Origin of the sequence: Sulfuricaulis sp., assembly GCF_024653915.1 — a bacterium.
Classification (GTDB): Bacteria; Pseudomonadota; Gammaproteobacteria; order Acidiferrobacterales; family Sulfurifustaceae; genus Sulfuricaulis.
In genome coordinates, this window is the sequence record NZ_JANLGY010000013.1 from 1 (window position 1) to 57,671 (window position 57,671).

Sequence of the window (57,671 nt, forward strand, 5' to 3'; positions counted from 1 at the left end):
GGTACCGGCAACAGCGCTACCGGCATTTCAGCCGCGATGCAGGGAACGGACGGCTACAGCGTAGTCGAGACCGGGGCCAGCACGACTGCTTATCGCCCGGCTAATGGCGGCAGCGTCGATTGCCAGGCGGAATATAATTCAAGCACTGCCCAAGTGGCGGTAACGATATCGGATTGTGGGTAATCTGTAGACGAACTCTTCATTTCTTGAGATGAGGCGATTGTTTAGGGACTAAGCAACGCCAGTTAAAAACCGGCGCAACCTTTCGAGAGGGGTTGCCATTTCAAGGCCGGTGAAACCGCAAACTTGGGGCGCTGGCAGGAGTCAGCGCCCCATTTTTTTGGTGTGACCGATGACAAGAATTTCTGGCATCACGTCTGCCGGCGAGGCAGGCTTCACCCTGGTGGAGCTGGTGGTCATTATGGTGCTCGTTTCCATCCTGGCGTTCTCCGCTTCAGCACAACGAAATCTGAGACCTAAGGCAAATACTCGCTGCAACCGGCCAAAAACCCTTTCGAAAGCCATTGACCCGCGTGTTATTCAGAGTCCGTGGCCATGTAATCGGCGCAAGTTTTGCTAGTCTTGTCTGAAAGTCCAATAGTTCATCTGGTTATTAATCGATTCATGCAAATGCGTTTCGGCTGCCCCAAAGGATTCACCCTCGTCGAGATGATCGTGACGCTGATCATCGTCGCGCTGATCGCGGCGGTGAGTGGTCCACGGTTTTTCAATCTCAGCGCCTTCCAGGAAAGCGGGTTTTTTGACGAGACGGTCTCCGCGGTGCGCTACGCGCAGAAATATGCGGTGGCGACGGGTTGCCCCGTGCGTGTGCAAATAACTGCAACCGGATTTACCCTGTATCGCCCCGGTAATGTCGGGGCATGTCAAACCGGACCTTATAACATTCCGATCGCTGATCCGTCCGGTAACGCGACGACCTTCATACGTACGGCACCGAGCGGCGTGACATTCAATCCGACAGCTGACTTCATTTTCACCGCTAGCGGTACCGCAATTCTCTTGACGGATCCACTCACGATAAATATCGTCGGCAGTAGTCATTTGTTCCGAGTTTTCGGCGAGACCGGATTCGTGCAGCGACAATGAAACTTATGCAACCCCGTTTTTACACACTTGGTGTGACGCTGGTGGAGCTGATTGTCTCCATCGTGGTAATCGGAGTCGCGCTGGCCGGCATCATGGTTGTCATCGTACGCAACACCAGCGCCAGCGCCGACCCGCTGATCTGGCATCAGGCCGTGATCGTCGGCGAGGCTTACCTGGAGGAAATCCTCACCAAAAATTTCACCGCCGACGGGGTCGAGGCGTCTCGCGATCTCTACGATGACGTGATGGACTACAATGGTCTCACGGACAGTCCTCCTCGCGACCAGAACGGCACTGCCATCGCGGCGCTGGCGGGTTACTCGGTGAATGTCCAGGTGACCACCGAGGCGCTGAATGACATCACCCTCGCCAGCGGCAATGCCGTGCGCGCGCAGGTGACGGTCACGATGCCGACCGGCAGCAGCGTCGTCGTCAGCGGTTACCGGACGAACTACTGATATGCGCCCGTTTCTGTCCGCTTCCCGGTTAAATGCTTTTGGTGTGTGTCGCAGCCGGGGCGTGAGCCTCATCGAGCTTGTCGTCGTGATCACCATCAGCGGGATCATCGCCACGGTACTGGGCGCGATCATCGTGCGTCCGATCCAGGGCTACGAGGCGCAGGTGCGCCGCGCGCAACTGGTGGACGCGGCGGAGATGGCGGTGCGGCGTCTGGGGCGCGACATCCGCCAGGCGCTGCCGAACAGCGTGCGCATCGTCGATTCGCTTGGTAACACCGACAACGTGAGCTGCACGACGGCGGGTACAACATGTACTATCGAAATGCTCAATACGCTTGACGGCGCGCGTTACCGCTTCGATCCGGGTACGGTTCCCGGCGGCCATCCGCATCCTGCCGGCGTCCCATGGACCATCTACAGATTGCAAGTTCCCGGTTTGGACAGTAACGGATTCAATATCGTCGGGCAGTTTGAAAATTTCCAGCCCACGTTGCCGTTCACCTCGACCACGGAACGGCTCGCGATTTATAACCAGTCGGCCAACGGCGCCAATAGCGCTTATGCCGATGCCGTGCTCGCCGCAGGCCCGTACGTGATAACCAATCCTGATGCTCCACAGAACACAAGATTTACTTTGCAAGACGATGGTGGTGGCGACGAATGGCGGATCACGCCGTCCGGCAATCCCAATTTTAATTTCCGCTGGGCATCGCCCTATCAGCGAATCTATGTCGTCGACACACCGGTGAGCTATGTTTGCAGCGCCGGGCCGAACGGAAATATCACGCGCTACTCGAGTTATCCGATTACCGCTGCGCAGGCCGCGACACCGGTTGGCGCGACCAACACAGCCTTGCTCTCGACCCCGGTCTCAGCCTGTTCCTTCTCCTACTCGCCGGGCACGAACCAGCGAGCTGGTCTCGTGACACTCGATATCACCGTGCGGGACAACGCCAGCGGCGAACAGGTCCGCTTGCTGTACCAAGCGCACGTGGATAACTCCCCATGATGTGTCTCGTGTCAGTTCCTCGGCGGCACGAACGCGGCTTCGCGCTGGTCGCGGCCATCTTTATCGTCGTGGTGCTGGCCATGCTCGGGATCATGATGGTGACCATCGGTGGCATGGAACGGGCCACTGCGAGCGCGGCGGTGCAGGGCACACGCGCTTTCTATGCCGCGCGCTCGGGAATTGAGTGGGGCATATTCCAGGCGATGCCACCAACGAGTAGCTGTGCAGCATCCTCAAGCTTCACGCTGACGGTGCCTGGCCTCGACAGTTTCAACGTGACTGTTCAATGCGCACTCACGCCTCCGGGAATACAGCACCGCGAACGCGGCGACACGTATAATGTCTACGTCGTCACCTCCACAGCCACCTCAGGGAATTTCGGCGACGCCGACTATGTCTCGCGCACCCTGCAGGTGACGGTGACCGACGCGCCGGCGCCATAAGCTTAATCCATACAATGCGGGATCCGGTCGATCTCATCCGCCTGTATTGTTACGACGGCGATGCCGCCGCGTTTCGCGAGTTCTATCGTTCCCAGTCGCCGCGGTTGTGGAAGTTCCTGGTCGCCCGCGGCTGCCTCCCGGAGGACGCCTACGACCTGGTCTCCGAAGCCTTCATCCGTTTCGTCCAGACCGTCTGCCGCGACCCGCGGGCGCCGCGCGCGTTTCTCTACCGTATTGCCATCAACCTGCGGATAGACAGTTTGCGCCGGGCCCGTGCCCGGCCGACCGAGCCGCTGCCGGAGGAAATCGCCGATGTCACGGATGGGCTAGCGCGGGAGGAGGCCGCCTATCTGCGCGAACTGGTGGGCCGCCTGCCCGAGCGTGAACAAAACCTGCTCCTGCTGCGTTATTGGATAGGACTGAATCATCGCGAGGTGGCGCAGGCACTGGACCTGCCGGAAGGCACGGTGCGGCGCCAGTGCGCCGAGGCCATCGCCAAGTTGCGGCAACATTGGAGTAAGGATGAAACGCGAAGTACCGGCTGAGCGCGAAATCGCGGACTTGATAGCGTCGGCCTTCGACCGATTGCCGGCGCCCGATGCGCGGCGTTTGGCGGCGATCGAGCAGCGATTGTTGGAGCAGCCGCGCCTGCGCGGGCGCACGAAGTTCGCCTGGTGGTGGCTCGCAGCCGCGCTGGTGGCAGGCGCGGCCAGCGCGCTGTGGTGGGCCGTGGACTACGATTCAGGCAAGGGTCGGGAAGCGCCGGTACCGGCGGTCACGTCGCCGTCGGTGGCGCCATCAACGGCGGACCAGCCCACACGTCCAAACCGGTCCGAAGGCGCGGAATCGAAACTCGAAGGTGAGTTGGCGCAGAAAAAAGGGCCAGTGATTTACCGGAAGGAGCAATAGTTTTTGAGTTTGCCGCCGCGAGGCAAACAAACGATCCAACGGTTACAGCGCTGTCTGGGATGCAGAAAGGAAAACAGCATGAGTGCGACGAAATCAGTTTTGAAAAAACGTGGTTTGTTCCAGATTGGTAGCAAGCTACTGGCGCTGTGCATCGCGCTGGTGTGGAGCCATGCCGTCAGTGCTTTAACGCAAACCGCGAGCCCCAGCACTTGCGTAACGGTTGCGGGCACCAACAATGATTGGAGTAATGCTGGCTTGGCCGTTTCCAGTGATGGCAATGACGCCACGGCATCGGTAAACGATGGCCAGAGAACCGATTACCTGCAGTGCACGGGTTATGGATTTACTATCCCCGCCGGCGCAACGATCAACGGCATTACGGTTAACGTTGAACGCGCATCAAGTAACACGGGCACCCAGGATTTTGCTATGCGGGTCGTCAAAGCCGGAGTTATCGGGACAACCGACCGATCGACAGCGACTGCCTATCCCACTACTGACGCTTATGAGGCCCATGGAGGCGCTGCCGATCTGTGGGGGACGACTTGGACAGTGACGGACATCAACGCCGCGAATTTCGGCGCCGCCTTCGCCTCGCAGAAACCAGGTAGCGCCGGTGGAGCGCGCACGATCAGCGTGGATCATGTCGAGATCACGGTTGATTACACGCCCGTGATCTCTGTTTCATCTATCAACCGTGCCAGTACCAACCCGACGGAACCGGCAACGGCAGTTTCCTGGACGGTGGTTTTCACTGCCAGTGTGTCCGGCGTGGATGCGTCAGATTTCGCACTGGTTCAAGGTGGCGGGGTGACTGGAGCCACCATTACCTCTGTGACCGGCAGCGGCACCACGTGGACAGTGACGGCGAACACCGGCACGGGAACCGGCACCTTGGGGCTCAATCTGGTGGATACCGATTCGATATACGATTCGGGCAGCATCCCGCTCGGTGGTGCGGGCGCCGGCAATGGTAATTTCACCGGGCAGGTCTATACCGTCTCGCCGCCTTTCTGCACACCGCCGTCCAATATTCCCGCGGGCGTCACGGTGAGCTGCGTATGCGACACTTTCGGCCGTGCCAGCCTCAATCCTTCCACCATTTTTGGCGCCAACTGGTCGGTCTCAAACAGTGATGGATTGGGAAATCCAGGTATCAGCCCTATCACCGGCCTGCTGCGGTTGACCGAGAAGACCAACAACAATGCCAAGGCCGCCACGGTGCCTGGCATCTTCCCTGCCGCCGGTAACTATATCTCGGTGGAATTCAATCATTACGCCTACGACGGTTCGGCCACAGGGGCTGACGGCATCGTGGTAACGCTCTCCGATTATTCCGTCCCCGCCGTGCCCGGTGCCTTCGGCGGTTCATTAGGTTACGCGCAGCGGACAGGCGTTGTTGGTTTCGCCGGCGGTTGGGTTGGCGTGGCGCTTGATGAATATGGCAATTACCAGAGCTCAACCGAGGGTCGGGTCCTGGGAGCGTGCGGCACAGCTGCATGCCGACCACAATCTGTAGGAGTGCGCGGCCCGGGGAGCGGCGCGAACGGTTATCGCTGGATGGGAGGCACAGCCAGCAATCCGGGCGGCCTGCGTATCGATGCCGCCAATCGCACGTCCACCACGCCGGGACCCGGCTACATGTTCCAGGTGATAGTCGACGCCCGGAACTTTGGTTCCGGCGCAGTCGACGTCAGCGTCAACCGCGATGCCACAACCATGAATGGTGCCAACTATGTGTCCCTGTTCGGTCCGTTCAATGCTTACGCGGAAGCCAATAACGCCTTGACCCAGGGCTGGATTACCCAACTGGTGCCGGACTATTGGAAAATTTCTTTTACCGGTGCCACCGGCGGTTCCACCAACGTTCACGAAATCGGCGGCCTGCGCATCTGCGCCCAGACGGTCTACCCGCCCACCGGCGGGACGGCGAGCGGATTTTCCGCCATCGACGAGGCGTACCCGGGAGCGCCCACCGTTCCCGCTTACCCGAATTTCCAGACCGGCAACATCTACATGAAGTTGGCCGGGACGCCGTTCAACCTCTGGGTGGCGGCCCTGACCAGCACCGGGATTTCGACTGGCTATTCCTCCGTCAGCAACAAGTATGTGTCCGTGAAGCTTGTCGATAACAGCGACAACGCCTGCGGCCCCGATTCCGCCCGCACTTGTAATAGCACTTGCACGAACAAGACGGCGGTGGAGGCCGGCGCTACCCAGATTGCTACCTTCCCCTCGGGCGGTACTACGGGAGTTGCCACGCCGTCTCCGACGTTTACCCTCAACTCAGCATGGAAGAACCTGATTGCCGTCATGAAGGAGTGCACGACTTCCGCTTGCAGCGCCTTTACCGCCACCGCGCCGGCGTGCGCGGCGGATTCGTTCTCGGTGCGGCCGGCGAGCATTGCCTCGGTGACCTCCTCCAACGCCACCAATACCGGCGCGACCGGCACGCCTATCTTCAAGGCCGGCGCCGACACCTTTTCCCTGACGGCGACGACTACCGGCATCGTCGGCAGTCCGAGCGGCTATACCGGAATCCTCAAGATCAACGGCAACACGAGCGGCGCGGTGCTGGCGCTGAGCCCGGCCACGAACATCGGCACGATCGCGCCAACCACTTTCCCCGCCGCTACTTCAGGGACACCCTCGTCCACCGCGACGGGCAACAACTTTACCTACAGCGAGGTCGGGGGGTTCTATTTCCGGGGTTACAACCCAGCCACCAACGCTACGGCGTCGCGGGGTATTTACGATGGAGTGGACACGGTGACTGAGTGTGCGGCGCCGGTGACGCTGGCCCAGTGCGATACCCTGAGAGCCGCCACCTGGACGGGTATCGATAGCATCAGCACCGAGGCGGATTGCGTCTCCAACAATTATTCGAACACCAAGGTCGGCGGCAAGTATGGATGCAGCTTTGGCATCGTCGCCGACACCGGGGGCTTCGGCCGCTTCACCCCGGCTTACTTCGACGTTGCCTACATCGATGGCTGCTCCGGGAGCGCCACCTTCACTTACTCGGGTCAGCCTTTCACCGTGATCGCGACCGCGCGCAACCTTGCCGGCGCGCCGACGCTCAACTATCACGGGGCCTTTGGCTACTCCAAGGACACGATCATCTCCGACGCTGGCAATGCCGCTAACTTCACCAACAATGTTCTGGCGGCGGGCAATTTCGTGAATGGCGCGAGGACCCAGAGTACCGTGACCTACACCTTCCCCGTCAAGGAGACCGCGCCGGCGACGCTCACCTTGCGCGCGACCGATGCCGACGGCGTGAGCTCCGTTGGTTACGAAGGCGTGGCCAACGCAGCCGAAATCCGCAGCGGCCGCATCCACCTTTTTAACGCCTACGGATCGGAATTGGTGGACCTGCCCATGCCCCTGCGGGTCGAGTATTACTCAGCAGCCGATGGATGGATAACGAATACCACTGATACCTGCAGCGCGGTCAGTCTGAGTGTGCTTTCCAACTATCAAGGCAACCTGAATCCTCCACCACCGCCACCCCCGAATGAAGAAACCTGTGTTCAGGATACAGGTAACCCAGGGGTCAGCGGTCAGGGATGTGTCACGCCGGGACCGCTTGTACCGGTAAACAAACGTTATCTCGCGCTACCTTCAGCCGGCAGCTATAACCTCTACCTGCGGGCACCGGGCTCGGGTAACGAGGGCAGCGTGGACGTCACGGCCAATCTTGCCTCGAAAACCTGGCTGCGCTTTGACTGGAATGGAACGGGGGACGTTGACCCCACGGGCAAAGCCACTTTCGGCCTGTATCGCGGCAGTCCTAAGCACATCTACCTGCGGGAGCGATACTAATCCGGATGTTATCGCTAATTGAAAGGTGCGCATGATTTCACGAAAGCGTAAAGCCGTTCTGCAAGTTGGCTTGCTGGGGTTGCTATTTCTGTGTGCCAACGCCGCCAACGCCGTCACCTACTCGAATGCGCCGACCACGTTCAGCTGGGTCGATCCCGCTGCGCATACCGCCGTGGTTTGGTCGAATCCAACGCAAGGCACCGGCGGATGCGACACGGGCGGCGACGACAGCGTTACGGCGCTGATCAATATCGGCTTCACCTTCAATTTCGGCGGGGTTAATTACACGCAACTGCGCATCATGTCGAACGGACGTGTGCAGTTCAATAATACCTACTGTTACGCGGGATCGGCGAACAGTAGTGCCACGGCGCGGACCTACACGCTTCCTTATCCCAACGCCAATATAGTTCGCACGATGAAGGTCTATGGGGCGGATATCGATACCACCGTGAATGGCTCCGGCGGCGGACCGGGTCCCACGGCCTGTCCGCCCGCCACCTGTTCCGTGCGCTATACGGTCACGCCTTTGGGTACAGCTCCCAATCGGCAGTTTGTCGTGACGTGGGTCAACACGCCGGACTGGGGTTCCACCAGCAGCTTTTATAATTTTCAGGTTATCCTGAATGAAGACGGCAGCTTCATATACCAGTATGGCGCAAGCAACAATCCGGATAACGGCAAGCCGGACATCGGCTGGGAAGTGACTACCACGGATTACGGCCTTTACACTTATGCCAACATCGGCGCGCTGGCGAACACCGCCGTGCGCTTTTTCATTCCCAACGCCGTGGCCGAGTACCGCATGGAAGAAGCCATCTGGAGCGGCGCTAACTCGGTGGTGGATAGTTCCGGCAACAACAATAACGGCAGTCCCGTGGGCGGCGCGCAGACCGTGGCGGGAGGTTATATCTGCCGGGGGGCGAGCATTCCCAACAATACGTCAACCGTCACGATCGACGCCATCAATGCCGGTCTCGACGTGGACACCGCGATCGGCAGCCGGGGCACGATAACATTCTGGTACCAGCTGGCCGAGGCCTGGGGCGCGAACGATCGCCAGCTCTTCGACGCGACCACCGTCAACAACCGCTGGTTTTTCCTGACGAAGCGCAGCAACCGCCAGCTTCGCTTCGTGCTGACCGATAGCGCGAACGCCAACATCGTGCTCACGTATAACGCAACGAACTACGCAGCCAACACTTGGGTGCACATTGCCGTCACCTGGAATCTGACGACCAACCGGTATTACCTATACGTCAACGGCGCGCAGGTGGCGAACTCGACGACCGCCAGCAGTGGATCGCTCAATAGCAGCATTAACACGCTTTACCTGGGAGATAACCGTAGCTTGGTGACCGGGCAGAGCGGCACGGGCAACTCCGCCAACGGGGTGCTCGATGAGGTGCGAATCTACAATTACGACGGCGGCATCGGATTGATCCAGCGCGACTACAACAACACCCGCTCGTGCGTGCCGCCGATCGACAATTTTCTGATCGACGTCGGCGCGGCCGCCGCCAGCACTTGCTCCCCCAAGAACATCACGATCACCGCGCGCGACGCCAGCAACCTCACCCTGACGACCTATACCGGCACGGTAAACCTGGCTACGTCGGCGGCGCATGGAGACTGGGCGGTCGTGACGGCGAACGGGACGCTGACCAACGGCGTGGCGGATGACGGCGCGTCGACTTACACGTTTGCGGCTGCCGACAACGGGGTCATTACGTTAAGCCTGTCCGATACTCACGCCGACGACACCACGGTCAGTGTGGTCGACAACGCTGTCCCAGCCACGCTATCGACGTCCGCAACCATCAATTTCCGCGATAACACGTTTGTGATCACGAACGATCCCATCCAAGTGGCGGGGCGCGACCAGGCGATGACGGCGGCGCTGTGGCAACGCGATTTGACCACGGGCAATTGCTCGATCGCGACTGGCTACACCGGCGCCAAAAACCTCGACGCCTGGCTGACGCGCGACGTCTCCGATCCCGGCGGCGCGGCGCCCACGATCGGGGCCGTAAGCCTGCCGAGCGCCGCGCCGCCGATAAATCCGGCGTCGAACAACCTGGCGCTCACCTTCACGGCCGGATCGGCGGGATTCAACCTGTCCACGACCGATGTCGGTAAATATGTTCTGAACCTGCGCGACGACACACGGCTGTACGCGACGGGCGTGGACATCGTCGGGGCGTCGAATGCGATGACCACCCGCCCGTGGCTGCACGTCGCGGTGAGCGGCAATCCCGGCGCCAGTGCCGCTACAGGTATGGTCTTCACCTCGGCCGGCACTGACTTCACCGCCACCGTGCGAGGCGTCTTATGGCAGGCGGGAGACGATGGCAATAACGATGGCGCCCCGGACATCGGAGCGAACTTGGCGGATAACGGCGTCACACCGGGTTACGCGTGGGATACCGTATTGTCGCCGACGACGCCTTTTACGCCGGCGACTCCTTCGGACGCTCCTCCCGGCACCGGCACGGCCGGTGTGCTGAACAACGGCACCATTGCCCAAGCCGCTTTCAGCGGTGGCGCCGCGACGGTGGCGAGCCTGCAATATACCGAGGTGGGCAGTTTCACGATGTTGGCAACGGCAAACAATTATCTGAACAGCGCCGGTGTGGACTTATCGGCGGCAAACGGGGTGGTCGGCCGTTTCACGCCGGCCTATTTCAACGTAACCAAGATAGACGGCTGCTCCGGCGGAGCCACCTTCACCTACTCCGGTCAGCCGTTCACCGTAATCGTTATCGCCAAGAACGCCCTCGATGCCACGACGACCAATTATGCCGGTGTACTCGGCTTTGCCAAGGACGCCACCGTGTCCAATGCCGGCGATGCCAGCAACTTTACGAACAATGCGCTCGCCGCGGCCAATTTCGTGAGCGGGGTGAGAAATCAGATCAACGTGACTTACACTTTCCCGACCCCTCCGGGGAAGGACGTGGTACCGCTGACGCTCACGCTGCGCGCCGTCGAAGATGCGCCCGCCGGCGACGGTGTCACCTCCGCCACCGGCGGCACCGAAGAAACCGCCGAGATCCGCAGCGGCCGGGTCCGGATCGTCAATGCCTACGGTTCGGAGCTGGTGTCCATGGCGGTTCCGATGCGGGTGGAGTACTACTCGTCAGACGGATGGGTGACGAATACCGTAGATACTTGCACGTCTGTGATTGATACGAGCCTCAGTCTTTCCAACGCTACTGCGCCAACGCCGGTGTCGCCGCCGATTTTGAAAAAGTTGAATGCAACCGTCGCCACCACAGGAGCCAGTATTGCCAACTCGCCCTTCCTGCTAGGTGACGCCGGACTGTCGTTCAGCGCTCCGGGTGCGGGCGGAGATGGTTATGTGGATGTAACCTCGGACCTGAGCGCCAAAACCTGGTTGCGCTATGACTGGGACAACGACTTGACGGAAGACGATCCCACCGGACGTGCCACTTTTGGGCTGTTCCGCGGCAGTCCGAAGCATATCTACCAGCGCGAACGATATTGACCCCTCGAAGTAGTTCTACTGTATCGGCGGTAAGTCCCGTAAGCGGCGTGTCCGAAAAAGCGAGTGTTTGTCAGGCATTTCGCCATTTTCCGTCCCGGAAACTGCATTGACAACAGGGGGTTATTGGACGATTCTTAACTGAAACCTCAGAAAATCAGGCAATACTGCTGATGTCTGGGAGTTTGGCTACTTTTTTGCATAGTAAAGGGACTCATTCGGGAAAAGGAGATATCCCCTGTTACCGTTTCTGAAAAAGAAAATGCTGCCCGGGCTGACCGGTGTCGGACTGCTGTCCGACGGTGTGTGCGTGGTGCGCGTCGAGCGCACGATCGGGCGCATGCCGGCGTTGACGCTGGTGGATTTTCGTCCGTGGGGCGATCAGGGCCAGGACAAGGTGCTGGCGCGCGCGGCCGCCGATTACGATCTGGCGCATTCACGCTGTACCACCGTTCTCGACTCAAACGAATACTCGCTGCTGCTCACCGAGGCGCCGGACGTGCCGCCGGATGAACTGCGCGCCGCCATCCGCTGGCGCATCAAGGACCTGATCGATTTTCATATCAACGATGCCACGCTCGACGTCTTCGACCTGCCGGGCGATAAGGCCACCGGCCGGGCGCGCTCAATGTACGCCGTGGCGGCGCGCAGCACCGCGATCCAGAAACGCGCGGACATGATGAGCGCGGCCGGCATTAATCTCGATGTCATCGACATTCCCGAGATGTCGCAGCGCAATCTGGCCTCACTGCTGCCGGAAGATGCGAAGGGCGTCGTGCTGTTGTCATTCACGCCCGGTGGCGGTTTGATCACCATCAGCAAGCAATCGGATATTTATCTCAGCCGCAATATCGACATCGGTTTGGATTTGCTCTCCTCGTTCCAGGATTCCAACGAATTATTTGACCGCATTGCGCTGGAGATCCAGCGCTCGCTCGATTACTACGACAGTCACTTCCGTCAGGCGCCCATCAATACGATCGCGCTGGCACCCATGCCCCGGGAAGTGCCAGGACTGGTGGACTACCTCAAAGCCAATCTCAGCGCCAACGTGATTACGATGGACCTGACGAAACTCATGGAATGCGAAGTGGATCTCAAGCCCGAGCTTCAGTCGGTTTGCCTCACGGTGCTGGGTGCGGCGCTGCGGCAAGAGGAGAAGGCGCTGTGAGCCAGCAGATTAACCTTTATCAGCCGATATTCCGCAAGGAAGAGAAGAAATTTTCGACGGTGGCCATGCTCCAGTCTGTCGGGCTGGTGGCAATCGGCGTGGTGGCGCTGTATGCCTTCACCTGGTGGCAGACGGGAGCGCTGCGAGACGAACTGAAGCGCGTGGAGCAAAATCACGCCGCGGCCAGCAAGCGGCTCGCGGATGCCTCGGATAAATTCGGCCAACATGAAGGCCCCAGCGCGCTCGACAGCGAAATCGCGCGCCTGGAAGGCGAGATCGTCGCCAAGCAGCAGATTCAGGAAATTCTCAAGCGCGGCGTTTTCAGCAACACCGGCGGGTTCTCGGATTACCTCGTTTCCTTTGCGCGTCAGCGCATTTCGGGAGTTTGGCTGACGGGATTCGACATCACCGGCGCGGCCGAGCAGATGTCGCTGTCCGGACGCACCACCAATCCGGAACTGGTGCCGCGCTACATGCAAAAGCTTTCATCGGAAAAAAGACTTTCCGGAATCGAGTTCAGGACGTTCCAGATGAGTCGGCCGGATCCGGATGCCAAGAACCCGGAATCCATGTTTGTCGAGTTCCAGGCGAAAACCGCCAATCCGGGATAGCCATGATATCTGACGATCTGAAAAAACAGTTTCAGGGGCTGACCAACCGGATCGATGCCATGTCGATCCGCGAACGCGGGATGATTTTTATTACGATCCTGGTGGCGGTGTATTTTCTGGCGGTGAATATCCTGTTTGGCCCCCTGAATACACAAAAGGATCGCCTTCAGCAACAGGTCGACCTGAAGCGCCAGGAGACCCAGGCGCTGGAAGCGCAGGTACAGGCCATGGCGCTGACGGGGGGAGAAGGCCCCGAGACTGCCAAGCGTAAAAAACTTGAATCACTGCGGGAAAACCTGAAAACCATGGACACAGAGCTGGTCCGCGTCACGGCCGGGCTGGTGCCGCCCAAGGAGATGACGCGGCTCATCGAGCAGATGCTGCTCAAGAATCGTGGCCTGCAGGTGATGAGAGTCGAAAGCATACCTGCTACCTCATTGCTGGAAGAAGGCGCGAGTGGCACGGCTTCCGGCGTCATGGTCTACAAACACGGCATGCATATCGAGATTAAGGGCGGTTATCTGGACATTCTGCGCTATTTGAAGTCTCTGGAAGCGCTGCCTTGGAAGGTTTTCTGGGGCAAGGTGACATTGAAAACGGAGAAATATCCGGATTCGCGAGTCAGTCTGCTGATTTATACCCTCAGCACACATGAAGCCTGGATTGGACTGTAATGGCTGTCTCTGGCATGAAACTTGATATAAAAAACAGTAAGAAGACCGGCATAGGCGCTAGTCTGTTGCGGACGGTTTTCGTGGTGGCCGGTTTGGCGGGAATGATGACGGACAGTCAGGCGGATGATTTCGCCGGTCTCGTGGACCCGACGCAGCCGGCGAATATCATGGCGATGGCTTCGGGTGCGGCTAATGCCAGACCGATGGGTCCGGTATTGCAGTCAACCTTTATTTCGGCGAGCCAGCGGCGCGCCGTGATCAGTGGGCGGACTTATGCGGTGGGTGAAAAATTTGGCGGCGGGATGATCACGGACATACAGCCGTACGAAGTGGTGTTGAAGAAAGCGGACCGTGAAACACGATTACGTTTGTTGCCAAAGCTGGCGAAAGAAACGTCCGTGGTGAAGGTACCGGCGAACAGCCAAGAAGGCAGGTAAAAATGAGAAGCACAGATAATATCGGGATGAGTATCCGGCGCACGCTGGTCGTGTTGCTGGGTATGTTGTTGGTGGGATGTCAGAGTGTTTCGCCCGGTTGGCGGGACTCTGTCAGCGCCAGCGTGGACGAAAGTCTTACACAGGCGCGTGCCGGTAAAGACGGCAAGGCGATCCCCCCGGATGTAAGCAGCGCCTTGCTGCCCCCGATGGAAATTACGCTGCCCCAGGGTGGTACGGCACCGCTCGAAGCGCGCTTCGATCTCACCGTGAACAATGCGCCCGCGCGCCAGGTGTTCATGGGCCTGGTCGAAGGCACGCCGTACAGCATGATTCTGCATCCGGAAGTGAGCGGCACGATTTCGCTCAATATCAAGGAAGCCACCGTGCCGGAAGCGCTGAATGTTATCCGCCAGGTTTATGGCTATGAGTACCGGCGCGAGAACAACCGTTTCTTTATTCTCGGGAGCGACATGCAGACGCGCATGTTCCCGGTGAACTATCTCAATCTCTCTCGCAAGGGTATGTCGGATACGCGTGTGTCGGCGAGTGGTCTGAATGCCACCGGAGGTACGACAGGCTCCTCTGGCGCGACAACTACAGGAACATCGAGCAGTGGTGTGCAGATTCAAACGCAGACGCTGTCAGATTTTTGGAAGGACCTGACCACCTCTCTGTTGGCCATTGTGGGTGGGGAGGGTGGAAGAAAGGTAGTCGTCAATCCACAGGCCGGTGTGGTGCTGGTGCGCGCCATGCCGGATGAGCTGCGTCTCGTGGAAGAATATCTGGGCATGACCCAGACGAGCATGAATCGTCAAGTTATCCTCGAAGCTAAAATTGTCGAGGTCCAGCTCAAGGATGGTTTCCAGAGTGGCATCAACTGGGCTGGTATTGCCAGCAAGAATGGCAAGAGTGTCACCGTCGGTCAGGTGGGGGGTGGGTCATCCGTAAGCTCCTCCACGGGACTCAGCTCGATTGCCGGCAATACCGGTAACCTGAACCCTACGACCGGCATCTTCAGTGCGATTTCCGGAACCAATAGCTCCGCCTTTGGTGGCGTGTTCACGCTGGCAGTACAGGCCAACAACTTTGCGGCGTTTTTTGAATTGCTGAAGACTCAGGGCGACCTGAACGTGCTCTCCAGCCCGCGCGTCTCCACCATGAACAACCAGAAGGCGGTGATCAAGGTGGGCACGGATTCGTATTTCGTGACCAAACAGGACAGCACGGCCAGCACCGTATCGGGCGGTTCGCCGACGATATCCACCGAGCTGTCGCCGTTCTTCTCCGGTATTGCCCTGGACGTGACACCGCAAATCGACGAGGCCGGCAACATCAATTTGCATATCCATCCTTCCGTGAGCGAAGTCTCGGAGAAACAGATTACCGTCGCTTCGAGCCAGACGGTCTCCACGGCGCTGAGTTCGGTGCAGGAGTCGGATAACATCGTGCGCGCCACCAGTGGCCAGATCATCGTGATAGGCGGTCTGATGAAAGAGGCCAGCACGGAGGACAACATCTCCGTGCCCCTGCTCGGGGATATCCCGCTGATCGGCAATCTGTTCAAACACAAGAAGGTGACGCGCATCAAGCGCGAACTGGTCATATTGCTCAAACCAACGATTATCAATGATGGTCAGGATTGGAACGACGCGACCGGCGAGTCGCAGGAACGCATTCGGAAAATCCGCATCGGATCCTGATCGAAACAACCAGGGAACGGGTAACGGAAAATGTACGGAACACATTTCGGGCTGCAAGAGCTGCCATTCACCATCACGCCGGACACGAGCTTCTTTTTTGCCCATTCGTCGCATCAGGAAGCGCTGAACACGTTGTTGGTGGCGGTGCGCAGCGGCGAAGGTTTCATGAAGGTAATCGGCGAGGTTGGTACGGGTAAAACTCTGCTGTGCCGTAAATTCCTCAGCGCGCTCGATCACCGCGAGTTTGTCACGGCGTATATTCCGAATCCCTATTTGCAACCCATGACCCTGTTGCTCGCGGTCGCCGATGAGCTGGATATCAAGTATCCGCAGCACATCAACCAGCACCAATTACTCAAGTTACTCAATCGTTATCTTATCGACAGCTATGCCGAGGGCAAGCGTGTATTACTGTGCCTGGATGAGTCGCAAGCCATCCCGATCGAAACCCTGGAGAGCCTGCGACTGCTCTCGAACCTCGAGACGGAGCGGCGCAAATTGGTGCAGGTGGTGCTGTTCGGCCAGCCGGAACTGAATGCGCGGCTCGACAACCCCTCGATCCGCCAGCTCAAGCAGCGCATCAGTTTTGCCTGCCAGCTCTCACCGCTCAATCTGAGCGAAGTGGAATTTTACCTATCACACCGTCTGGCCGTGGCCGGATATCGTGGCCCGCGCCTGTTTCCGCACAAGGTAGTGAAGCGGATTTATCGCATCAGCAACGGCATCCCGCGGTTGGTGAATATCATCTCGCACAAGTCCCTCATGGCGGCGTTTGGCGAAGGTGCGCGCGTGGTGGCCGACAGGCATGTGCGCATGGCAGTGGAGGATACTGAATCCACGCAGGGGGCGCTGACAGTGAAGGCGCGGATCAAAAGGTATCTGACCGCGTTGGTGTCGATTGTGGCGACCGTCAGTTTGCTGCCGCTAACAACCATGGTGCTTACCGGCACGACGTTGGTGACAGGTGGTCCGGTGTGAGCCTGATCAACAAGATGCTCCAGGACCTGGAGTCGCGCAAGAATCCCCAGGCCGAAGCAGCCCAGAAGAAATCCGTTTACGAAGACCTCAAGCCCCTGAGCCGGGTTCCGTCGTCGCGCGCCTCTCCACGCCGATTGGTAATGTTGTTGGCAGCGATTGCGGTCGTCGGCGTCGGCGCTTATGGTTGGACGCAGTGGGGCGACAGTCTCGTTACAAGGCTGTTTCCTGACCAGATGGCAACCAAGTCACCATCGGTGGTGGCGCGCAAAGCACCGCCGCCCATGCCAGTGTCCGTGCCCGCTCCTGCTCCGGCACCAGTCGCCACCGTTACTCAGGTGACCGAAGTAAAAACCGCGCCAGCAGCGCCGGTAGTGGCAACAACCAAAGCGGCTGAAACCACTGTGAAAGTGGCGCAGGCTCAAGTGGCGCCACCCGCCGCTGTGGAGCAGAAAAAACCTGAAGCAGCACCTGCCGCGGCGGCGCCCAAGAAAGTGGCGATGGCAAAAACCAAAGTCGCTGCCGTGGAATCCGGTTTCTGGACTGTGTCTCGCGGCGAGACGCTCTATGGCATTTCTGTCAAAACGGGTGTTGATCTATGGAATCTGTCCAACTGGAACAAGCTGGGCCGCGAGCATGTGATACGTCGCGGTCAGCGCTTGCGTCTGACGCCGCCGGCAACGGCCTCGACAAAAGCTGAGAAGGCCAGTCCGGCTGACAAGCAAAAAACAGCAGTCGCCTCCATGGGGACGGCCGACGCGCAGAAATCTGAACCGGAGAAGAGGCCGACCGTGGTGCCCGCCGTCAGGGAGATTCATGCCGGTGATGCGGTCATGGACAAGAAAGTCAAACCGTTCAGTTCGGATGAAAAAGCAGAAAGTGAATATCGCCGGGCGGTTGATTTGTTGCAGAAAGGGCGCATGGCCGATGCCGAGAAACAACTGAAGTCAACATTAAGTGCCAATGGAGCACACACACCGGCGCGTGAATTGCTTGCCGGTGTGATGTTGCAACAAGGGCACTGGCGCGAGGCGCAGCAGATTCTGGAAGAGGGCGTCGACAAGGTACCGGCCTATTATCCGTTCGCACAATTGCTTGCGCGGGTTTATGTCGAGCACGGCGCGGATCAGAAAGCCTTGACCGTCATGGAAGCCAGCCGACGGGCCGCTGCCGACAATCCCGATTACATAGCGTTTCAGGCTACCTTGTATCAGCGCGTCGGGAAGCATGCCGAAGCAGTTAAAGCCTATACAGAAGCTGTTACGCTTAATCCTCAGGAAGGACGCTGGTGGCTGGGCATGGGTATCTCGCTTGAAGCAGCTCAGGACTGGGATAGCGCCGAGAAGGCATATCAGCGTGCCATCGATAGCGGCGTGTTGGACAACAACCTGCTCAAGTATGCGCGCCAGCGCCTGACAATTGTTAAAAATAAGTAGCACGTATCAAGTGGCAAGTAGCAAGTAAAACAAATTCAAAAGTCATCTTGCTACTTGTAACTTGCCACTTGCTACTGCTTTTCAAGCCCGCGCCACGACCCACACCCGCACATCCCGGGCCCCACTCTGGAGAAGGCTCTCCGCGAGGGCGTTCACAGTGTGTCCGCTGGTCATCACATCATCAACGATGGCAACACGCTGGCCGGCGAAAGCCTTGCTGGCGGTGAATGCGCCGTGCACGTTGTTGCGTCGCTGATCGCGCGGCAGTTCCGTTTGTGGCGCCGTCGGGCGGATGCGTTGCGTACCCCGCCAGTCGAGCGGGATTTGCAGTCGCTTGGCGACGAACCGGGCGATCTCGAGCGACTGGTTGTAACCTCGCTCGCGCAAGCGCGACACGTGCAGTGGGACCGGTAAAATTATGTCAGGGAGGGGATCATTGAGTGTTAGCAGATGTTCAGCGAGATACCCGCCCAATACGCGCGAGAGTTCGAGACGGTCGTGGTATTTCAGGTGTTGAATCAGTCTGTCCACCGGTGAGGTATAGCGGAAAACCGCGCGCGTGTCGTCGAAGGCGGGCGGGTGTTTCTGGCACTCGCCGCAATTTGCCGCCTGTGTTCCCATCACCGCGCCCGCCGCACCACAGCACGGACAGGCCGCGTGCGTTCGCGGTAAAGATCGATCGCACGCCGTACAAAAATCCTTTTCCGCTGATGTCCGCGCATGGCACAGCAGGCAGATTTTCGGCCACCAAGCGCGGCGCGACTCTTTTAGGCTGATGTCAACTTCTTCTATCATGTTCTGTTGACTGATATCGGGGAAGCACTACACTGCCGTTATTTAGAACCTATCACAAAACGAATTTAAACCACGGGGGGACACGGGGAAAGACGGGTAAAAAGGGGCACGAACGACCTCCATGTCTTTCTGGTAATTTTCACCCCCCTTGTTTTGCGACATTTTTATGAAACCACTGGAAGACGATCTCTCCCGGCGTCATGAGCAGAAGCTGTATCGCGAACGCCTGGTGCTTGAATCGCCTCAGGGCGCGGAGGTCCGCGTCGGCGAGAATTTACTGCTGTCCTTCTGCAGTAACGATTACCTGGGGCTGGCCAATGACCCGCGAGTAATCAGGGCCTTCCAGCAAGGTGCAGAGCGCTATGGTGTGGGCGCCGGCGCTTCGCATCTCGTCAGCGGTCATAGTCGCGCGCATCACGCACTTGAAGAAGAGCTTGCGGATTTCGTCGGCGCCGAGCGTGCATTATTGTTTTCCACCGGTTACATGGCGAATCTGGGCGTGATGAGTGCGCTCACGGACCGCAACGACGCGATTTTCGAGGACCGTTTGAATCACGCCTCGCTGATCGATGCCGCGCGCCTGGCCCGTGCCAAGGTGACACGCTTCCCGCATGCCGATGTGCACCGGCTGGCCGACATGCTGGCCCATGCGCCCCGGCCCCAACTCATTACGACGGACGCGGTTTTCAGCATGGACGGCGATATCGCGCCACTGGCCGAACTTTCAGATCTGGCAGTCAAACATGACACGCGGTTACTGGTGGATGATGCCCACGGGCTCGGCGTCCTGGGACAAAATGGTCGCGGAACACTTGAACACCTGGACCTACCGCTTGTATCACCGGTGATCCTGATGGGCACGCTGGGCAAGGCCCTCGGGGTTTTCGGAGCCTTTGTGGCTGGCGAGGAAGTCTTGATTGAAACACTGATCCAGCGGGCGCGTACCTATATATATACCACCGCGCTGCCGCCGGCCGTGGCCGAGGCGGTGCGCGCGAGTCTGCGCATCGTGCAGGAGGAAGGCTGGCGGCGTGAACGCTTGCGGACGCTGGTGGCGCAATTCCGCTCCGGCGCCGAACGGTTGGGCCTGGTTCTGTTGCCATCGCCGACGCCGATCCAGCCGGTTGTGCTCGGCACGGTCGAGGCGGCGCTAAGAGCGAGCCAACACTTGCGCGAGCAGGGTATTCTCGTGCCGGCGATCCGTCCACCCACGGTGCTGGAAGGTTCGTCACGTTTGCGTATCACCTTTTCCGCCGCGCATGAAGAAGCACATGTCGATCGGTTACTGGAAGCACTTTCAGCAGTACGGATTTAAATAATTTTCTTGAAACCGCTGATGAACGCAGATAAACGCGGATAAAAGGCAAGAAACAGGTTTTAATCGGCGTTCATCTGCGTTTATCTGCGGTTCCACAAATCTTATGAAAATATATTACGAACAGAGCGGTCACGGCCCGGACGTGGTGCTGGTGCACGGCTGGGGATCGCACGGCGGGGTCTGGACGGATATCGCGCGCGCCTTGTCGGCGGATTACCACGTCACCGTACCCGATCTTCCCGGCCACGGACGCTCGCGCGATTTTATGCCCACGGCCTACACGCCGGAAGTGCTTGCTGAAGGCGTGCAGCTTGGATTTTCCGGACCGGCCGTATGGGTCGGCTGGTCCATGGGCGGTCTGGTGGCGCTGGCCGCGGCACAAAAATATCCAAGCGAGGTGACCCGGATGGTGCTGGTCGGCGCCACGCCGAAATACGTGCAGTCGGCAGACTGGCCGCACGCCATGTCGCCCACGGTGCTGGAGCAGTTCGCACGCAGTCTCAATCAGGATTATGCCGGTACACTCGATCGCTTTCTGAGCCTGCAAATGGCCGCCGGTGAAAATCGCGATGTGCTGCGCCGCCTGCGCGATGAAATGTTCCGTTACGGTGAGCCGCCAACGAAAGCACTACAAGCGGGCCTGCACCTATTAATGGAGGAGGATCGGCGCGAAACACTTTCCGGGGTGGCCATACCGGTGTTGGTCATTCATGGTGGCCGCGACCGCCTCGCGCCAGTAGGAGCGGCGCGCTACCTGGCGCAGCAGCTGCCGCAGGCGCGTCTGGAAATCATTCCCGAGGCCGGGCATGCACCGTTTCTGTCGCACCCGGAGGTTTTCCTGGAAAAGTTGAAGGATTTTATTCGTGACTGAATTGATGGTGCTCGACAAACGCCGCCTGCGCCAATCCTTTGCGCATGCCGCGGATACCTACGACGCGGCCGCCGTGTTGCAGCGCGAAATTGCCGATCGCCTGCTGACGCGTCTGGAGGTGGTTCGGCTCCAGCCGCAAGTAATACTCGATATAGGTTGTGGCACCGGTTACGACTTGCATCAGCTGTCGAAGCGCTATCGACGCGCGCAGGTACTGGGTCTGGACATCGCCGAGACCATGGCACGGCGTGCGCGCAGCCGTGCCGGTCTTTGGCGCAGATTGACGGGACGCAGCGTCTTTGTTTGCGGCGATGCTGAACGCCTACCCGTTGCGACGGCCTCCGTGGATATGGTGGTCTCCAATCTCGCGCTGCAATGGTGCGATCCACGTATCGTGTTCACCGAGGTGCGGCGCGTATTGCGTCCCGGCGGCCTGATCATGCTCACTACTTTTGGGCCGGATACCTTACGTGAGTTGCGCGAGGCTTGGCGCGCGGCGGACAACGCGGCACATGTACACACCTTCATCGATATGCACGACTTGGGCGATATGCTGATAAATGCCGGTTTTGCCGATCCGGTCATGGACATGGAAGCGTTCACGCTGACGTATGCTGACGTGCGCGGCGTGATGCGCGACATCAAACAGCTCGGCGCGCATAACGTAGCGACATCCCGCGCGCGCGGGCTGACCGGCAAGGCGCGCTTTGCCCGGTTTCGCGCGGCCTACGAAGCGCTGGCGCAAGATGGAAAAATTCCGGCGACATTTGAGGCGGTCTACGGGCATGCCTGGGTGCCCGAAACCGAGCCTGCGCATAACGGTGTTGTCGGCATTCCTGTGGGTCGCATCGGACGCCGCAGGCCATGAGCGGCGGCTGGTTTGTTACCGGTACCGATACCGGTGTGGGCAAAACGCTGGTTTCGCGTCTTTTGCTGGAAGCGCTGGGGCAAGCCGGGCATTCGGCCGTGGGCATGAAACCGGTGGCGAGCGGATGCCACGCCACGGATGAGGGTTGGCGCAGCGACGATGCGCGGGAACTGATAGCGGCGAGCGGCGTATCGGCCGATTACGACGATGTGAATCCTTATGCCCTGGGTACCGCGTGCGCGCCGCATATCGCTGCGCGCGAGATGGGCATTGAAATACAGCAGGAGCACATTCTCCAGAGCTTCCGGCGCTTGCAGCAAAAATCCCCGTGGGTGGTGGTGGAAGGCGTGGGCGGCTGGAGGGCGCCGCTCGGCGAGCGCCTGACCATGGCGGATGTCGCTTGTGCCATGCGCCTTCCCGTGATTCTCGTGGTGGGTCTGCGACTGGGTTGTCTCAACCATGCGCTGCTGACGGTGGAAGCGATAAGGCTGGCGAATGTGCCGCTCGCCGGCTGGGTCGCCAATCAGATCGATCCTGCCATGACGCATGTGCCGGAGAATATTGCTGCGCTGGAACAGAGAATCGGCGCGCCCTTGCTGGCGCAATTTCCATTTCAAGCCGCTGCAAAACCTGATGCCACAGTGTCCGCGAGAACAATCCAGATGTTAATGCGTTTCACTTCCATGGCTGACTGAATCACTCGGTTGTTGCCGTTTTTTATCCGGTTTTATTCCCTGAAAAACAAGTGTTTTTGCCTTAAAACGTGTATTGCGGCAGTTTGACGCATGTGATAATTTGCGCGCGCCAAAATGGCTTGATCTAGATCAATTATTTCCTGATTCAGCGGGAGAAAGACGGATTTCCATGGTGGCGTGGGTGAGGATGGACGCACACACGCTATACGCACGAGAGCGACCCTGAGCGAGATCTTGCGACGGATTGACCCCGGAAAAACCGGAATCAACCCGAAGATCAGTCAGTAAAGATTCGATATATACATCATTACGGGAGATAGGCATGTCGATGATTTTTGTTAAACGGCTCCCAGGCGTTGTTTCCCGCCTGATCTTGGGTTTGAGCCTGTGGTTTACGGTACCTACCGCATTTGCCGAATACGGTCTGAACTTTCAAAGACCAGTTAGCGCGATTGCGCACAAGCTGCTGGATTTGCACAATTTGATCCTGATTATATGCGTGGTCATTTTCGTGATCGTGTTCGGTTTTATGTTTTATTCCATTTTCGCGCACCGCAAGAGCCGTGGGCACAAGGCCGCCCAATTCCACGAGAACGCCAAGCTGGAAGTTGTCTGGACGGTTATCCCCTTCGTGATCCTGGTAAGCATGGCGCTGCCGTCCACCGCCACACTGTTGGAAATGAGCGACACCAGCAAATCCGACCTGACGGTCAAGATCACCGGTTATCAGTGGAAGTGGAAATACGATTATCTTGATCAGGATATTTCCTACTTCAGTTCGATGACTACACCGCCTGACCAGGTTGGTTCCCCGCGTTTTTCCAAAGAAGGTTTCAAGCCCGGTGCTGATAAGAACAAGGAATACCTGCTGGAAGTGGATAACCCGATTGTGCTGCCGGTGGGCAAAAAAGTCCGGCTCTTGGTGACCGCCAACGACGTGATTCATGCCTGGTGGGTGCCGCAATTGGGCGTGAAGAAGGACGCCATCCCCGGCTTCATCAATGACATGTGGACCCGCATCGATGAGCCCGGTATCTACCGTGGCCAATGCGCCGAGCTGTGTGGCAAGGATCATGGTTACATGCCGATTGTGGTCAATGCCGTGACTACCGAGGATTTCACCAAGTGGGTCGCCATGCAGAAGAACAAGGCCGCGGCCGAATCCGCCGGCGGAGCCAAGACCTGGGGTAAAGACGAACTGATGGAGAAGGGCAAGAAGGTCTATGCCACCACCTGCGCTGCCTGTCATGGCGCCAATGGCGAAGGCATGGGTCCGTTCCCGAAAATGACGGGTAGCCCGGTCTCCAACGGCCCGCTCGACGCGCACCTGAATATCGTTATGAACGGCAAGGCCGGCACCGCGATGCAGGCGTTCGCCGCCCAATTGAACGACACCGATATCGCCGCCGTGGTGACCTTTGAACGCAACGGGTTCGGTAACAAGACCGGTGACGTGGTGCAACCGTCCCAGGTCAAGACCCTGCGCAAGTAACACATCGAATTCCGAGAGGAGATAGCTAAACATGGCAACCGCACATCACGCAGATCATCCCACCGGCATTTCCCGCTGGTTGTTCACCACTAACCACAAGGACATCGGCACGCTGTACCTGGTGTTCGCCTTCGTCATGGCCATCATCGGCGGCCTCATGTCGCTGGTGATCCGCGCCGAACTCTGGCAGCCCGGCTTGCAGATGGTGGATCCGCATTTCTTCAACCAGATGACCACCGTGCACGCGCTCGTCATGATTTTCGGTTTCGCTATGCCCGGGTTCGTGGGCCTGGCCAACTGGCAGATCCCGATGATGATCGGCGCGCCGGATATGGCGCTGCCACGCCTGAACAATTGGTCATTTTGGCTGCTCCCGTTTGCCGCCACCCTCCTGATCCTGGGCCTGTTCATGCCCGGCGGCGGTCCGGCCGCGGGCTGGACGCTGTATCCGCCGCTGTCGGTCCAGGGTGGTATCGGTACGGACTTCACCCTGCTGTCCATTCATATGCTCGGCATGTCGTCGATCCTGGGCTCGATCAACATCATTGCCACGATCCTTAATATGCGCGCCCCCGGCATGACCCTGATGAAAATGCCGCTGTTTGTGTGGACCTGGCTTATCACCGCGTTCCTGCTGATCGCCGCCATGCCGGTGCTGGCCGGCGCGGTCACCATGCTGATTACTGACCGCCATTTTGGCACGTCGTTCTTCGATGCGGCGGGCGGCGGTGACCCGGTTCTGTGGCAGCACGTGTTCTGGTTCTTCGGCCACCCGGAGGTGTACATCCTGGTGCTGCCGGCGTTCGGCGTGTTTTCGCAGGTCATCCCGACCTTCGCGCGCAAGCCGCTGTTTGGTTACGACTCGATGGTCTATGCCACGGCCTCGATCGCGTTTCTGTCGTTCATCGTGTGGGCGCACCACATGTACACCGTCGGCATGCCGATGGCGGGCGAACTGTTCTTCATGTACGCCACCATGCTGATCGCGGTGCCGACCGGCGTGAAGGTATTCAACTGGGTTTCGACCATGTGGCGCGGCTCGATGACTTTCGAGACCCCGATGCTGTGGGCCATCGGCGGCGTGTTCACGTTCACCATCGGCGGCTTGTCGGGGCTCATGCTCGCGATCACGCCGGTGGACTTCCAGTATCACGATACCTATTTCGTCGTGGCGCATTTCCACTATGTCATCTTTGGCGCCTCCGTCTTTGGGCTGTTCGCGGCGGTTTATTACTGGCTTCCGAAGTGGACTGGCCACATGTACAACGAGACGCTCGGCAAATGGCATTTCTGGTTGACCATGATTGGTTTCACGCTCACGTTCTTCCCGCAGCATTTTCTCGGGCTGGCCGGCATGCCGCGGCGCATTCCCGATTACGCGCTGCAGTTCACCGAGTTCAACCAGTGGTCGACGGTGGGCGCGTTCATGACCATTGCCGCCCAGTTCCTCTTCTTCTATCTGGCGATCCGCTGCATGAAGGGCGGATCCAAGGCGACCGACAAGGTCTGGGAAGGCGCCGACGGCCTGGAATGGACCCTGTCCTCACCACCGCCGTATCACAGCTTCACGGTGGCGCCGAAGGTAAAATAGGCGACACCTGAATCACCATGTCTGATGTTCAGATTCAAAAACAGCGGCAACGCATCCATCTCACGGTGGCAGCGCTGGTGACGCTGGTGGCGGTGATGTTCATATCTGCGGCATTCCTGAGGCTTGGCGCATGACGGTAAACCAGGGCAGGAAGCAGGCCAATCGCCGGATGGCAATGAAGCTGGCTGTGGTGACCGTGGCCATGTTCGGTTTCGGTTACGCGCTGTCGCCGATGTATGACCTGATGTGCAAGGCCTTCGGACTCAACGGTAAAACCGGGCGCATCGAAGAGCAGGCCGTTGCGCAAAATGTGGATTTGAACCGTACCGTGACCGTGGAATTCACCGGAATGGCCACCAGTGGCCTGCCTTGGGAATTCAAGCCGCTCGTGAAAAAGCTCGAGGTGCATCCGGGCGAAACCATGGAGGTGAAGTATCTTGCCCGTAATCTGGCGCAAGAGGAAATCACCGGCCAGGCTATCCCGAGCGTGGCGCCCGGCATTTCCGCGATGCATTTCAAGAAGATCGAGTGTTTTTGCTTCACCCAGCAGACCCTGAAGCCGGGAGAGACGCGCGAGATGCCGGTACGGTTTGTGGTCGATGCCGGGTTGGACAAGGACGTGCAGACGATTACGTTGTCGTATTCGTTCTTCAATACCAACAAGCTGTCAGCGAAGAAATACGGTGGTGAAGCGCTCGGGCAAGGTGAAGAACATGCCCAACACGTGCATCCGGTCACGGCGTCCGGTAGTTAAACACTTAAGTTATGATTATCTACCGCAGAGGGCGCAGAGAAAAAATCATGAAAATTAACTGGAAAATCTCTGCGATCTCTGCGGTGAAAATTCATATTTCAAAGATTCCTAAGCAATTCTAATTAGAGGATATAAGCATGTCCGCTGCCCACTCTGGTAACAATTATTATCTGCCCAATCCGAGCGCCTGGCCGGTTATCACTTCGGCCGGACTGTTTTCGCTGGCGCTGGGCTTTGTTCTGTTCATGAACGACATCAAGGCTGGATCCTGGGCCATGCTGCTCGGGGCGGCGATTATCATCTTCATGATGATCCGCTGGTTCGGTCAGGTGATCGGCGAGTCCGAAAGCGGCATCTATAACGCCCAGGTGGACCGTTCCTTCCGTTGGGGCATGGCGTGGTTCATCTTCTCCGAGGTCATGTTCTTCGCCGCCTTCTTCGGCGCGCTGTTCTACGTTCGCCAGTTTTCCACTGTCTGGCTGGGCGATACCGAATTATTGTGGCCCGGTTTTGATGCCGCCTGGCCGACCGCTGGACCGAAGGGGCCGACAGCGATCGTCGCGGACACGGTTCCCGGCATGAACCAGTTTTCACCGATGGGTGCCTGGGGTATTCCCGCGATCAATACCCTGATCCTGCTGAGCTCGGGCGCCACCGTAACTTGGGCGCACTGGGGCCTGCTGAAGGACAACCGCGCGCAGCTCATTACCGGCCTGTTCCTTACCGTCACGCTGGGCATCACGTTCCTGTCGTTACAAGCCTACGAATACATCCATGCCTACACGGAACTGGGGCTCACGCTCAAGACCGGCGTTTACGGTGCCACCTTCTTCATGCTTACCGGTTTCCACGGAATGCACGTGACCTTGGGCACGATCATGCTGATCGTCATTCTGGGCCGCTCAATCGTGGGACATTTTCGTCCGGACCATCACTTTGGTTTCGAGGCCGTGGCCTGGTACTGGCATTTTGTGGACGTGGTCTGGCTCGGCCTGTTCATCTTCGTGTACTGGTTCTGACCGGGAACAGGTTTTAAAATAAAAAAGGCGCTGCCAAAGTGGCAGCGCCTTTTTTATTTAAGGGCAGCATTTATTCTGATTTTTTCAGCGCAAAACGTTCAGTCCCTGGGGCGGGATAATGCCGAAGTGATAGCCAGCCATCAGCAGCAAGAACAGTGTGATGGAAAGTCCAATGCGCCAGGTGAGTGCCTTGGCCGTGCGCGTGCCGCGCCCCTTGTCCCGGTAGAGGAAAACCAGAGCCGAGAACAGGCTGGCAAGGATCAGCACCAGCATGAGAATGACGGCAATCTTGATCAGCATCAAACAGAATGTCCGGTAACGGGAGGAAACTGCATTATACTGAAGATCCCGATGAATTACTGCGCCGCTTTCACCTGAATGTTTTTCCCCCGACACTTCCGGCTGAGACTGATCCCGAGCCTGATGGTGGCGGTACTGTTGCCGCTGTTTCTGTATCTGGGCTATTGGCAGCTGCAACGAGCGGAGGAAAAGCGCCTGATGCAGTCGGAGTATGATACGCGTGCGAACGGCCCGGCTGTGCAAGTCGAAGGGCGCGTGCAGCGTCCGGATGAACTTCAGTTCTACCGTGTGGTTGCCAAGGGACATTACGAAACCGGTTACCAGGTCCTGATAGACAACCGCGTGCAGCAGGGGCGTGTTGGCTATCATGTCATCACGCCGCTCAAGCTCCAGGACAGCGAGGTGCGGCTGCTCGTCAATCGCGGCTGGATCGCGATCGGTGCCGATCGCCGTCAGCTGCCGGCATTCGAAACGCCCACGGGCTTGCAGCAGATCACCGGCGTGGCTACCGTGCCGGCGGAAAAATATTTCACGCTGGCCCAGCCGGAACCAGGCTGGCAGCGCGTGTGGCAGAACATGGACATGGCGCGTTATAGCGCGTCCGTGCCGTTTCCGGTGCAGCCGGTGGTGGTGTTGCTCGATCCCGCGGATGCCGCTGGTGGATTTATCCGCGACTGGAGCCGGCTTGATGCCGGAATCTCCGTGCATCAGGGGTATGCCTTTCAGTGGTTCATGCTGGCCGCGGCGCTGTCCAGCATCTATATTTTCTTAAGCCTGCGCCGCCGTGACGCGGGCCTGCAGGAGGAAAAAGAATCATGACCGCATCCGTCAAACGCGCTGCCGCGCGCCGGAAAATTCTTATGCTGGCGGCCTTGTTCGCCTTGCCCGTCATCGTCGCCTATGGGTTGTATTTCAGCGGCTGGCGTCCCGCCGCGTTCGGCAATCATGGCGAGCTGGTGCAGCCGGCGCGCCCGATCGTGGATGCCGCGCTAACGCTGCTCGACGGCAAGACCCTGCACTTCCGCGAGCTGCGCGGCAAATGGACGCTGATCGTGTTCAGCCCGGCCGAATGCCTCAGCCCCTGCGAGCGCAATCTGGTGAAAATGCGCCAGGTCATGGCCGCGCAGGGCCAGAATGCCGAGCGTGTCCAGAGTCTTATTGTAGTGACGGATGCTAAAGCGCGTGACTGGCTGAAGTATGCCATCAAGGATTATCCTGGCCTGCGCGCGGTCGTTGGCTCGTCGGAGGCGATGGAAGCGCTGGCGCGCCAGTTCGCACTGTCTGTCGGCAGCCCGCTCGACAACCTGAATCGCATTTATTTAGTCGACCCGCTGGGCAACTTCATGATGAGCTATCCTGCCGATGCCGATGGGAACGGCATTCGCAAGGACCTGGCGCGCCTGCTGCGCGTCTCGCGCATCGGTTGAGATGGCGGAAATACCGGAAATTTCAGGGTTTTTTCGGTGCGACCGGCTTGATCTGGGGCATACCATGTTTTTCCATACCCACGTAAAATAACCCGCCCAATGGAACCCGCGAGCAAAATCGAATCCGTCAACACCGCCGCGAACCCGCGCCGGCTGCGTAGCCGCGCCGGCGAATATTATGAACTGACCAAGCCGCGCGTGGTCTCGTTGATTGTCTTCACCGCCGTGGTGGGCATGTTTCTGTCGGTGCCGTCCGGTCTACCAGCGCTGCCCTTGCTGCTCGGGACGCTCGGTATCGCGCTCGCCGCCGGGTCCGCCGCCGCCATTAACCAGATTCTCGATCTGCGTTTCGATTCCGGCATGACGCGCACCAGCTTCCGTCCGTTGCCGACCGGCACGCTGACCACGCGCGAGGCGCTGATCTTCGCGTTGATCCTGGGTGTGGCCTCGATGGCTATTCTGGTGCTGTGGGTCAACATGCTCACTGCCGTGCTGACGTTCATTTCGCTCATCGGTTACTCGATCGTCTACACCGTGTATCTCAAGCACGCCACGCCGCAGAATATCGTCATTGGTGGGGCCGCTGGCGCCGCGCCGCCGGTCCTCGGTTGGGCCGCCATTACCGGCGAAGTTACCTCCGATGCGCTGCTGCTGTTCCTGATCATCTTCCTGTGGACCCCGCCGCATTTTTGGGCGCTGGCGCTGTACCGCGAGAAGGAATACGCCAAGGTCGGTATCCCCATGCTGCCGGTCACCCATGGGCGCAAATTCACCCAGCTCCAGATTTTGCTCTATACCGTGCTGCTGGTAGCGGTGACGATCATGCCGTTTGCCACGCACATGAGCGGCTGGCTGTATCTCGTCGGCGCGGTGGTGCTGAACGCGGGCTTCCTGTATTACGCCGTGCGGCTGTATCGGAATTACAGCGATGAGCTTTCACGCAAGACTTTCCGCTACTCGATCAACTACCTCGCCCTGTTGTTCGCGCTGCTGCTGGTCGACCATTACCGCGTCTATATCCACGAGGCGCTGCAATCCGCGCTGTATTAAGAAAGATTGAATAGACAGGATTTACAGGATTAAAACCAAGGCACGTTAATCTCTAATCTTGTTAATCTTGTTAATCTTGTTAATCTTGTTAATCCTGTAAGTCCTGTCCATTAATTGGTTTTTGTTTCTTTTTCCATGAATAAACCCTGTTATTTACGATCTCTGGTCTTTTTCCTGGTGGCATTGTTTATTGCCGCCTGCACGCCGGCGCCGACGTTCAAATCCATGGACATCAGCGGCGTGGAATGGGGCAGCGATTTCACGCTCACCGCGCACACCGGCAAGCCGGTCAGGGCCTCCGAATTCAGCGGAAAAGTCGTGATCATGTTCTTCGGCTACACCCACTGCCCGGATATCTGCGCGCCGACCCTGGTGAGGCTCGATCAGGTAATGAAGCGCCTTGGCGATGAAGCCAAGGATGTTCAAGTGCTGTTCGTCACGGTGGATCCCGAGCACGACACCGTGAAACAACTGGCGGGCTTTATTCCTCCGTTTAATCCTTCCTTTATCGGCCTCACCGGCAGCGACAAGGAAATCGCCGCCGTTGCAAGCGAATACAAGGTGGCTTACGGCAAGAATCCCCAAAGCATGACCGGGAAGATTCTGGTGGACCATTCCACGGGGATTCTGGTCAAAGACAAAAAGGGGAAGCTACGGTTGCTGGTGAAAAATGATGTCGCGGTCGATGATCTTGAACATGATGTCAGGGTTTTGTTGAGAGAGAAGAATTAAATTCCGTTGCCCTCATTATCTTACATGTAGGGTGGGTTAGGCGCTTTTTGCCGTAACCCACCGAACAATCTGTTGTGTCGGCTTCGCCAATGATGAAAAGCTAATTGCGGGTTGCTCCGCCATGCACTCTGGGTGACTTTTGACCGAAGCCATCCCTGGCTTCGGCCCTGCGGACGCGCTGAAGCGCACCCAATTTTGTTCCCGACAAAATTGTGTTTCGGCAAAAGTCACCAAAACCACTCCCCCCGGAGCCGCCGACCTTTCCCGCTATGTATCCCGCTCCGCGGGAAAGTCCAGGGCGCACATCCCTGTGCGCCCGTTCGCGCTGCCACTGGCAGCGCTCACCCTTGCGCTTCTCGCCCGCCTCGGCGCTCGCCTAACTCGCCGGGCGCTAGACAACGCGCCTCGGGCTCGATCAAAAGTCTCGCGACACCCCCGAGGCGGACTGCGATGCTCGGCGGCGGCTACGGGGTATGGAGCAACATCTTGCCCTGCCAAATTTGCACTTTGGTGGCCTTGCAGGGTTTGTCGAATCGGTTAATACTGCATCGCCATACCGACTTATGACCTAAGTTCATGTTGGCAAACAACTTATGGTCTTCTGGCCCCGCTAGGTTATACGCCACGGGTCCAAGTTACGTTGTGCGCCGGCCCTCGCTATAACGCGACAGGACTTCCCAGTCCCTCTCGCGTACTCGGGCACGGCGCGTTTGTTCTGCTGCGCAGGCCCCGGCCGTCCTGCGGCTGAGAAACGCCACAGTGACTCTACGCCTCGCGAAGCTCGGCTGCCGGGGACTACGCGCCATCGCTTCGCTCTCCCTGGCGCGCAGCGTACGTCAAAAAGTGACATCTAAATTACGTTAGAGATCAAAATATGGCCGAGCCTTCTGATAGAGCATTCCAAGATAAAGTCGAATCAATATCTTTATCCATAATCGGGTGTAGTTTTTTGGCAGGGGCTTTCATCGTTGGGTATCAATGTTTCCAGTGGCTAAAAACCGGTGTCTGGCCCGAATTGCCTCTCGTATATCTCTTCATCTGGTCACAAATAGACATATCTTCTATCTCTTATATGCAGTGGGAAGGAATAAAGAAAATACTCACATGGCTGTTAATAGAAACACCGCTTTCACTTTTTACTGTTGGGGTAGGTGCGGTAATTGGTGTTCTATTCAAAGAAGCATGTTTGACTTGGCAAGTACCCAACAAACCGACATCAAATGATCTCTAACTTCGTGTTCGAGGCCGACGCGGTAAGCTGCCGCACCGTTTCTTGTTGGCGCCGTGGCCCGCGCGGCTCAACGCGGCGTTATGTGTAAAAAAGGAATTTAGATATGAGCTATATCAAACATACACTAATGATAATCCTGCTAATCTCATCAACGACAAATGCGGGCTGGGTTGATAAACAAGGCAATAAAATACCTGATTCTGACAATATGAAATCAGCTGGTGATTTGATTGCACAGTTAGTTATTACAGACAACGAAGCACAGGTACTCAAAAACTGGAGCACACCATCGCAAAGCGTTTATTTTCCAACTGCTGACAAAATCGAAAGAAATAAAATAATTACAGCTTTTATTGTTTTCGGCGGCTGTGCTGTCGATGCTAATGGAAATTGTGATCTAAGAATGCAAATCACAGTGTATCAACCGGACGGTAAAATATACTCAAAATTGCCAGTTATGGAGGTCTGGTCAGGTAAACCAGTGCCGCCAAATAGAAGTCTTGGCCTAAGTGTTGAGTATATGCGGATCATAATTGAGCCTGGCGAACAACTAGGGAAGTATAAAATCGACACTAAGGTTGTTGATAAAATAAGCAGTAATAGCATGATTCTTACATCACACTTTACGGCAGTAGAAGCAAATGAGTAAAACACATAACAGGGCGCTCGTTCGGATGCAAACTACGCTGCGCTTCGTTTGCACCGCACAGCTTGGCCGTTAGGTTGCCAAAAAATAGTGGCCACAATGAGCACAACGAATATCCAAATAGAAGGATGAATATCCTTGGTTTCAACCTCAGCAATAGTGATCTTTGGCTCCTGGGAGCCGCTGGAGTTTGTCTTGCTTGGCTGGTTCAACATAGGCTTTCGTTCTGGCGAGAGCGCGAAGCTCGCCGGGCTGCCGCCTGCGTGAAATTTCAGAATTCCGTTATTACTATTCTTTCCGGTCTCTATCCAGTCCCTAGCGATTGGCCAGATGAGAAAATTACAATAATCAAAATTCTTGAAGGTCGGTTCCAAACCCTCCAAGCCGCAGTCGCCGAGTTCCGTACAAGTCTGCCTTGGTATAAAAAGTTCTTTTTCGACCGCGCTTGGCGCATATATCGTCTTGGCAAAGACGGGCGAGAAATTGACGGCCAGTACTACTGGCAGTATGTGCCGCACAAAGGAGACGGTATTGAACATGGAAGCTATTACAAACATGACAATACGAATACATACAAAGATGACTTCAAGAAAAACGTTGGCCGTCTTCTCAACTATGCAAAGGCAACCTAACCACCGCTTCCACGGGACGTCTGCGCTAACGCGCCGTCGCCCGTGAAGCTGGGCGTTAGACGCTATCTACATACTTAGCTTTTTCACTTTCCCCGTGCTCCCCGTGGTTCCAGTCAATTTTTAATGGGACCGGTGGAGGTCAACCGGCCCACGATCAATCCGTGGAAATAATCGGCTTCTGACTGGAAGCGCCAGCCAAGGTGTGTGCGGCAGTTCGCGCACAAGACGATGCGCCAGGCGTATCCCGCAAACCAGGTGAATTCCGCCGTTGATTCACCGACAACGGCGCAGCCGGTGGCCTCGCGATAACAGCCGATGTGATAGGTGATGCCGTGGGGATTGGCGAAGCGGTGTTCGTGCCCGCCCTGTACAGGGACGCGTTCGTCCTGATGCGTGATGAAGTGACGGCAGGCGGCGCAGAACAGGCGCTTTTCTTTTTCTGGTTCTATGTTCTCTTGTTGTTTAACCGTATGTTTATTGTCTTCCTCCGTCTGGGGATCGAAAAAAAGCAGGGTGGGGGCAAGCGCCATCGCCATGGCCGTTCCGCTCAGGAGAACAGGGTCAATACTCCGGTGAAGCCGTACAACCGGTTATGTGAGATTTCACCGTTGGCGAAAAAGCCCACCAGCGGGATGTCGCCCAGTTCCTGGCGGATGGCGCGCAATTCCGCCGAGTCTTCCCCAAACATGTGCACGCCGCGGCCAAGGCAGGAATAGTAAACGCCGCCCTTGGGGCGGCCGACCAGGCGTGACTTTATGTCACGCAGCATGCGCAGCAGGTCTTCGTAGGCCGTGTTGATGTCGCGCCGGCAGAACATGATAGTGTCCCCGGGATTCAGGTAGCCACCCACGGCCAGCAGCTTGTTCTCCGTGTCCACGCCCATCAGGTTGCGCACCACATAATCCCCGGTGTCCGATCCCTTGATGGGGAAACCCGCGAAGATGTATCCCGCGGCGCGCGACAGGTCACGCGCCAGGACCTCGCCCACTTCCTCGTTGAACACATCGAGCGCCGGCCGGTCGTCGATGCGGATGGCGATGTTGTTCTGGCATTCGGTGACCTGGTGTTTCTGACCCAGCGGCGAGCAGCCTTGCGTGTGCGCGGTGGCGACCGGCACTTTCGAGGAAAATACCACGCCCGACAGGCCGCCCTCGGTCAGGCCACCGGCGATCTGGAAATTCGGCCCGCGCGAAGAGCTCAGTCCGCCGACCAGGTAGCCGTCGTTGATGGCCTCGGCCAGCTCGGCGATGAAGGTTGGCGTTTTCGGATTGCGCGGATCGCCGTGTACCACGCCAAAGTGCGCATCAAATTTTTCGCACCAGACACGGTGTTCGGCGAATTCATCGATATCGGCTTTGATTGCCGGGAATACGCGGAAACTGTCCGGCGGGAAGTCGGCGATCATCACACTGAGCGCGGGCTCGTCGTTGTATTCCTGCGAGGTGGCGCAGACCCCGACGCCGACGCTGCCGACCCAGTGAATAATGTCGGTCTGTTCTTTGAAAAATGTGAGGATGTTGGGCAGATCGGTGGCCAGAAGGTCGGTGACATAGAGAAAGCCGAGATTAGCCTCCGGAGGGACATTGCCGATCTGGGCCAGGCAGGCATTGGCGGCTAGCCGCCAGTCCGTGGCCGTGGCATGTGCCACGCGGAACATGTCCATATCAAATCCCTTGAACGAGGATGGGCTTAAGCCCGATGGGAGAGATAATATAGACAATTGGATTGGGTTAGAACCCGCTCCCTCAAACCCCGAAATAAAAAGGAATTTTTATGACCCGGCTGGTGCAAAAACGCTCACGCAAGACCGGTTTGCCGCCCGGCACCGCCGTGCACATCGGCGAGAAGAAAAGCGAACAGACGCGCATCCAGCTGTTGCATTACGACGCCGTGCAGGTGACGGAGAGGGAGCTTGAGGACATCGAGGATGGCGAGAGTTTGCGCCCGGGAACGGGTGTGACCTGGGTGCATGTCACGGGTGTGCACGACGTGGCGTTGCTGGACAAGATCGGCCGCGGCTTCGGGCTTCACCCGCTGGTGCTGGAGGACATCTCGAACACCGACCAGCGTCCGAAGTTCGAGGATTACGGCGACTATATCTATGTCGTGCTCAAGATGCTGCACGACGGTCCATCCAGCCGCGACATCGAGGCGGAACAGGTGAGCGTCATTTTCGGCAAGGATTTCGTGTTGTCTTTCGAAGAGGCCGAGCCGACGGTTTTCGATCCGGTGCGTGAGCGTATCCGCGCCGGGCGTGCCCGGGTGCGCGAACGTGGCGCGGACTATCTTGCGTACAGCTTGCTGGATGCGGTGGTGGACAATTATTTTTCACTGCTGGAACAGGTCGGTGAGCGCATGGAGCTACTCCAGGATGAACTGCTGACGTTGCCGACGCCCCGGATGCAGCAGAGCCTGCATCGGCTCCGGCGCGAGATGGTGCTGCTGCGCAAATCGGTATGGCCCCTGCGCGAGGTGCTGAGCGGGTTGGAGCGTGGCCGATCCGGCCTTATCAGGGAAGATACGTATATATATCTGCGGGACGTGTACGACCACACGGTGCACGTGATCGATACCATTGAAACCTTTCGTGACATGATTGGCGGTCTGATGGACATCTATTTGATGAGCCTGAGCAATCGCATGAACGAGATCATGAAGGTGCTAACGATCATTGCCACTATCTTCATGCCGCTGTCTTTTATCGCCAGCCTTTATGGCATGAATTTCCGTCACATGCCCGAGCTGGACTGGCCCTGGGGCTATCCGCTGGTGTTGCTGCTGATGGTGGCGGTGACCGGAGGCTTGCTGCTGTTCTTCCGGCGGAAGAAATGGATCTAAAGTGGCGCGCGATCAGCTAACGCAGGCTATGAATGTCGAGGGCGCAGGTAAATGATGGGGATTTGTTGAGCGTCAGCGACAGCGCGTAGGCGGCTGCCGGTTGCATGTTTACCGTGACCATTTCGACGTTAGCGATGCGGCAGGTGGCGCTGAGCTTGGTGAGCCAGTCGTAGTACACCTCGTCGATCAGGCGCACGCTCTTGAGGTCGTACACCAGGCGGCGTGCCTCGTTATGCTGGAGAAAATCGAGCACTGGGGCGACCATGGACTCCGGGTTGCTGGGGTCCAATCCTTCGCCGGGTTCCAGCAGCACATTGCCGTCCCCGATGGGTGTCAGATGAATGCCTTCAATCATGACGTCCGGTTCCTTTTCATTTGTTGCATTACAATCCTTTAGTGGTTGGCAGTGAAGCTTACTTGCCGGGGCGACTGACCTCAATGTTCAGCTGACGGAACGCCTCTTTCAGGCCCTCGGACAACTTGGAGCGCGTGGTCACGCTGGTCAGGTCGATATTCAAGCTGGTCAGCGCGCGCGCGATCTCCGGCCGGATGCCGGTCAGGATGGCGGTGGCGCCCATGAGGCCGGTGGCGCGGATCATCTGTATCAGGTGATGTGACACCTGCGAGTCGATCGCCATCACGCCGGTAACGTCGATGACCACCACGCGCGCACGGTCCGATTCGATGCGCGACAGCAGCTTTTCCATGACAATCATGGTGCGCGAGGAATCGAGCGAGCCGATGATGGGCAACGTCAGTACGCCATCCCAGATTTCGGTGATGGGCGTGGAGGTCTGTTTCAGCTCCTCCTGTTGTGCCTGAATGGTCTTTTCCTTGGTTTCCAGGTAGATGTGAAATACTTCCAGGATGATGTCGTTGAAGATACTTCCGAGCAGCATCAGGATCTCACGCGATTTCTCAAAGTCGACCGACTTGTCGGCCTCGAGATTTTCCAAAAAGGTGCTCTGAAGGAAGTGGACATAGCGTACGAATTCGTCCATGTCGCCGCCGCGCACCTGGATTTGCTGCGAGAAATTGGCAAAGAATTGCCGCAGTGCCTTGTATTCTGCGCCACGCCGGTCCACTTTATCGCCGGCTTGTAGCAACATGGTCAGCAGCTCGAGAAATTCAAGACTGTAATCGTTGATCTCGTTGTTCGAGAGCAGGTTCTTGTGTCCGAAGATGCTCTGCCCCTGTTTCTCGATGATGGCCGAGATCTTCCCCACGTTAAGCATGAGCTGTTCAATCAATATCTGATTGGTCGTTTTTTGCTGCGGTGTTTCCTTGGCCATGACTATTTCCTCGTATTTTGGTTTACGCGAATGGTTAATGCGGACCGGTCGTCGTTGTGCCGGCCCACGACTTGCCCCAGTACCAGCGCGATCACCTGCGGATGGAGCCGCCAAAGATCGGGAAAGGTACGCAGGGTCATGCTTCGCCGCAGGCCGTCGGAAGCGGTAATGAGCAGGGCCTGGTCGGGAAAGTCATAATTGAAGGTTTCCAGCGAGCGGTGGGCATGACCCAGCACACCGGGAGAAAACGAGATGGCTTTTTTATCGCCCTTGGAGATCAGGTGAGCGACCATGTCGCCGACGCCGCAAATCGTCATGTTGTGGGAGATATTATCGACCTCGCAGATCATGGCGACGGCGCCGCGTGTCCCCTGAAGTTTTGTGCTCAGGCGCTGCATCAACCCGTCCACCGGCGTTTCGTCGTCGAGGAAATAACCGACGCCCTCCACAACCTCTGCCGCCTCGCGACCGTGACCGAGCCCGTCCATGTGCAGCCAACGGGTTCTGGTTGCCCCGGTGCGGACCTGGATCAGGTCACCGTTGAATGTGCTGTCCTGGTAGGCTCGTGAGTAGACGCCGAGGTCGTGAAAATACTCCGGATCCGGATTATGTTGATAAAAACGTGACCACACGGCCGTGCCGTGCCAATCCGAATCCTTGGCGTGTTCGACCGGCAGGCTGTAAATCTCGCATAGATCGGACAAGCGCTTGATGGCACCCAATCCCTTGCCCATGGTACCGGCGGTGGTGAAGCCGTCCTGGATAGCATTCTGCACATTCAGAATGCCCTTTCCGTAATCGAAAGCGAACAGATCCAGGGCCGGCGCGGGATCGCTGGCCTCCCATATCTGCACCAGACCGTTGCCTTCGGCGTATTTGTTCTGATTCGTCACCATCTCATTGCATACCAGTTCCATATGTTCCCGTTTCAGATCGCTGAAACCCATGCGGCGCGACACGGCCCGCAGTTTCGAACGCAACAACACGAGCCCACTGTCACCCTTCGCCCCCTGCTCGATGAGCAATTTCATTTCGTCCCTGTAAAGCTATCTGCTACTTAAACGACCTTGACTCGAGACTCCTTGAGCTCATCGGATACAAAGCGGCCGCGGCCGAGATGCTTGGCCTCGTACAGGACCGTATCGGCGCGCCCGACCAGGCTTTCGATGCTTTCGTTTTCCTGTAACTGGGCGATACCGATACTGACCTTGCATTCCATCAAGTTGAGTATTTTGCTGGCGGCGCGCTGGGCAACCACTAAATCTGAATACAGAATAATGGCGAATTCATCACCCCCCATGCGGCAGGGGTGGTCCACGTGTTCGCGCACGCTGGCGCGCAGGGCCTTGGCCATTTTCTTCAGGTATTCGTCACCGTACTGATGCCCGTGGGTGTCGTTGACCTGCTTGAAAAAATCGAGGTCGAGCAGCATCAGGCTGAGCGGCTCGCCCTGGTGTTTGCAGCGCAGGAAGGCCTCGCGCAGGCGCGTGTCATAACCGCTGCGGTTGTACAGTCCCGTGAGGGCGTCGGTCTGGGCAGCCAGAATGGATTTGTTGAGTTCGTTCTTTTTCATCTCCAGCAGCGTTTCAAGTTCTTCCATCTCGATGCGCGCGCGTTGTTTGGCGCTTTCAAGGTCGGCGATGATTTGTTCATTGCGCCGCTTGAGCAGCGTTGAATCGGCGGACTCGCTGGCATTCTTGAGTCGCATGGTGAGGGCCTTGATGGTGTCGGCGGAGGGCGGCTTGGTCAGTGTGGCCAGGACTTCGTGCCGTTCTCCCCAAGCGAGACACAGGGACAGTTCTTCTATTATGTGAAGATTGACTTCCACGGGAGTCTTGGCCTTGGCGCAATCGTCGCGCAGGAGACGCAGCATACTTTCGAGCATGTTGGCCGAGGCAAAAACATTCCCGCCAAGCGCCTCGACGGCGTCCATCGCAAAGCGCGCGAGACGTTGCCGGTCGGGCTCGACAATAATGGTCAATGTCAGCATATTCTGCATTTATCGAGATCAGTGGTTTTGCCGCTGTAGTCCCGGAATTACACCTAATGCGTTGATTTATAGTGAGTGTAGTGCATAGGTCATGCCAGTCTGACCGTACCGTTCCGGCAGGAAATTAGCCTGATTTCAGGCCGGATTCGGCCTGTTTACCAAGGACTTAGTGGGGGTAACTGGCAAGGGGGGAGGGGTGCGGCCGGGATAGTTACTTCTTGCCCCCCCCATAACGATCCGAGCACGCCGCGGATGATACTGCGGCCGACCTGGCTGCCGATGGAGCGGGCCGCACTTTTGGCCATGGCCTCGCTTATGGATTGGCGTGGTCGGCCGCCCTTGCCGCTGGAGCTGCCGCCAAGCAGCCCGCCCAGGAAACCACCGCCGGATTGGGGTTCCTGGGGATTGGCGACGGGAGGCGGGGCAGTTTTATCGGCACGGGCCTTGAGCATTTCATAGGCGGATTCGCGGTCGACGGTTTTTTCGTATTGCCCGCGGACTGGCGAAACGGAAAGGATGGATTTGCGTTCGGTCGCGTCAATCGGGCCAATCCGGCTCTGCGGCGGGCAGATCAGGGCGCGCTCCACCACCGTCGGGCTACCTTTCTCGTCCAGCATGGAAACCAGCGCCTCGCCCACGCCGAGCTCGGTGATGACCGTCTCGATTTTCAATTTGGGGTTGGCGCGAAAGGTTTCCGCGGCGGCCCGCACTGCTTTCTGGTCGCGCGGGGTGAAGGCGCGCAGCGCATGCTGCACGCGGTTACCAAGCTGTCCCAGCACGTCATCCGGAATGTCGAGTGGATTCTGAGAAACGAAATAAACGCCCACGCCCTTGGAGCGTATCAGGCGCACGACCTGCTCGATCTTTTCCATCAGCGCCCGGGGTGTGTCGTCGAACAGCAGGTGAGCCTCGTCGAAGAAAAATACCAGTCTCGGCTTGTCACGGTCGCCAACCTCGGGTAGACGCTCGAAAAGTTCGGCCAGCAGCCACAGCAGAAACGTGGCGTAGACCTTGGGCGATTGCATGAGCTTGTCAGCGGCGAGCATGTTGATCATGCCGCGACCGTTGTCCGTTTGCATCAGGTCGTCGAGATTCAGTGCCGGTTCGCCGAAGAATTTTTCCGCGCCTTGATTCTCCAGAGTAAGCAGGGCGCGCTGGATGGCACCGACGGAGGCACCGGAGATATTGCCGTATTCGGTCGTGAAATCCTTGGCGTTGTCGCCGACATGCTGGGCCATGGCGCGCAGATCTTTCAGGTCCAGCAGCACCATGCCGCCGTCATCGGCGATCTTGAATATCAGATTGAGCACGCCTTCCTGCGTATCGTTGAGATTGAGCAGGCGCGCGAGCAGCAGCGGACCCATTTCGGAAACCGTGGCGCGCACCGGGTGACCTTGTTCGCCGAATACATCCCAGAAGGTCACGGGAAAACCCTGGTAGTCGAAACCCCCGGGCTTCATCTGTTTAATGCGTTCTTCCACCTTGGCATTGCCGCCACCTTTCTAGCTGATGCCGGCGAGGTCGCCCTTTACATCGGCCATGAATACCGGCACGCCGATGGCGCTGAAGCGTTCGGCCATCACTTGCAGCGTGATGGTTTTACCGGTGCCGGTGGCGCCCGCGATCAGCCCGTGGCGATTGGCCATTTTGGGCAGGAGGTAAATCGGCTCCTTGGCTTTAGCGATAAGCAGCGGTTCAGTCATGAGGTTAGATTCTTAAACCACGGGGAGCACGGGGAATAAAAATTGTCAGAGAAATGGGATACCATTTTTGACTTGCCTTTCCCCGTGTCCCCGTGGTTCAAATTGGTTTTTTAATTCAAAATAGCCACGCTCTGCGCGGCATTCATGGCCACGCCAGTGCGGATCGGGGCGCGCATATCGGCCAGCACGGCTTCGAGCGCTTCCAGGCAGTACATGACGTTTTTCATGTTGGCGCCGTAACCCATGAGGCCGATGCGTACAATCTTGCCGGCCAGTGTCCCGAGCCCAGCGCCGATTTCGAGATTGTAATCGTTGAGCAGACGGCTGCGCAGCACGGCATCGTCCACGCCTTCCGGTACCATGATCGCGTTCAGTTGCGGCAGGCGCACGGGCTCCTTGACGAGGAAGGAAAGCCCCATGGCCTCGATGCCCGAGCGCAGCGCCAGATGATGGTGCTGATGGCGGGCCCAGGAATGCTCCAACCCCTCTTCCTGCAGCATGGCCAGCGCCTCGTGCAGACCATATAAGGTGTTGACCGGGGCCGTGTGGTGGTAGGCGCGCTTGCCCGAGCCCCAGTAGCCCATCAACAGGTTGAGGTCGAGGAACCAGCTCTGGATTCTGGTTTTGCGTTTCTTGATCTTGTCCACCGCGCGGTCGTTCAGCGTGAGGGGGGCCAACCCCGGGGAACAGGACAGGCATTTCTGTGAGCCGGAGAAGACGGCATCGAGGCCCCATTCATCCACCTTCAGAGGCGAGCCACCGAGCGAAGTCACGGTGTCCACGATGGTCAGGCAGCTGTGACGGCGTGCGATTTCGGCGAGGGTTTTGGCATCCGATTGCACGCCGGTGGAAGTCTCGGCGTGCACGAAGGCGACGATTTTGGCGTCGCGATGGGCCTTGAGCGCATCCTCGAGCTTGTTCGGATTCACGGCGGTGCCCACGGCGTCCTCCACCACGATTGGCACGCCGCCGGCACGCTCAATGTTTTCCTTCATGCGCGCGCCGAAGACGCCGTTGATGCACAAGACGACTTTTTCGCCCGGTTCCATCAGGTTGACGAAACAGGCCTCCATGCCGGCCGAGCCGGGTGCGGAGATGGGAATCGTCAGGGCATTGCTGGTCTGGAAGGCGTATTGCAGCAGTCCCTTGATTTCTTCCATCATCGCGATGAAAGCGGGGTCGAGGTGGCCGATGGTCGGGCGCGCCATGGCCGTGAGCACGCGCGGATGCACGTCCGAGGGTCCCGGCCCCATCAGAGTGCGGACCGGGGGGTTGAAGGAGGTGTAACTCATGCTTGATCTCGTTCCTGGGCTGCGGAAAGCGTGCAGTATAAGGATATTCAGATGGCAAGACGAGAGAAGCAGGCCTCACTTAAATTCATGGCGCTAACGTGTTGTGTACGCGCCGACAGCAGGGATGGGGGGGGTAAATTCAGTTCTTGGCGCTGTAACCGAGCCGGGCGGACAAATCGGCGCCGGCCTTCTTGATCAGGGCCACCCAGGACTGCTGCCGTCGTTCCCGCGGCGCGGAGATGGACAGACCCGCCATCATGATGCCATGGGCGTCACGTACCGGCACGCCGATGCAGCTCACGCCCGTTTCCGCTTCCTCGTTGTCGAGTGCGAATCCCTGCTTGTGCGTGTTGGCGATCTGGGCCCAGAGCTTGGTGACCTGGGTGAGGGTATTGGGAGTGTAGCGTGGCAGACCGGTGCGGCGGGCATACTCGCGGCAGGCCTTCTCGCCGCTCTCGGCCAGGAACAGCTTGCCCACCGCGGTCACGTGCAACGGTGCGCGACTGCCGATCACCTGTTCCACGCGCATCATGCGGTTGGGGATCACGCGTTCAACGTACACCACTTCGTCACTTTCGCGCACGGTGAGATTTACGCTCTCGCCAATCTCTGCGCACAGCGATTGCATGATCGGTTTGGCCTCGCGCAACAGATCCACCTTGCCATGCACGTGGCTGCCGAAATGCAGCAGCTTTACCCCCAGCGCGTAGCGGCCGGCCTGCGTGCGCTCCACGAGGCCATGACACGCCAGCGCGTTGAGAATGCGGAAGGCGGTGGAAGGATGCAGGCGGGTTTCAGCCGACAAGAATTTCAGGCTGGACGGTTCCGGATGCGTGGTGATGGCCTCGAGCAGGGCGGTGACCCGGTCGATGACTTGAATGGAAGAAGCGGCGGGTTTATTCATATTTCATATAGTGAAATCGATTATGTATTGTGAAATATGGTAACCTGCGTTAGCCTTTCTGGCAAGCGTGCCCTTTGTTACCGGCACAGGTAGAATGATTCCTGTTTGATTTCACATCGTGAAGTCGAATGGCAAGACGAGCGAGTAGCGAACAGAGCTACTTTTCCGAATCACAGTCCCGCGTTGTGAATAATCGAGGAAACAGGCGATGGCAAAAATGACCGCAAGTGAAGCGGCGATCCGCGTAATGGAAAGCGAAGGCGTTTCGCTGACGTTCGGCGTGCCGGGCGCAGCGATTCTGCCGCTGTATCAGGCCATGAACGGGAGCAAGATCAAGCACGTGCTGGTGCGCCATGAAGAAGGCGGCACCCATTCGGCAGAAGGTTACACGCGCGCCGCGAGCGGGCGCATCGGTGTTTGCATCGGTACTTCCGGACCGGCCGGCACCAACATGATCACCGGACTGTATTCGGCCATGGCCGACAGCATTCCGATTTTGTGCATTACCGGTCAGGCGCCGCGCGCCAAATTGCATAAAGAGGATTTCCAGGCGGTCGATATTGCCGCCATTGCCAAGCCCGTGACCAAATGGGCGATCACCGTCATGGAAGGCGCCCAGGTGCCGCGCGCATTCCGCTATGCATTTCATTTGATGCGTTCGGGCCGCCCCGGTCCGGTGCTGATCGATCTGCCGATTGATGTCCAGAAGGAAATCATCGAATACGACCCCGACTCCGATTTTCCGCTGGAGGTATTCAAGCCGCGTCCGCACCGGAAACAGATCGAGAAGGCGCTCGACATGATGATGACGGCGCAGCGGCCGCTGATTTTTTCCGGCGGTGGCGTGATCAACGCCGATGCTTCCGGCCTGCTTGTCGAGCTGGCCGAGCTGACCCAGACGCCCGTCATCCCCACGCTCATGGGCTGGGGCAGCATTCCCGACGATCACCCGCTGAATGCCGGCATGATGGGGCTGCAGACCATGCATCGTTACGGCAATGCGACTTTTCTGCGCAGCGATTTCGTGCTCGGGATCGGCAACCGCTGGGCCAACCGCCAGACCGGCAGCGTCGACGTCTTCACCAAGGGACGCAAGTTCGTTCATGTTGACATCGATCCGATGCAGATAGGCCGTATCTTCTGTCCCGATCTCGGCATCGTGGGGGACGCCAAATACGCACTTGAGGAGTTCGTGGCCGCGGCCCGGGCGCGCAAGCAGGCCGGCAAGATTGTCAGCCGCAAGCAATGGATCGACGAGGTTCAGGAGCGCAAATTCACCATGCAGCGGCGCACCGATTTCGACAACGTGCCGATCAAGCCGCAGCGTGTGTTCCAGGAAATCAACAACGTGTTCGATGACGATACCTGTTTCGTCACCGCCATCGGCCTGTACCAGATTGCCTCGGGCCAGTTCCAGAAGGTCAACAAGCCGCGAAACTACATTGTTTGCGGTCAGGCCGGTCCGCTGGGCTGGGAAATCTCGGCGTGCATCGGCGCCAAGCTGGCCGATCCGAGCAAGGAAGTCGTCGGTGTCGTCGGCGACTATTCATTCCAGTTCCTTATCGAGGAACTCGCGGTCGCCGCCCAGCATAAGGTGCCGTTCGTGATGGTGCTGATCAACAATGCTTATCTCGGGTTGATTCGCCAAGGAGAAATCGCTTATAAAATGGATTATGAGGTCCAGCTGAGCTTCAACAACATCAATTGCCCCGAGATCGGCGACTATGGCGTCGATCACGTCAAGGCCGTGGAGTCGATGGGCTGTATTGCCGTGCGCATTTTCGATCCGAAACTCATGGCGGACGCCTTCCGGGAAGCGCGGCGCCTGAGCAAGGAAAAGAGCGTACCGGTCGTGGTAGAAGTGATCACCGAGCGCGTGACCAATATCTCCATGGGCCCGGAGATCGACAAGATCAACGAGTTCGAGGAGATTCTCGACCGCAAGCCGGAAAAGAAAACCGAGGCGGCCTGATCGCGCCGCCTGTAAAAAATGAACAGGATTAACAGGATTTTTCAGGATTTACAGGATTAGTCTAAATTTTCTAAAGTTTTAATCCTGTTAATCCGGCTTTTAATCCTGTGAATCCTGTCTGATTTTTTTTGGGATTCTTAGAGGAACGACGATGCCCAAGTTTGCCGCCAACCTGACCATGCTGTTCAACGAGGTCGAATTCATGGACCGCTTCGACGCCGCCGCCAAGGCCGGCTTCCGCGGGGTCGAATACCTGTTTCCCTACGCCAACGACAAAAATCAGCTGGCCGATAAACTCAAGACACTCAAGCTCACCCAGGTACTGCATAACCTGCCCGCGGGTGACTGGGGCGCCGGTGACCGCGGTAATGCCTGCCAGCCGGCCCGCGTCGGCGAATTTCAGGATGGCGTGGGCAAGGCCATCGACTACGCCACCGCACTCGGGTGCCAGCAGGTCAACTGCCTGGCCGGTATCGCGCCCAAGGATGCCAAGCCGGATCAGCTGCGCAAGACCTTTGTCGAAAACCTGAAATTCGCCGCCGGTAAGCTCAAGGCCGCCGGCATCAAGCTTTTGATCGAGCCGATCAATACTTACGACATTCCGGGTTTCTATCTCTCGCGCAGCGCGCAGGCACTGGAAATCATGGACGAGGTGGGATCGGATAATCTGTTCCTGCAATACGACATCTACCACATGCAGCGCATGGAAGGTGAGCTCGCGGCCAACCTGAAGAAACATCTTGCCCGCATTCGCCACATCCAGCTCGCGGACAACCCGGGGCGCAACGAGCCCGGTACCGGTGAAATCAATTATCCATTTCTGTTCAAGCATATTGACCAGATCGGCTACGACGGCTGGATCGGTTGTGAATACAAACCGGCCACCACGACAGTCGCGGGTCTCGGCTGGGCTGCGGCTTATCTGTCGCACTAAATAATCTTAGGAGAACAATCATGAAAATCGGATTTGTCGGTCTCGGTATCATGGGTCGCCCAATGGCCCATAACCTGATGAAGGGCGGTCACACCGTCTATCTCTACAGCCTCCCCAGCGTTCCCCCGGACCTGATCGGTGACAAGGGCATTGCCTGCAAGAGTTCCAAAGAGGTTGCCACCAACGCCGAAATCATCATCACCATGGTGCCGGACACCCCCCATGTTGAAGCTGCCCTGTTCGGCAAGGACGGCGTGGCTGAAGGTCTGTCGAAGGGCAAGATCGTGGTGGACATGAGCTCCATCGCGCCGCTTGAGACCAAGAAATTCGCCGAGAAGATTAACAAGCTCGGCTGCGAGTACATCGACGCACCGGTATCCGGTGGCGAAGTCGGTGCCAAGAACGCCGCATTGACCATCATGTGCGGCGGCAATCAGCCGGCCTTCGACAAGGTCAAGCCGCTGTTCGAGCTGATGGGCAAGAACATCACGCTGGTGGGTGGCAACGGCGACGGCCAGACCTGCAAGGTCGCCAACCAGATCATCGTGGCACTGACCATCGAGGCTGTCGGCGAGGCGTTGCTGTTTGCCTCCAAGGCCGGAGCCGATCCGGCCAAGGTGCGCCAGGCGCTCATGGGTGGATTCGCCTCATCGAAAATCCTGGAAGTGCACGGCGAGCGCATGATCAAGCGCACCTTCGATCCCGGTTTCCGCATCGAATTGCATCAAAAGGATTTGAATCTGGCCTTGTCCGGCGCGCGCGCTCTCCAGATCAGCCTGCCGAACACCGCCACCTGCCAGGAGCTGTTCAACGCCTGTGCCGCGAACGGTGGCAGCGCTTGGGATCACTCGGCCATGGTGCGCGCGCTGGAAATGTTGGCCAAGCACGAGATCCATTAAGAAATCTCTGAAGTATGAGTTTTCACCGCAGAGCACGCAGAGGTCGCAGAGATTTTCCGGTTAATTTTCATTATTTTTCTCTGCGTCTTCTGCGCTCTCCGCGGTTGAGAATTAATAAATCGGACTTTCTTAGAACTTGCGCCGTGAATTAGGGTATCGTTGCCTATCATCGCAATAGGCGCGAATCATGCAGACAGCCCTAGCCGATTTCATCCGGGATACCGAATCCGGCCAAGAGGCCAATGCCATCCTGCGCACTTGCGTGCACTGCGGCATGTGCAACGCCACCTGTCCGACCTATCAGCTGCTGGGCGACGAGCTCGATGGTCCGCGCGGCCGCATTTACCTGATCAAACAGATGCTCGAAGGCGCGGATGTCACGCGCAGTACTTTGACGCATCTGGATCGCTGTCTCACCTGCCGCAATTGCGAAACCACCTGCCCCTCGGGTGTGCGTTATGGACAATTGCTCGAAATCGGCCGTGAACTGGCTGAACAGAAGATCAGCCGGCCTGCGCCGGACCGGCTGGCCCGTTGGGTGTTACGGAACATCATCCCTTATCCTGCGCGCTTCATGCTTTTGCTGCGGTTAGGGCAATTATTTCACCCCCTGATGCCGCTTTGGCTGAAGCGTTCCGTGCCCCCACGCCGGGTGGCGGATCCGTGGCCCACCACGGCGCATAGTCGCAAAATGCTGGTCCTCCAGGGTTGCGTTCAGCCCGCCATCGCACCGAACATCAACGCCGTCACGGCACGCGTACTGGACCGCCTGGGTATTTCCCTGATGGCCGCTGCGGGTGCCGGCTGTTGTGGCGCGGCCAGCCATCACACCTCCGGAATGGAAGACGGGCTCGATTTTGCCCGCCGCAACATCGACGCCTGGTGGCCGCTTATCAAATCCGGCGCCGAGGCCATTGTCATGACCGCGAGCGGTTGCGGTGTGCACGTCAAGGAATATGGCCATCTTCTGAAAGACGATCGCGTCTACTCCGCTAAGGCGCGGAAGGTTTCGGAATTGACCAAAGATATCAGTGAAATTTTGTCGCAAGAGGATTTATCGAAATTATCTTCAGATGCGAAGCCTCAAATGAAAGTCGCTTTTCATTCTCCATGTTCGCTGCAACACGGACAGAAATTGAACGGCGTCGTGGAAAAGATATTGCGTGGAGCCGGTTTGATTCTGGTGGCAGTGCCGGATGCCCATCTCTGCTGCGGGTCAGCAGGCACGTATTCCATTTTGCAGAAGCGCCTCTCGCAGTCGTTGCTCACCAACAAAGTAACCTCACTGGAATCCGGCGGACCCGATGTCATTGCCACGGCCAACATCGGTTGCCTGGCGCATATACAAAGCGGGACGACGCTTCCGGTCCGGCATTGGATTGAAATCTTGGATAAGCTCGCTGTTCCGCGCTGAAAAACCGCTCATCTGGTTCCTCGGCCAGTGGCCTTCGTTTTCATCAGGCAAAAAAGCGTTTCATTCGGCGCTCAATCTTCTTGAGTTGCCCGGGTTCTCCCGTTACATTGAGTAACGGGATTCTGGACCATTCAAACAATACATCCCGTCAGTTGTTCAGAGATGTGCAGTCAAACCGGGATCCTGCCGCTTGGCAATCATCATCGGATGTTTGAACTTCCGCGGGAAATCCGCCGCGGTGCCGACGGCAGAAAAGACAGAGAACATTTACCCATAAGGATCAGGAGGCGTAATGAAAACGAATCGTGTAAATACCTTGTTCAGATCGATGGTTGCTGCCACGGCGACATTGGGCATGCTGGCCCCGGTATCCGTGCTGGCGTGGGAGCCGACCAAGCCAGTCGAATTCGTCGTTCCGGCCGGTACCGGCGGTGGCGCCGACCAGATGGCGCGCCTGATTCAGGGCGTGGTCACCAAGCACGAACTGATGAAGCAGCCAATGGTGGTGGTAAACAAATCGGGCGGTGCTGGCGGTGAGGGCTTCCTTTACGTCAAAGACAGCAAGGGCGACCCGCACAAGATCATCATCACCTTGAGCAATCTTTTTACGACGCCGTTGGCGACCGGAATCCCGTTCAACTGGAAAGAGATAACGCCGGTGGCGATGCTGGCACTCGACGAGTTCGTGCTGTGGGTCAACGCCGATTCGCCGCACAAGACCGCCAAGGATTATCTGGCAGCAGTGAAGGCCGGCACCGACAACCAGTTCAAGATGGCGGGAACCGGCTCGAAACAGGAAGACCAGATCATTACGGTCGCTCTCGACAAGTTCACCGGCAAGAAATTCATCTATGTCCCCTTCAAGGGCGGCGGTGACGTTGCCGTGCAACTGGTCGGTGGGCACGTGGATTCCACGGTGAACAATCCGATCGAAGCCGTCGCCCACTGGCGCGCCGGCAAACTGCGTCCGCTGTGCGTGTTTGACGATCAACGCATGCCGTACAAGGGAAAGGTCACCGACACCATGTCGTGGAATGACATCCACACCTGCATGGAAGCCGGCGTGAAAGTGGACTATCTGATGTTACGTGGTATTTTCATGCCCGGCGGTGTCAGCCAGGACCAGGTGAAATTCTATGTAGACCTGTTCAAGAAGGTGCGCGAAACGACCGAGTGGAAGGAATTCATGGAGAAGGGCGCGTTCAACCAGAGCTTCATGGCTGGCAAGGAATACGCCGACTGGGTGAAGAAGGCCGAGGACACGCATAAGGGCCTGATGAAGGATGCCGGGTTTCTCGCCCCGTAGCAGGTCAGGCGGATGGTTTCGGTAGCGGTTTAGGGTAATACAGGGAGCGGGGTGGAGATCGTCGTCCGATCTTCACCCCGTTTTTTGCTTCAGGTGCCGGAGCAGTGAAATAGCGAGCAGAGTGTAGTCAGCCATGAGCGAAGACAACAACACTGAACACGACAAGCATCACCACGGTGTTTTCACCCGGACGGTGGAAATTGGCGTGGCAGTGTTCACGCTGATTCTTGGCATAGTGGTAATCATAGACAGCCGGCGTGTCGGAGCCAGTTGGGCCGAGGATGGGCCGCAGGCCGGCTATTTCCCGTATTACATCGGTATTTTCCTGTGCCTGGCAAGCGTCTGGACAATATGGCGTGCCTTGTTTTCCGCCAAGGACGTCGCCGGCGTTTTCGTGAGTCACAAGAAATTCCGGCTGGTCCTGTCGGTATTCATTCCCGCCATGATCTATGTCGCCGCGACGTATTTCATCGGCATTTATGTCGCCTCCGCCCTTTTTATCGGTGCGTTCATGTACTGGCACGGGCGCTTCGCCTGGACGAAAATCATTCCGGTCAGCCTGTCCGTGCCCGTGGCCGTGTTCCTGCTGTTCGAGGTGTGGTTTCTGGTGCCCTTGCCCAAGGGCCCGCTGGAGACATTGATCGGTTATTGACGTCGGGGCGATTGTCGCTGGCGCAGATTTTTTGATTTTTCAGGATGACGGAGATAACTGTCCGTCGCCCGAAACCGCAAGGGGAGGGGAGCTGAGACGTGGAAGAATTCAGTAACCTGATGCAGGGCTTCAGTATCGCCTTTACGTATCAGAATCTGTTGTTCATGTTCGTCGGCATCCTGCTGGGGGTGCTGATCGGGGTGCTTCCCGGGCTCGGTGGCGCCAACGGCGTGGCGATCCTGCTGCCGCTCACGTTCACGATGTCGCCCACGAGCGCCATCATCATGCTTTCCTGCATCTACTGGGGCGCGCTGTTCGGTGGCGCGATCACCTCCATCTTGTTCAATATCCCAGGCGAGCCGTGGTCGGTGGCGACCACCTTCGACGGCCACCCGATGGCCAAGGATGGCCGCGCCGGTGAGGCGTTGACCGCCGCGTTTACATCCTCATTCGTCGGAGCCCTGTTTGCGGTCATGGTGATCACGTTTCTGGCGCCGCTGGTGGCGAAATTCTCCCTGAAATTCGGGCCGCCTGAATTCTTCGCGGTGCAATTGCTCACCTTCTGCAGCTTCGTCGGTCTTGGCAAGGGCCACCCGGCCAAGACCATTGCCGCCATGATGCTCGGTTTCGCGCTTGCTTCCGTGGGGCTCGACACCGTCACCGGCACGCTGCGCATGACCTTCGGCACCGGCGAACTCCTGCGTGGTTTCAACTTCCTGATCGCGGTCATCGGCCTGTTCGGCATCGGCGAGATCCTGCTCACCATGGAGGAGGGGCTGGCATTCAAGGGTGTGCACGCGCGCATCAATCCACGCGTGGTCTGGCAGACCTGGAAGCTGCTGCCAAAATACTGGCTGACGGCGCTGCGCGGCACGTTGATTGGCTGCTGGATGGGAATCACGCCGGGAGGCGCCACGCCAGCCTCGTTCATGAGCTATGGCATTGCCAAGCGTTTCTCCAAAACCGGTGAAAAATTCGGTACCGGTGAAATCGAAGGAGTGATCGCGCCGGAAACCGCCGCGCACGCTGCCGGCACCAGCGCGCTGTTGCCCATGCTGACGCTCGGCATTCCGGGTTCCCCGACCGCGGCGGTGCTGCTGGGTGGCCTGCTGATCTGGGGCCTGCAACCCGGGCCGTTGCTGTTCGTGGAACAGAAGGAATTCGTGTGGGGCCTGATCGCGAGCATGTATATCGGAAATGTTGTCGGCCTGATCATCGTGCTGACCACGGTGCCGTGGTGGGCGGCGATCCTGCGCGTGCCCTTCTCCATCATCGCGCCGATCATCATCGTGATCTGCGCCATCGGCGCCTACACGGTCAACAACGCCATGCTGGATGTGGTGCTGATGCTGGTGTTCGGCGTCGTCGGCTACCTGTTCAAGAAGCTGGATTATCCGCTGGCGCCATTGGTGCTGGCGCTGGTGCTGGGCGACATGGCGGAAAGCTCGTTCCGCCAATCCATGCTGCTGTCGCGCGGCGAAGTGTCGATTTTCTGGTCCAACGGCCTGGTGGGCAGCATTTGTGGTCTGGCCATGCTGATGCTGTTCTGGCCGGTAATCACGAAGCTTCTCGCGCGCCTGCGCCGCGGCAATAACGATCTGGACGAAGCGCGTCCGGTGGAATGAAATATGATTTTAAACCGCCAAGTCGCCAAGGCGCCAAGAAAGGCGGTTTTTTTCAACAGTAAAAACTTGGCGTTCTTGGCGTCTTGGCGGTTAAATTTCTTTTAGGGGTTCCAATTCTTAAGCGGTTCTGAGGAGAAATGCCATGCCGGTAATCGCCATGAATCAGGAAATGGGCTCGCAGGGAAAGTTCGTCGCCGAGAAGCTCGCCGAAGAGCTGGGCCTGGATATCGTGCGCCACGAGATCATTGATCACGTGGCCGAGAAGATGCACGTGCGCAAGAGCATGTTGCAACGCTTCCTCCAGGGCAAAGCCGGTTTGCTGGAACGCTGGGGCACGGATGAGGCCAGCCTGGCACTGTTCAAGGTCGAGGAAATTCTCGAGCTGGCGGCCAAGGGCAACGTCATCATTCGCGGCTGGGGCGCCACCCACGTCCTGCGCCCCATCCCGCATATCCCGTGCGTGCGTGTGGGCGCGCCGTTCGCCACGCGCCTCAAGTGGGTCATGAATTCGCTCGGAACGTTTGACGAGGATATGGTGGCCGAGGAGATTCGTCACAGCGACGCGGCGCACCGCGCCAACATGCAGCACCAGTTCGGCGTGGGCTGGGGCGAACCCATGCAGTACGACATCACGCTCAACACCGAGCGCCTGTCAGTGGCAACCTGCGTCGAGATGATCAAGGAACTGTTGAAGCGACCCGAGTTCAAGGAAACGCCGAAGTCACGCGCCGTGCTCTCCAACCTGACGCTCGAATACCGCGTGCGCGCGGCCGTGCGTGCCAGCCCCAAGACCCCTGACGTCAAGATCTCGATTAGCGCCGACAGCGGCAAGGTGACGATGGAGGGTATTGCCGCCAGCACCGAGGAGCGTCACGCCATTGCCGAAGTCGTGAAGCATGTTTCCGGGGTGAAGAGCGTGGATAACAAGCTCAAAACCATGAAGTACACCAAGATGTTTCCCTCGTCCAAAACCTAGGTGTGCGCTGAGGCAGTGCTCCTCCCATTGTAGCGGGAGCTCTGCCCCCAGTATTGGGCTCCACTTTCTGCCACTTGAAGATCGGCGGCATGGCAGTTCAAGATAGCGAAATGATTCGACTGACGAGAGCATTAAACGCCTGGGGGACTTCTGATTTTGAAGGCGTCCTCAAGGAAGAAATTGCGCAAATGGATGCAGAGCAACTTCCCTTGCAACAGGGATTGTCTGCGGGCAGCTCTGTTGTTGACGGTCAGCGCCAGACGATGATTATCGGTGTTTCCGAGGCCGCCGGTTTTATCCGCGTGAAGGCCGGTATTTTTTATTCAGGAATAATCGGGGGTTGCAGTTGTGCCGATGACCCCACGCCCGTCAATGAAGAAAACGAGTACTGCGTAGTACAATTTGACATCAACAAGCAAACGGCCGAGACGACCGTCGCGCTTCTGGCAGAATAGCGGGGATGTAAACATGGGCGCGCAGTGGAAAACAAAAAACAAAGAAGTGGCGGCCAACGCCAAGGGCCGCATCTTCACCAAGTTATCCCGGGAAATCATGGTGGCCGCACGCGCGGGCGCCGACCCAGACATGAATCCGCGATTGCGTCTGGCGGTGGAGCAGGCGAAAAAGGCCTCCATGCCCAAAGACACCGTCGAGCGCGCCATCAAAAAGGGCGCCGGTTTGCTTGACGCCGGGGTGAGCTTCGAGAAGCTCACTTACGAAGGTTTTGCGCCGCACAAGGTTCCCGTGATTGTTGAGTGCCTGACGGACAACGTGAACCGCACGGTCACCAATATTCGCATCCTGTTTCGCAAAGGGCAGCTCGGCAACTCGGGATCGGTTGCCTGGGATTTTGACTATCTCGGGATGATTGAAGCCAGCCCAGCATCCGCCGGAGCGGACGCGGAGTCCGCCGCCATTGAAGCCGGCGCCCGTGATCTGGAGCCCGGCGAAAATGGCGCCACGCTGTTTCTGACCGAACCAACAGATCTGGATGCGGTGTCGCGTGCCTTGCCGAAGCATGGATTTGTCGTGCAGTCGGCCCAATTGGGTTACCGACCCAAGAATCCCGTGACACTAGGGGACGCGGAGCGTGCCGAAGTCGAGGCGTTTCTGGAAGCGGTCGATGCCGATGATGATGTGCAAAAAGTATTTCCGGGGCTGGCCGGTTAGAATCAGATTTATTTCAGCTTGCCTTTTTTCTCGTTCCTTTCTTGGTCCGCTTCTGACCCAAAGCAGACATCTAAGCGACCAGACCCCGTCGGAGGGTCTTATGGCCATGCCGTTTTTCGTCAGATAACTCACGCTATTTCGTCGAATTCACCGGCGCGGCCATGTCGTAATCTGGCAAATTAGTAAGTGTTTTCAATGCCGAGATGCACTGGCCCGAATTATGCACGTTTTGCATGAGGTATTCGTGTTTCGTTACAAGGGCAAACCATCCGAAAGGATGGGACGCAAAGCCACCTGCCTGGGGTCGCAAGACGACGGTAGAGGGGCCGCAGAAGGGGCACTCGGTTTCTGCAAGGACCGGTGGCGTACGCACAACGGTGCCGCGTCATCCCGGCGAGTCTTCTGCCGGCCTGTTTCTCTGTCCCTCGTTACCCCCTGCATGTGTGCCCAGTGGTCGTTACCGGCTGCCGCTTCGGTGCGCCCTGACTGACGCTACACGAAGCCGCTGTCAAACAGACGTTCAATCGGGGGTGATTTCCATGCGCAGGCTGCAAGCGATCGCAGAGGTAAGACGGATGTACGCAGATCCTTATACCCGTGCCGTCACGCGTTGGCAGCGACTCGCTGCCGGCATGACCGGGTTCAGTCTCTTCACCTCCGTGGCGGTATTTATCGCCTGTGCGTTGCCGGTCTTGATCGGAATGCTCGGGCCCGAAGCCGCAGTGGCGGCATTGACGAAGACAGCGCTGTTTCTCACGATCGTTGAATACAAGAATTGGATATTCTGGATCTCGGGGTTGCTGCTCCTGCTGGCGGCCCTGGCTGTGTGGAACGCCCGCTACCCGCGCACGCTCGATCCGGATATTACGCGACAGTGCCGGAGGGTACGGCACTTGTACCGGTGGATGCTGAGAATCTCGACCGGGCTCTGGCTCGCCGGCATCTTGAGCGTTTACCTCGTGATACCGGTGCGCGTGGCGCTCGGATGGTGAAACCGCCACGGCGCATGTTCATTACCCCGCTCAATATGTTGGGAGTTCGTCATGAAAAAAGTTGCCCTTACTGGCGAGAATCACGCGTGTCAACCCATTGCTATAGCCGCCAAAAGCAAGATTGAAGGGGATATATACGTATACGGGCAGGGTCGCCCACAACCATGAGGATTATCAGCATGCCAGCCAAACAGTCGAAGTTGAATCCCGCGGAACGTCGTCGCGCCCCGCGCGAGGTGGTGACGCCGAATCCGAAAGAAAAGTTGCAGCTCTACACGTCGTATCGATGCCTCGATGTGACCCAGATACGCGACATTTCACCGTTTGGCATCGCCCTTCAGTTGAAGGACACCATCGATGATGATGCACCGGTCCGGTTGAGGTACACCTGCGATGGTATGCAGATCGAGGTCTCGGGAACGGTTATCTGGAGAAAGGTCGTAAGATTGCCCGAGCCCAATCCATTTGCGGCATACGGTTGCTGGGTGGGTATTTTTTTGCACCCCAGCGACATCGATGCGAACTTCGCGCTTTACCAGGCGATCATGGGCGGGGCATGAGGACCATCATGAGGATTATCAGCATGCCAGCCAAACAGCCGAAGCCGAATCCCGCGGAACGTCGTATTGCCAAGCGCGAAGTGTTGGTGCAGCAGCCAAAGGGCACACTGCAACTCCACATCGAAAATCGATGCCTCGATATCGATCGGATACGTGACATCTCGCCATTTGGGGTTTGTCTTAAGCTGAAAGCCGTCGTCGATAAGGGTGCGCAAGTCCGGCTGAAGTACAGCTATCACGGTACCCAGATCGAGGTTTTGGGGACGGCCGTATGGGGAAAAGCCGCAAAATCGCCGTACCCGAATTCACTCGATACGCTTGGTTGGTGGGTCGGCATTTTTCTGCACCCTAGCAGCATGGATGCGAACTTCGCGCTTTACCGGACGATCGTGGAAGGTCGGAATGACGGGCTGCTCGACGAGTCGGGTAACGCCTTCTATTGGTAACGAATGAAGCACAGCCGCACAGCCTGATGGCGCGGCATGATCGGCTAACGTCAACCCGTGTCAAAACGTTAATCCGGACAAGCTAGTCCACGTGATTCAGGAGAACCATCTTGCCAATGACTCATCGTAAAGTAAAAAGGGACGGAGTGAGGTGTACTGCGCCCCTCAGCTTAAACGGTTTACCAAGAACGGCTGCTATTGGCCTATTGTGTTGAAAAACTCGAAAATCTTCAGAGCCGTTTTTTCGTCATCATTGATTTCTGTCGGATGTTTGAAGTTATTACAATACCTAAGCTCACGGGAGGCTTCTCGCGGCGAAATCGCAGCGACACTACTATCCCCCCATTCGTCCGAGAAGATAATTCGCTGACGGGGCTAATATTTTCGGGCCTCGATCAACAATGGAGTTTTTCAACAGAATAGGCCGAAAGCGGACACTGCCCAATACAGAAGAGGTTGCCTAGCGATGTATTGCTGCCGTGTTTGATTCAGCCGATTTTCTCCACTCTCAGTTTCCCTTTCTCCTCACCTAAAGTTTTCGCGAGCAGCTTGACGCAGGCATAAACCGAATCGATATGCGGCGTTGGGGTCTTGGTGAGCCTGCCCAGTTCGATCACGGCGCCGACCAGGGCGTCGATCTCGATGGCGCGGCCGATCTCGATGTCCTGCAACATGGAAGTCTTGTGCTTGCCGACTTTTTCCGCGCCGGCGATGCGCTTTTCCAGGGACACGCGGAACTCGACGCCAAGCTTGTTCGCGATGGTTTGCGCTTCGGTCATCATGTTGGCGGCGAGCTGGCGCGTCAGCGGGAATTGGCAGATGTCCACCAGCGTGGAATGGGTCAGGGCGCTGATGGGGTTGAAGCTGAGATTGCCCCAGAGCTTGAGCCAGATTTCCGCGCGGATATCTTTCAAAATCGGTGATTTAAATCCCGCTTTGGTGAACGTCGCCGTGATGTTTTTGACGCGCTCGCTCTCGGAGCCGTCCAGCTCGCCCACCGGGAAGCGGTTGCCTTCGATCAGTTT

General features: G+C 57.9%; 56 protein-coding genes, 2 pseudogenes and 1 riboswitch (1 of these 59 running past the window's edge). Of the genes and pseudogenes, 46 read left to right on the plus strand and 12 right to left on the minus strand.

Going from position 1 to position 57,671, the window contains the following annotated elements; genetic code table 11:
* The 17 genes and pseudogenes from NUV55_RS06475 to NUV55_RS06550 all read left to right on the plus strand — a co-directional run.
* Positions 1–183: pseudogene (locus NUV55_RS06475) on the plus strand (mannose-sensitive hemagglutinin A); the annotation flags it as partial.
* 229 nt (positions 184–412) lie between these two features.
* On the plus strand, positions 413–580 hold the full coding sequence (locus tag NUV55_RS13810) for a hypothetical protein (protein ID WP_367280377.1): 168 nt from the start codon (positions 413–415) through the stop codon (positions 578–580).
* A gap of 44 nt (positions 581–624) precedes the next feature.
* Positions 625–1,107, plus strand: coding sequence for a GspH/FimT family pseudopilin (locus NUV55_RS06480; RefSeq protein WP_296671393.1), 483 nt, complete (start codon positions 625–627; stop codon positions 1,105–1,107).
* A gap of 5 nt (positions 1,108–1,112) precedes the next feature.
* On the plus strand, positions 1,113–1,565 hold the full coding sequence (locus NUV55_RS06485; protein WP_296671395.1) for a hypothetical protein: 453 nt from the start codon (positions 1,113–1,115) through the stop codon (positions 1,563–1,565).
* Position 1,566: 1 nt separating this feature from the next.
* Positions 1,567–2,574: a type II secretion system protein gene (locus tag NUV55_RS06490; RefSeq protein WP_296671396.1), complete on the plus strand. Its 1,008-nt coding sequence runs from the start codon at positions 1,567–1,569 to the stop codon at positions 2,572–2,574.
* An 8-nt stretch (positions 2,575–2,582) separates the two neighbouring features.
* Positions 2,583–3,017 carry a hypothetical protein gene (locus NUV55_RS06495; protein WP_296671398.1) on the plus strand — a complete coding sequence of 145 codons (435 nt, stop codon included), beginning with the start codon at positions 2,583–2,585 and terminating at the stop codon, positions 3,015–3,017.
* A gap of 14 nt (positions 3,018–3,031) precedes the next feature.
* Positions 3,032–3,562 (plus strand): sigma-70 family RNA polymerase sigma factor, encoded by a 531-nt coding sequence (locus tag NUV55_RS06500; protein WP_296671400.1) that lies wholly within the window; start codon positions 3,032–3,034, stop codon positions 3,560–3,562.
* Positions 3,540–3,926 (plus strand): hypothetical protein, encoded by a 387-nt coding sequence (locus tag NUV55_RS06505; RefSeq protein ID WP_296671402.1) that lies wholly within the window; start codon positions 3,540–3,542, stop codon positions 3,924–3,926. Before NUV55_RS06500 ends, NUV55_RS06505 begins: the two co-directional genes overlap by 23 nt.
* Before the next feature lie 78 nt (positions 3,927–4,004).
* Positions 4,005–7,751, plus strand: a complete 3,747-nt coding sequence (locus tag NUV55_RS06510; RefSeq protein ID WP_296671403.1) for a DUF6701 domain-containing protein — start codon at positions 4,005–4,007, stop codon at positions 7,749–7,751.
* A 31-nt stretch (positions 7,752–7,782) separates the two neighbouring features.
* A complete protein-coding gene (locus NUV55_RS06515; protein WP_296671405.1) occupies positions 7,783–11,259 on the plus strand; it encodes a LamG domain-containing protein in 3,477 nt (1,158 codons plus the stop codon).
* Between the two features lie 259 nt (positions 11,260–11,518).
* Complete coding sequence (locus tag NUV55_RS06520) at positions 11,519–12,427, plus strand: hypothetical protein (RefSeq protein ID WP_296671406.1); 909 nt, start codon at positions 11,519–11,521, stop codon at positions 12,425–12,427.
* Positions 12,424–13,038, plus strand: a complete 615-nt coding sequence (locus NUV55_RS06525; protein WP_296671408.1) for a PilN domain-containing protein — start codon at positions 12,424–12,426, stop codon at positions 13,036–13,038. Before NUV55_RS06520 ends, NUV55_RS06525 begins: the two co-directional genes overlap by 4 nt.
* 2 nt (positions 13,039–13,040) lie before the next feature.
* The gene (locus NUV55_RS06530; RefSeq protein WP_296671410.1) at positions 13,041–13,712 is read left to right on the plus strand and encodes a hypothetical protein; all 672 of its coding nucleotides are present in this window, start codon (positions 13,041–13,043) and stop codon (positions 13,710–13,712) included.
* 14 nt (positions 13,713–13,726) lie between these two features.
* A complete protein-coding gene (locus tag NUV55_RS06535; RefSeq protein ID WP_296671411.1) occupies positions 13,727–14,149 on the plus strand; it encodes a hypothetical protein in 423 nt (140 codons plus the stop codon).
* Positions 14,150–14,151: 2 nt separating this feature from the next.
* On the plus strand, positions 14,152–15,849 hold the full coding sequence (gene mshL, locus NUV55_RS06540; RefSeq protein ID WP_296671413.1) for a pilus (MSHA type) biogenesis protein MshL: 1,698 nt from the start codon (positions 14,152–14,154) through the stop codon (positions 15,847–15,849).
* Between the two features lie 30 nt (positions 15,850–15,879).
* Positions 15,880–16,827, plus strand: a complete 948-nt coding sequence (locus tag NUV55_RS06545; protein WP_296671415.1) for an AAA family ATPase — start codon at positions 15,880–15,882, stop codon at positions 16,825–16,827.
* Positions 16,824–18,260: a tetratricopeptide repeat protein gene (locus NUV55_RS06550; protein WP_296671417.1), complete on the plus strand. Its 1,437-nt coding sequence runs from the start codon at positions 16,824–16,826 to the stop codon at positions 18,258–18,260. The genes NUV55_RS06545 and NUV55_RS06550 overlap by 4 nt, the downstream gene beginning before the upstream one ends.
* 81 nt (positions 18,261–18,341) lie before the next feature.
* Here the strand turns inward: NUV55_RS06550 and NUV55_RS06555 are convergent, their stop codons facing one another.
* On the minus strand, positions 18,342–19,055 hold the full coding sequence (locus NUV55_RS06555) for a ComF family protein (protein ID WP_296671418.1): 714 nt from the start codon (positions 19,053–19,055) through the stop codon (positions 18,342–18,344).
* Positions 19,056–19,221: 166 nt separating this feature from the next.
* Here NUV55_RS06555 and bioF point away from each other — a divergent pair, with 166 nt between their 5' ends.
* The 8 genes from bioF to NUV55_RS06595 all read left to right on the plus strand — a co-directional run bounded on the left by bioF (position 19,222) and on the right by NUV55_RS06595 (position 27,663).
* The gene (gene bioF / locus NUV55_RS06560) at positions 19,222–20,370 is read left to right on the plus strand and encodes an 8-amino-7-oxononanoate synthase (protein ID WP_296671419.1); all 1,149 of its coding nucleotides are present in this window, start codon (positions 19,222–19,224) and stop codon (positions 20,368–20,370) included.
* 106 nt (positions 20,371–20,476) lie between these two features.
* Positions 20,477–21,244 (plus strand): pimeloyl-ACP methyl ester esterase BioH, encoded by a 768-nt coding sequence (bioH, locus tag NUV55_RS06565; protein WP_296671421.1) that lies wholly within the window; start codon positions 20,477–20,479, stop codon positions 21,242–21,244.
* On the plus strand, positions 21,237–22,112 hold the full coding sequence (gene bioC / locus NUV55_RS06570; RefSeq protein WP_296671422.1) for a malonyl-ACP O-methyltransferase BioC: 876 nt from the start codon (positions 21,237–21,239) through the stop codon (positions 22,110–22,112). Before bioH ends, bioC begins: the two co-directional genes overlap by 8 nt.
* Positions 22,109–22,807, plus strand: a complete 699-nt coding sequence (bioD, locus tag NUV55_RS06575; RefSeq protein WP_296671424.1) for a dethiobiotin synthase — start codon at positions 22,109–22,111, stop codon at positions 22,805–22,807. Before bioC ends, bioD begins: the two co-directional genes overlap by 4 nt.
* A gap of 322 nt (positions 22,808–23,129) precedes the next feature.
* Positions 23,130–24,299, plus strand: coding sequence for a cytochrome c oxidase subunit II (coxB, locus tag NUV55_RS06580; RefSeq protein ID WP_296671426.1), 1,170 nt, complete (start codon positions 23,130–23,132; stop codon positions 24,297–24,299).
* 31 nt (positions 24,300–24,330) lie between these two features.
* Positions 24,331–25,890, plus strand: a complete 1,560-nt coding sequence (gene ctaD / locus NUV55_RS06585; protein ID WP_296671428.1) for a cytochrome c oxidase subunit I — start codon at positions 24,331–24,333, stop codon at positions 25,888–25,890.
* A 130-nt stretch (positions 25,891–26,020) separates the two neighbouring features.
* A complete protein-coding gene (locus tag NUV55_RS06590; protein ID WP_296671429.1) occupies positions 26,021–26,644 on the plus strand; it encodes a cytochrome c oxidase assembly protein in 624 nt (207 codons plus the stop codon).
* A gap of 137 nt (positions 26,645–26,781) precedes the next feature.
* Positions 26,782–27,663, plus strand: a complete 882-nt coding sequence (locus NUV55_RS06595; RefSeq protein ID WP_296671431.1) for a cytochrome c oxidase subunit 3 — start codon at positions 26,782–26,784, stop codon at positions 27,661–27,663.
* An 84-nt stretch (positions 27,664–27,747) separates the two neighbouring features.
* Here the strand turns inward: NUV55_RS06595 and NUV55_RS06600 are convergent, their stop codons facing one another.
* On the minus strand, positions 27,748–27,963 hold the full coding sequence (locus NUV55_RS06600) for a twin transmembrane helix small protein (protein WP_296671433.1): 216 nt from the start codon (positions 27,961–27,963) through the stop codon (positions 27,748–27,750).
* 78 nt (positions 27,964–28,041) lie between these two features.
* Between NUV55_RS06600 and NUV55_RS06605 the strand changes: the two genes are divergently transcribed.
* The 7 genes from NUV55_RS06605 to NUV55_RS06635 all read left to right on the plus strand — a co-directional run bounded on the left by NUV55_RS06605 (position 28,042) and on the right by NUV55_RS06635 (position 33,681).
* A complete protein-coding gene (locus tag NUV55_RS06605; protein ID WP_296671434.1) occupies positions 28,042–28,782 on the plus strand; it encodes an SURF1 family protein in 741 nt (246 codons plus the stop codon).
* Complete coding sequence (locus NUV55_RS06610; protein WP_296671436.1) at positions 28,779–29,390, plus strand: SCO family protein; 612 nt, start codon at positions 28,779–28,781, stop codon at positions 29,388–29,390. Before NUV55_RS06605 ends, NUV55_RS06610 begins: the two co-directional genes overlap by 4 nt.
* A 99-nt stretch (positions 29,391–29,489) precedes the next feature.
* The gene (locus NUV55_RS06615; protein ID WP_296671438.1) at positions 29,490–30,440 is read left to right on the plus strand and encodes a heme o synthase; all 951 of its coding nucleotides are present in this window, start codon (positions 29,490–29,492) and stop codon (positions 30,438–30,440) included.
* A gap of 135 nt (positions 30,441–30,575) precedes the next feature.
* On the plus strand, positions 30,576–31,172 hold the full coding sequence (locus tag NUV55_RS06620; RefSeq protein WP_296671440.1) for an SCO family protein: 597 nt from the start codon (positions 30,576–30,578) through the stop codon (positions 31,170–31,172).
* An 874-nt stretch (positions 31,173–32,046) separates the two neighbouring features.
* Positions 32,047–32,403 (plus strand): hypothetical protein, encoded by a 357-nt coding sequence (locus NUV55_RS06625; RefSeq protein ID WP_296671442.1) that lies wholly within the window; start codon positions 32,047–32,049, stop codon positions 32,401–32,403.
* A gap of 103 nt (positions 32,404–32,506) precedes the next feature.
* On the plus strand, positions 32,507–33,052 hold the full coding sequence (locus NUV55_RS06630; protein WP_296671444.1) for a hypothetical protein: 546 nt from the start codon (positions 32,507–32,509) through the stop codon (positions 33,050–33,052).
* A 125-nt stretch (positions 33,053–33,177) separates the two neighbouring features.
* Positions 33,178–33,681 carry a hypothetical protein gene (locus NUV55_RS06635; RefSeq protein ID WP_296671445.1) on the plus strand — a complete coding sequence of 168 codons (504 nt, stop codon included), beginning with the start codon at positions 33,178–33,180 and terminating at the stop codon, positions 33,679–33,681.
* Between the two features lie 113 nt (positions 33,682–33,794).
* Here NUV55_RS06635 and NUV55_RS06640 read toward each other — a convergent pair whose 3' ends face one another.
* A complete protein-coding gene (locus NUV55_RS06640; RefSeq protein WP_296671447.1) occupies positions 33,795–34,217 on the minus strand; it encodes a cereblon family protein in 423 nt (140 codons plus the stop codon).
* An 11-nt stretch (positions 34,218–34,228) separates the two neighbouring features.
* Positions 34,229–35,344: an FIST C-terminal domain-containing protein gene (locus NUV55_RS06645; protein ID WP_296671448.1), complete on the minus strand. Its 1,116-nt coding sequence runs from the start codon at positions 35,342–35,344 to the stop codon at positions 34,229–34,231.
* Between the two features lie 110 nt (positions 35,345–35,454).
* Here NUV55_RS06645 and corA point away from each other — a divergent pair, with 110 nt between their 5' ends.
* Complete coding sequence (gene corA / locus NUV55_RS06650) at positions 35,455–36,519, plus strand: magnesium/cobalt transporter CorA (protein ID WP_296671450.1); 1,065 nt, start codon at positions 35,455–35,457, stop codon at positions 36,517–36,519.
* Between the two features lie 16 nt (positions 36,520–36,535).
* Here corA and NUV55_RS06655 read toward each other — a convergent pair whose 3' ends face one another.
* From NUV55_RS06655 to NUV55_RS06685, 7 genes and pseudogenes are all read right to left on the minus strand, one after another.
* Entirely contained in the window at positions 36,536–36,874 is a 339-nt protein-coding gene (locus NUV55_RS06655) for a hypothetical protein (RefSeq protein ID WP_296671451.1), read from the minus strand.
* Between the two features lie 58 nt (positions 36,875–36,932).
* Positions 36,933–37,811 carry an STAS domain-containing protein gene (locus tag NUV55_RS06660; RefSeq protein WP_296671453.1) on the minus strand — a complete coding sequence of 293 codons (879 nt, stop codon included), beginning with the start codon at positions 37,809–37,811 and terminating at the stop codon, positions 36,933–36,935.
* A gap of 2 nt (positions 37,812–37,813) precedes the next feature.
* Complete coding sequence (locus NUV55_RS06665) at positions 37,814–38,842, minus strand: SpoIIE family protein phosphatase (protein ID WP_296671455.1); 1,029 nt, start codon at positions 38,840–38,842, stop codon at positions 37,814–37,816.
* Positions 38,843–38,868: 26 nt separating this feature from the next.
* A complete protein-coding gene (locus tag NUV55_RS06670) occupies positions 38,869–39,801 on the minus strand; it encodes a GGDEF domain-containing protein (RefSeq protein ID WP_296671456.1) in 933 nt (310 codons plus the stop codon).
* Positions 39,802–39,956: 155 nt separating this feature from the next.
* Positions 39,957–41,504, minus strand: a pseudogene (locus NUV55_RS06675) (helicase HerA-like C-terminal domain-containing protein).
* Positions 41,505–41,614: 110 nt separating this feature from the next.
* Entirely contained in the window at positions 41,615–42,796 is a 1,182-nt protein-coding gene (locus NUV55_RS06680) for an alanine--glyoxylate aminotransferase family protein (protein WP_296671458.1), read from the minus strand.
* A 139-nt stretch (positions 42,797–42,935) separates the two neighbouring features.
* Positions 42,936–43,700, minus strand: a complete 765-nt coding sequence (locus NUV55_RS06685; protein WP_296671459.1) for an IclR family transcriptional regulator — start codon at positions 43,698–43,700, stop codon at positions 42,936–42,938.
* A 208-nt stretch (positions 43,701–43,908) separates the two neighbouring features.
* On the opposite strand from NUV55_RS06685, the gene gcl reads away from it, so the two are divergent.
* The 13 genes from gcl to NUV55_RS06750 all read left to right on the plus strand — a co-directional run bounded on the left by gcl (position 43,909) and on the right by NUV55_RS06750 (position 56,646).
* Positions 43,909–45,672 (plus strand): glyoxylate carboligase, encoded by a 1,764-nt coding sequence (gene gcl, locus NUV55_RS06690; protein ID WP_296671460.1) that lies wholly within the window; start codon positions 43,909–43,911, stop codon positions 45,670–45,672.
* A 151-nt stretch (positions 45,673–45,823) separates the two neighbouring features.
* Positions 45,824–46,606, plus strand: a complete 783-nt coding sequence (gene hyi, locus NUV55_RS06695; RefSeq protein ID WP_296671462.1) for a hydroxypyruvate isomerase — start codon at positions 45,824–45,826, stop codon at positions 46,604–46,606.
* A gap of 20 nt (positions 46,607–46,626) precedes the next feature.
* Complete coding sequence (glxR, locus tag NUV55_RS06700) at positions 46,627–47,505, plus strand: 2-hydroxy-3-oxopropionate reductase (RefSeq protein WP_296671463.1); 879 nt, start codon at positions 46,627–46,629, stop codon at positions 47,503–47,505.
* Between the two features lie 187 nt (positions 47,506–47,692).
* Positions 47,693–48,919: a glycolate oxidase subunit GlcF gene (glcF, locus tag NUV55_RS06705; RefSeq protein WP_296671465.1), complete on the plus strand. Its 1,227-nt coding sequence runs from the start codon at positions 47,693–47,695 to the stop codon at positions 48,917–48,919.
* A 328-nt stretch (positions 48,920–49,247) separates the two neighbouring features.
* Complete coding sequence (locus NUV55_RS06710; RefSeq protein ID WP_367280378.1) at positions 49,248–50,225, plus strand: Bug family tripartite tricarboxylate transporter substrate binding protein; 978 nt, start codon at positions 49,248–49,250, stop codon at positions 50,223–50,225.
* Positions 50,226–50,358: 133 nt separating this feature from the next.
* Positions 50,359–50,877, plus strand: a complete 519-nt coding sequence (locus NUV55_RS06715) for a tripartite tricarboxylate transporter TctB family protein (protein WP_296671468.1) — start codon at positions 50,359–50,361, stop codon at positions 50,875–50,877.
* 98 nt (positions 50,878–50,975) lie between these two features.
* Positions 50,976–52,502 (plus strand): tripartite tricarboxylate transporter permease, encoded by a 1,527-nt coding sequence (locus tag NUV55_RS06720; RefSeq protein WP_296671470.1) that lies wholly within the window; start codon positions 50,976–50,978, stop codon positions 52,500–52,502.
* Between the two features lie 142 nt (positions 52,503–52,644).
* The gene (locus tag NUV55_RS06725; protein ID WP_296671471.1) at positions 52,645–53,478 is read left to right on the plus strand and encodes a cytidylate kinase family protein; all 834 of its coding nucleotides are present in this window, start codon (positions 52,645–52,647) and stop codon (positions 53,476–53,478) included.
* An 89-nt stretch (positions 53,479–53,567) separates the two neighbouring features.
* Positions 53,568–53,933: a hypothetical protein gene (locus NUV55_RS06730; RefSeq protein WP_296671473.1), complete on the plus strand. Its 366-nt coding sequence runs from the start codon at positions 53,568–53,570 to the stop codon at positions 53,931–53,933.
* 13 nt (positions 53,934–53,946) lie between these two features.
* A complete protein-coding gene (locus NUV55_RS06735) occupies positions 53,947–54,648 on the plus strand; it encodes a YebC/PmpR family DNA-binding transcriptional regulator (RefSeq protein ID WP_296671474.1) in 702 nt (233 codons plus the stop codon).
* Between the two features lie 249 nt (positions 54,649–54,897).
* A riboswitch (cyclic di-GMP riboswitch) is annotated at positions 54,898–54,982 on the plus strand.
* Positions 54,983–55,223: 241 nt separating this feature from the next.
* Entirely contained in the window at positions 55,224–55,640 is a 417-nt protein-coding gene (locus NUV55_RS06740) for a hypothetical protein (protein WP_296671476.1), read from the plus strand.
* 179 nt (positions 55,641–55,819) lie between these two features.
* On the plus strand, positions 55,820–56,200 hold the full coding sequence (locus tag NUV55_RS06745; RefSeq protein ID WP_296671477.1) for a PilZ domain-containing protein: 381 nt from the start codon (positions 55,820–55,822) through the stop codon (positions 56,198–56,200).
* Between the two features lie 8 nt (positions 56,201–56,208).
* Complete coding sequence (locus tag NUV55_RS06750) at positions 56,209–56,646, plus strand: hypothetical protein (RefSeq protein WP_296671479.1); 438 nt, start codon at positions 56,209–56,211, stop codon at positions 56,644–56,646.
* 488 nt (positions 56,647–57,134) lie between these two features.
* On the opposite strand, the gene NUV55_RS06755 is transcribed toward NUV55_RS06750, so the two are convergent.
* Positions 57,135–57,671, minus strand: partial view of a 2-dehydropantoate 2-reductase gene (locus NUV55_RS06755; RefSeq protein WP_296671480.1) — the 3' portion only. 474 nt of this gene lie beyond the right edge of the window; 537 of the gene's 1,011 nt are visible here — the last part of the coding sequence; its start codon lies beyond the right edge, outside the window; its stop codon occupies positions 57,135–57,137.

Coding starts and splice junctions, on each gene's coding strand:
- NUV55_RS06480 (WP_296671393.1), top strand. CDS start 625: ATGCAAATGCGTTTCGGCTGCCCCAAAGGATTCACCCTCGTCGAGATG.
- NUV55_RS06485 (WP_296671395.1), top strand. CDS start 1,113: ATGCAACCCCGTTTTTACACACTTGGTGTGACGCTGGTGGAGCTGATT.
- NUV55_RS06490 (WP_296671396.1), top strand. CDS start 1,567: ATGCGCCCGTTTCTGTCCGCTTCCCGGTTAAATGCTTTTGGTGTGTGT.
- NUV55_RS06500 (WP_296671400.1), top strand. CDS start 3,032: ATGCGGGATCCGGTCGATCTCATCCGCCTGTATTGTTACGACGGCGAT.
- NUV55_RS06505 (WP_296671402.1), top strand. CDS start 3,540: ATGAAACGCGAAGTACCGGCTGAGCGCGAAATCGCGGACTTGATAGCG.
- NUV55_RS06510 (WP_296671403.1), top strand. CDS start 4,005: ATGAGTGCGACGAAATCAGTTTTGAAAAAACGTGGTTTGTTCCAGATT.
- NUV55_RS06515 (WP_296671405.1), top strand. CDS start 7,783: ATGATTTCACGAAAGCGTAAAGCCGTTCTGCAAGTTGGCTTGCTGGGG.
- NUV55_RS06520 (WP_296671406.1), top strand. CDS start 11,519: ATGCTGCCCGGGCTGACCGGTGTCGGACTGCTGTCCGACGGTGTGTGC.
- NUV55_RS06530 (WP_296671410.1), top strand. CDS start 13,041: ATGATATCTGACGATCTGAAAAAACAGTTTCAGGGGCTGACCAACCGG.
- NUV55_RS06535 (WP_296671411.1), top strand. CDS start 13,727: ATGAAACTTGATATAAAAAACAGTAAGAAGACCGGCATAGGCGCTAGT.
- mshL (WP_296671413.1), top strand. CDS start 14,152: ATGAGAAGCACAGATAATATCGGGATGAGTATCCGGCGCACGCTGGTC.
- NUV55_RS06545 (WP_296671415.1), top strand. CDS start 15,880: ATGTACGGAACACATTTCGGGCTGCAAGAGCTGCCATTCACCATCACG.
- NUV55_RS06555 (WP_296671418.1), bottom strand. CDS start 19,055: ATGATAGAAGAAGTTGACATCAGCCTAAAAGAGTCGCGCCGCGCTTGG.
- bioF (WP_296671419.1), top strand. CDS start 19,222: ATGAAACCACTGGAAGACGATCTCTCCCGGCGTCATGAGCAGAAGCTG.
- bioH (WP_296671421.1), top strand. CDS start 20,477: ATGAAAATATATTACGAACAGAGCGGTCACGGCCCGGACGTGGTGCTG.
- bioD (WP_296671424.1), top strand. CDS start 22,109: ATGAGCGGCGGCTGGTTTGTTACCGGTACCGATACCGGTGTGGGCAAA.
- coxB (WP_296671426.1), top strand. CDS start 23,130: ATGTCGATGATTTTTGTTAAACGGCTCCCAGGCGTTGTTTCCCGCCTG.
- ctaD (WP_296671428.1), top strand. CDS start 24,331: ATGGCAACCGCACATCACGCAGATCATCCCACCGGCATTTCCCGCTGG.
- NUV55_RS06590 (WP_296671429.1), top strand. CDS start 26,021: ATGACGGTAAACCAGGGCAGGAAGCAGGCCAATCGCCGGATGGCAATG.
- NUV55_RS06595 (WP_296671431.1), top strand. CDS start 26,782: ATGTCCGCTGCCCACTCTGGTAACAATTATTATCTGCCCAATCCGAGC.
- NUV55_RS06600 (WP_296671433.1), bottom strand. CDS start 27,963: ATGCTGATCAAGATTGCCGTCATTCTCATGCTGGTGCTGATCCTTGCC.
- NUV55_RS06605 (WP_296671434.1), top strand. CDS start 28,042: ATGTTTTTCCCCCGACACTTCCGGCTGAGACTGATCCCGAGCCTGATG.
- NUV55_RS06610 (WP_296671436.1), top strand. CDS start 28,779: ATGACCGCATCCGTCAAACGCGCTGCCGCGCGCCGGAAAATTCTTATG.
- NUV55_RS06615 (WP_296671438.1), top strand. CDS start 29,490: ATGGAACCCGCGAGCAAAATCGAATCCGTCAACACCGCCGCGAACCCG.
- NUV55_RS06620 (WP_296671440.1), top strand. CDS start 30,576: ATGAATAAACCCTGTTATTTACGATCTCTGGTCTTTTTCCTGGTGGCA.
- NUV55_RS06625 (WP_296671442.1), top strand. CDS start 32,047: ATGGCCGAGCCTTCTGATAGAGCATTCCAAGATAAAGTCGAATCAATA.
- NUV55_RS06630 (WP_296671444.1), top strand. CDS start 32,507: ATGAGCTATATCAAACATACACTAATGATAATCCTGCTAATCTCATCA.
- NUV55_RS06635 (WP_296671445.1), top strand. CDS start 33,178: ATGAATATCCTTGGTTTCAACCTCAGCAATAGTGATCTTTGGCTCCTG.
- NUV55_RS06640 (WP_296671447.1), bottom strand. CDS start 34,217: ATGGCGATGGCGCTTGCCCCCACCCTGCTTTTTTTCGATCCCCAGACG.
- NUV55_RS06645 (WP_296671448.1), bottom strand. CDS start 35,344: ATGGACATGTTCCGCGTGGCACATGCCACGGCCACGGACTGGCGGCTA.
- corA (WP_296671450.1), top strand. CDS start 35,455: ATGACCCGGCTGGTGCAAAAACGCTCACGCAAGACCGGTTTGCCGCCC.
- NUV55_RS06655 (WP_296671451.1), bottom strand. CDS start 36,874: ATGATTGAAGGCATTCATCTGACACCCATCGGGGACGGCAATGTGCTG.
- NUV55_RS06660 (WP_296671453.1), bottom strand. CDS start 37,811: ATGGCCAAGGAAACACCGCAGCAAAAAACGACCAATCAGATATTGATT.
- NUV55_RS06665 (WP_296671455.1), bottom strand. CDS start 38,842: ATGAAATTGCTCATCGAGCAGGGGGCGAAGGGTGACAGTGGGCTCGTG.
- NUV55_RS06670 (WP_296671456.1), bottom strand. CDS start 39,801: ATGCTGACATTGACCATTATTGTCGAGCCCGACCGGCAACGTCTCGCG.
- NUV55_RS06680 (WP_296671458.1), bottom strand. CDS start 42,796: ATGAGTTACACCTCCTTCAACCCCCCGGTCCGCACTCTGATGGGGCCG.
- NUV55_RS06685 (WP_296671459.1), bottom strand. CDS start 43,700: ATGAATAAACCCGCCGCTTCTTCCATTCAAGTCATCGACCGGGTCACC.
- gcl (WP_296671460.1), top strand. CDS start 43,909: ATGGCAAAAATGACCGCAAGTGAAGCGGCGATCCGCGTAATGGAAAGC.
- hyi (WP_296671462.1), top strand. CDS start 45,824: ATGCCCAAGTTTGCCGCCAACCTGACCATGCTGTTCAACGAGGTCGAA.
- glxR (WP_296671463.1), top strand. CDS start 46,627: ATGAAAATCGGATTTGTCGGTCTCGGTATCATGGGTCGCCCAATGGCC.
- glcF (WP_296671465.1), top strand. CDS start 47,693: ATGCAGACAGCCCTAGCCGATTTCATCCGGGATACCGAATCCGGCCAA.
- NUV55_RS06710 (WP_367280378.1), top strand. CDS start 49,248: ATGGTTGCTGCCACGGCGACATTGGGCATGCTGGCCCCGGTATCCGTG.
- NUV55_RS06715 (WP_296671468.1), top strand. CDS start 50,359: ATGAGCGAAGACAACAACACTGAACACGACAAGCATCACCACGGTGTT.
- NUV55_RS06725 (WP_296671471.1), top strand. CDS start 52,645: ATGCCGGTAATCGCCATGAATCAGGAAATGGGCTCGCAGGGAAAGTTC.
- NUV55_RS06730 (WP_296671473.1), top strand. CDS start 53,568: ATGGCAGTTCAAGATAGCGAAATGATTCGACTGACGAGAGCATTAAAC.
- NUV55_RS06735 (WP_296671474.1), top strand. CDS start 53,947: ATGGGCGCGCAGTGGAAAACAAAAAACAAAGAAGTGGCGGCCAACGCC.
- NUV55_RS06740 (WP_296671476.1), top strand. CDS start 55,224: ATGTACGCAGATCCTTATACCCGTGCCGTCACGCGTTGGCAGCGACTC.
- NUV55_RS06745 (WP_296671477.1), top strand. CDS start 55,820: ATGCCAGCCAAACAGTCGAAGTTGAATCCCGCGGAACGTCGTCGCGCC.
- NUV55_RS06750 (WP_296671479.1), top strand. CDS start 56,209: ATGAGGATTATCAGCATGCCAGCCAAACAGCCGAAGCCGAATCCCGCG.